Here is a 56,236-nt window from a genome sequence, read left to right on the forward strand (position 1 = left end):
GTCCCCCGTAGACGGTCGGATGATCGTGGCGCGCCGTATGGGCCGGACAGGTCAGGCCCTTGAGCGACGATCACATCAGTACTCCGCACGGAGACACGGAGCAAGACCTGAACGGTCCATTACACAGTGTGGCGATGATCGGACCGTACGTTGGGCGGGTGGAGCAGAGCATCCGAACCCAGCCGCCAGGGCCCAGACGCCGACCGCCGAACGGCGCGGCCGGGGCCGCCGTCCCCGGGCCCGGCCGGGCTCCCGAGTCCGCCGGAGCCCCCGCCGCCCCGCCCGCCCGACTACGGCCGGCAGCCGGCCCGCCCGCCGCCGACCGCCCGGCCGCCCCCGGGCCGCGGCTTCGGCTGCCGCTGCGCGGGCGGTCCGAGGCCCCGCTGCGCGAGCGGTCCGAGGCCCCGCTGTACGGGCGGCGCCGCACCGGCCGGCCGACCCGGCTGACCGCCGTCGGCACCGGCGTGGTCGCCGTGCTGGCGACGCTCGCGGTGGCGGGCCTGGACCGGCTGCTGTTCGACGGCCTCGGCTGGCTGTTCGGCCTCGGCTACGTCGTGGTCTGCTTCCAGCTGGCCGTCCGGGTGCGCTACGCCGACCTGCTGGCCGCACCGATCAGCGGCCCGATCGCCTTCGCGCTGGCGCTGCTGGTGCTCGCGCCGGCCACCTCCTCGGGCGTCACCGCCCACGTGGTGGCGCTGGCGACCGGGCTGGCACTGCGGGCCGGCTGGCTGTTCTCCGGCACCGGGCTGGCCGCGCTGATCGTGCTCGCCCGGTTCGTGGCCCAGCGCCGGATCCACCGCTCCCGCTGAGCAGCGCCACGGGCGGGCGGCCTCAGCCCACCGCCCGGGCCGCCGCCATGGCCGCGCCGACGATGCCCGCGTCGTTGCGCAGCTCGGCCGGGACCACCCGCGCCTCGCGCTCGCGCAGCAGCGGCAGGAACTTCTCGTGCTTGCGGCTCACCCCGCCGCCGATCACGATCAGCTGCGGCGAGAACAGCATCTCGACCAGGTCCAGGTACTCGTCGACCCGCTCGCTCCACTGCTCCCAGTCCAGCCCGTGCCGCTCCTTGGCGGCCGAGGAGGCCCGGCGCTCGGCGTCCTTGCCGCGCAGTTCCAGGTGGCCCAGCTCGGTGTTGGGCACCAGCGCGCCGTCCACGAAGAGCGCGCTGCCGATGCCGGTGCCGAAGGTGAGCACCAGCACCACGCCGGGCTGGTCGCGTCCGGCGCCGTGCGCGGTCTCGGCGAGTCCGGCCGCGTCCGCGTCGTTGAGCACGGTCGCGGGCAGGTCCAGCGCCTCGCGGAACAGGCCCGCGGCGTCCAGGCCGATCCAGCCCTTGTCCACGTTGGCCGCGGTTCTGGTCCGGCCGCCGACCACCACACCGGGGAAGGTGAGCCCGACCGGGCCCCGGTGGTCGAAGTGGCGGACCACCTCGCAGACGGCCTCGACCACGGCCTCGGGGGCGGACGGCTGCGGGGTGAGCACCTTGTACCGCTCCTGGGCCGGCACCCCCCGGCCGAGGTCGACCGGAGCGCCCTTGATGCCCGAACCGCCGATGTCCACGCCGAATACCGCCGTCATCACGACCACCCTCCGCCGAGGCCGCGGACCCTCTTGCCCACAGCCTGTGCACAAAAGTACGAGAGCCCGAACGCGCCCGCACAGCAAAGGACCCGGTACCCCGTCCGGGCACCGGGTCCTCCCGAACGGGACTACAGCTTGCCCGCCGCCTCGGCGCGCAGGTCGCGGCGCAGCTCCTTGGGCAGCGAGAAGGTCAGGTGCTCCTCGGCGGTCTTGACCGTCTCGACCGTCTCGTAGCCGCGCGCGGCCAGCCACTCCAGCACGCCCTCGACCAGGATCTCCGGCACCGAGGCGCCGCTGGTCAGGCCGACCGTGGTGACGCCCTCCAGCCAGGCCTCCTGGATCTCCTCGGCGAAGTCCACCAGGTGGGCGGCCTTGGCGCCGTACTCCAGGCCGACCTCGACCAGGCGGACGGAGTTGGAGGAGTTCTTGGAGCCGACGACGATCAGCAGGTCGGTCTCGGGGGCCATCTGCTTGACCGCGACCTGGCGGTTCTGGGTGGCGTAGCAGATGTCGTCGCTGGGCGGGCTGACCAGCGCCGGGAAGCGCTTCTTCAGCTCGCCGACGGTGGCCATGGTCTCGTCCACCGACAGGGTGGTCTGGGACAGCCAGACGACCCTGGACTCGTCCCGGACCTTCACGTTGGCGACGTCCTCCGCACCGTCCACCAGGTGGATCCGGTCCGGCGCCTCGCCCATCGTCCCGACGACCTCCTCGTGGCCCTCGTGGCCCACCAGCAGGATGTCGAAGTCCTCGTCGGCGAAGCGCACGGCCTCCTTGTGCACCTTGGTGACCAGCGGGCAGGTGGCGTCGATGGTGGCGAGCCGACCCGCCTTCGCCTCGTCGTGGACGGACGGGGCGACGCCGTGCGCGGAGAAGACCACGATCGAGCCCTCGGGCACCTCCTCCGTCTCGTCGACGAAGATCGCGCCCTTCTTCTCCAGGGTCTGCACCACGTACTTGTTGTGGACGATCTGCTTGCGGACGTAGATGGGGGCCCCGTACTGCTCCAGGGCCTTCTCCACGGCGATCACGGCGCGGTCGACACCCGCGCAGTAGCCCCGGGGGGCGGCGAGCAGGACACGGCGCTGCGCGGTGTTGGACATGGCTCCATCGTACGGGCGGCGCCGAGCCGCGCCGACGGCAGGCGCTTTCCGGACAGACCCGGTCGTCGGTGCTCAAATGTGGTGTCTATGAGCTCCGCGAACGGGCAACCGGCACCGGGCGGCCTGCGCCGCACTCTGGGTGTCCGCGACCTGATGGTCTACGGCCTGCTGTTCATCGCCCCGATGGCACCGGTCGGCGTGTTCGGCGTCCTGGACGCCAAGAGCCACGGCGCCGTCGCCACGGTCTACCTGGCCGCGACGGTCGCGATGGGCTTCACCGCCCTCTCGTACGCCCAGATGGTGCGCGCGGTGCCGCAGGCCGGCTCGGTGTTCGCCTACGCGCGGGCCGGGCTGGGCGAGGGGCCCGGGTTCATCGCCGGCTGGATGGCGATGCTCGACTACCTGCTGATCCCGGCGGTCGCCTACCTGTTCTCCGGGATCGCGCTGAACTCGCTGGTGCCCGGGGTCTCCCGCTGGGTCTGGACCGCGCTCGCGGTGGTGGTGACCACCGCGCTCAACCTGGTCGGCGTGCGGACGGCGGCCGTGGTCGGCTTCGCGGTGCTCGCCCTGGAGATCGCGGTGCTGGCGGTGTTCGTCGCCGCGGCCGTGGTGGCGCTGGTCCAGGACGGCGCCCGGCGCGGCTGGGGCACCCCGTTCACCGCCGTCGGCCCCTTCTCCCCGGCCGCGGTGGTCTCGGCGGTCTCCGTCGCGGTGCTCTCCTACCTGGGCTTCGACGCGATCGCGACCTTCGTCGAGGAGGCGGTCGGCGCCTCGGCGGCGGTGGCCCGGGCGGTGCTCTGGTGCCTGGCGCTGGCCGGGGTGCTGTTCGTCGCGCAGACGTACCTGGCGGCGCTGCTGGAGCCGACGACCCCGCAGCAGCTGGCCGCCGACCCGGCGGAGCAGGGCTCGGCCTTCTACGACACCGTGGAAAGCGGGATCGGGCACTGGCTGCACGTCCTGGTGGCGGCCGGCAAGGCGATCGGCGCGGCCTTCGCGGCGCTGGCCGGGCAGGCGGCGGCCGGGCGGCTGGTCTTCGCGATGGGCCGGGAGGGGCGGCTGCCGCGCGTCCTCGGCACGGTCGACCCGGCCACCGCGGTGCCGCGCCGGGCACTGCTGGTGGCCGCGGTGATCACCATGGCCGCGGCGGTCTGGGCGGCCACCCGGGACGACGGGCTGGACCAGCTGACCTCGGTGGTCAACGTGGGCGCACTGACCGCCTTCGCGCTGCTGCACGCCTCGGTGATCGGCTGGTACACGGTGCGGCACGGCTCCCGGGACCGGCTGCGGCACCTGGTCGTCCCGGCCCTGGGGATCGCGGTGATCGGCGCGGTGGTCTACGAGGCCTCGACGACCGCGCAGATCGTCGGGCTGATCTGGCTGGCGGTCGGCCTGGTGGTGCTGGGCGTCCAGGGTTCCCCCGCTTCGGCCAGGCCCTAACCTCGTACGCATGGCCAACACGAGCTCCCCCGAAGCCCCGCTCCCGGTCGGCAAGGTCTCCGCGCTGATCGGCGGCTGGATCGACCGGCTCGGCGCGGTCTGGGTGGAGGGGCAGATCACCCAGCTCAGTCGCCGGCCCGGGGCGGGTGTGGTGTTCCTGACCCTGCGCGACCCGCAGGCGGACGTGTCGCTCACGGTGACCTGCTTCCGCTCGGTGTTCGACCAGGTCGCGGACGTGGTGCAGGAGGGCGCCCGGGTCGTCGTGCACGCCAAGCCGGAGTGGTACGCGGCGCGCGGGCAGTTGTCGCTGCGGGCCTCGGAGATCCGGCCGGTCGGGCTGGGCGAGCTGCTGGCCCGGCTGGAGCAGCTGAAGCGGCGGCTCGCCGGGGAGGGCCTGTTCGCGGCCGGGCGCAAGCGGCCGCTGCCGTTCCTGCCGCAGTGCGTCGGGCTGGTCACCGGGCGCGGCTCGGCGGCCGAGCGGGACGTGCTGGAGAACGCCCGGCGGCGCTGGCCGGCCGTCCGCTTCGAGGTGCGCAATGTCCCGGTGCAGGGGGTCAGCGCGGTGGAGCGGGTGAGCGCGGCCGTCCGGGAGCTGGACGAGCACCCCGAGGTGGACGTGATCATCGTGGCCCGCGGCGGCGGCAGCGTCGAGGACCTGCTGCCGTTCTCGGACGAGGGGCTGGTGCGGCTGGTCGCGGCCGCCCGCACGCCGGTGGTGAGCGCGATCGGCCACGAGCCGGACCAGCCGCTGCTGGACTTCGTCGCCGACCTGCGCGCATCCACTCCGACCGATGCCGCCAAACGGGTGGTTCCGGACGTCGGCGAGGAGCTGGCCAAGGTCCGCCAGCTGCGGGACCGCGCCCGACGGCACGTCCTCGGCCGGGTCGAGCGCGAGCAGCACGGGCTGGACGGCCTGCGCAGCCGCCCCGCGCTGGCCGCCCCGCACCGGATGCTGGACGGGCGCGGCCAGGAGCTCGGCGCGCTGCTGGAGCGGGCCCGGCGCACCCTGCGGCACCGGCTGGACCACGCGCAGAGCGACCTCGGGCACACCCTCGCGCGGGTGGTCGCGCTCTCCCCGGCGGCCACCCTGGAGCGCGGCTACGCGGTGCTGCAGCGGGCGGACGGCACGGTGGTGACCGATCCGGCGCAGGTCGCGGCCGGTGAGGGCCTGCACGCCCGGGTGGCGGGCGGGTCCTTCGGCGTCGCGGTGGAGGACGGCCGGGGCGCGTAGAAGCCCTCGCCGGAGCCGAGGCTGCGGGCCTGCGGTGGAGCGACTCACCGCCGCCGCGGCCGTTCTGTCGGCGCCAGCCCCTACGCTGGCACGCATGGCAGAGCAGCAGGAGCAGCAGGGCGCGGCGGCGCCGACCCCGGACGACGCGCTGGGCTACGAGCACGCCCGGGACGCGCTGCTGGAGGTGGTCCGGCAGTTGGAGAACGGCGGGACGTCGCTGGAGGAGTCGCTGGCCCTGTGGGAACGCGGCGAGCAGCTGGCGAAGGTGTGCCAGCGCTGGCTGGACGGCGCCCGGGCCCGGCTGGACGCGGCGCTGGCCGCCGAGGAGAACGGGGTCGCGGGCGGCGAGTGACGCAGCTCACAGGGGGTCGGGGAATCGTTGAAAGTTCACCCATGTTGGGATGCAGTGACCGACCCCGGCCGGTCACTCCGACGAACCCCTCCCGCATGAGGTGCAGACAAGCATGACCACCGACGCCCTGGTACTCGACGCCGCCGCTCAGGACCTGCTGTTCCGTGAGGCGCGCACCGCGAACACCTTCACCGACGAGCCGGTGACCGAGGAGCAGGTCCAGGCCATCTACGACCTGGTCAAGTACGGCCCGACCGCCTTCAACCAGCAGCCGCTGCGCGTCGTCCTGGTCCGCTCGACCGAGGGCCGCGAGCGCCTCGTCCAGCACCTGGCGGACGGCAACAAGGCCAAGACCGCCGCCGCCCCGCTGGTCGCCATCCTGGCCGCGGACAACGAGTTCCACGAGGAGCTGCCGAGCCAGTTCCCGCACTTCCCGCAGGCCAAGGACGTGTTCTTCGCCGAGCGCAGCGTCCGTGAGCACTCCGCCGCGCTGAACGGCGCCCTGCAGGCCGCCTACTTCATCATCGGCGTGCGCGCCGCCGGCCTGGCCGCCGGCCCGATGACCGGCTACGACGCCGAGGGCATCAACAAGGAGTTCTTCGGCGACGGCGAGCACTCGGTGCTGGCCGTGGTCAACATCGGCAAGCCGGGCGACGACGCCTGGTTCCCGCGTTCGCCGCGCCTGGAGTACGACCAGGTCGTCACCACGGTCTGATCCGCCACGCGCGAAGGGCCCGCACCGGTTCGTCCGGTGCGGGCCCTTTCGCATGCGTACGGGGGCATCCACGGGTGTACGGGCGCGTTCGCGGGGCGCTCGCAGGGGCGTACGGAACGGTTCGCGGGCGGGGGACGCGCCTACTTGAGCGCCTGCGCCAGCTCGGCCAGCTCCTCGTAGGAGGCGGTGCCGGTGAGCACCGTGGTCGCGCCGCCGGTCTGCACGGTCAGCGCGCGGGACTTCTCGCCCTGCAGACGCTCCCAGGTCTGTCCGGCCACCTCCGAGGTGCCGTCCGGCTTGCCGCCGGCGACCTTGTCGGCCAGCAGCGCGTCGCGCGGGACGTCGCTCTGCTCGACCGCCGCGTACTGGCCGGACGGCGTGACGAAGCCCAGGTGCCAGGCGTTGCCCTTGCCGTTGCTGTTCGCGGCCGGCTGGTAGCCGACCGAGGTGGCCCGCCACTGGCTGGACAGCCCGTCCGGGGAGAGCAGCTGGTACGGCGCACCGCGCTTCGCGGAGGCCGCCGCCACCTTGTACTCGACCACGTGCACCGGGTCGCTGTTCGCGTCGTGCGGAAGGAACAGGTACCCGATCCAGACCACGACGCCGACCGCCAGCATCGACAGGATCATGTCCCGTACGGTCTCCCGGCCCCTGATGCGCTTGCTCTCTCCAGCCACCCCCACATGGTGACTCATCCACACACCGGTACGGCCACCCGGGGTGCCCGCGTACGGGTGAAGCGGGGCAAACCGGCCCTTGCCCGATGCCGGGTGGCGACCCGCGCCACAGACAGTCATCTTGTGGGCAGATACGATCGCAGGACCCTCACCACGGCGTTCGACCTGGCAGTAGTCGGGCGCTTACTGGCCGTCGCGTACAGAGAGGTAACGACGATGACCACGCAGTACCCGCACCACCTTCCCAGCGCCCTGGAGGTCGCGCCCGAGGCTCCGGACCGGAACCTCGCGCTCGAACTCGTCCGGGTGACCGAAGCGGCCGCGATGGCCGCCGGCCGGTGGGTCGGCCGTGGCGACAAGAACGGCGCGGACGGCGCCGCCGTCAAGGCGATGCGCACCCTGGTCTCGACCGTCTCGATGAACGGCGTCGTCGTCATCGGGGAGGGCGAGAAGGACGAAGCCCCGATGCTCTACAACGGCGAGCGGGTCGGCGACGGCACCGGCGCCGAGTGCGACGTCGCGGTCGACCCGGTCGACGGCACCACGCTCACCGCCAAGGGCATGAACAACGCCGTCGCCGTCCTGGCCGTCGCCGACCGCGGCACCATGTTCGACCCCAGCGCCGTGTTCTACATGGACAAGCTCGTGGCCGGCCCCGAGGCCGCCGACTTCGTCGACATCACCGCCCCGGCGGCCGTCAACATCCGCCGGGTCGCCAAGGCCAAGGGCAGCGCCGTCGAGGACGTCACGGTCGTCGTCCTCGACCGCCCGCGCCACGACGGCCTGGTCCGGGAGATCCGCGAGGCGGGCGCCCGGATCAAGTTCATCTCCGACGGCGACGTGGCCGGCGCCATCATGGCCGCCCGCGAGGGCACCGGCGTCGACCTGCTGATGGGCGTCGGCGGCACCCCCGAGGGCATCATCGCGGCCTGCGCCATGAAGTGCATGGGCGGCGTGATCCAGGGCCGGCTGTGGCCCAAGGACGACGCCGAGCGGCAAAAGGCCCTCGACGCCGGCCACGACCTGGACCGGGTGCTCACCACCGACGACCTGGTCAGCGGCGAGAACGTGTTCTTCGTCGCCACCGGCATCACCGACGGCGAGCTGCTGCGCGGCGTGCACTACCGCCAGGAGACCGCCACCACCAGCTCGCTGGTGATGCGGTCCAAGAGCGGCACGATCCGCGAGATCAACTCCGTCCACAAGCTGTCGAAGCTGCGGGCCTACAGCGCGATCGACTTCGACCGCGCGAACTGACAACCGCGCCAACCGACAACCGCGCCGACCGCGCGGACCAGGACGGGGCGAGCGCACCCGCGGCCTCGGCGGAATCCCCCTCCGCCGAGGCCGCGGCGCGTCCGGCCCGGGACCGGCCCGGACGCCCGTCCCGGCGTCAGCCGGCTATCCGCTGCTGCCCCGCGGCCACCCGGGACGCCTCGCGCAGCTCCGGCTCCCGGCGGCGGCGCCGGGCCAGTACGACCCGCCGCTCGGCGGCCGTCAGCCCGCCCCAGACCCCGTACGGCTCCGGCTGCGCCAGCGCGTGCTCGCGGCATTCCAGCAGCACCGGACACCGGGCGCACACCTGCTTCGCCTGCTCCTCGCGCGACAGCCGGGCCGCCGTCGGCTCCTTCGAGGGCGCGAAGAACAGCCCCGCCTCGTCCCGCCGGCAGGCCGCACCGGTGTGCCAGGGGTTGTCCTCGCCCGCGGAAGGGGGGTTCGGGGAGGCGCCCTGGGAACCCTGGCCGCCCGGGGGGTGCGGCTGCGGCCGGACGGCCGGTCGGCGCTCCAGCACCTGCGCGGCGGCGACGGGGGAGGTGGTGCGGGACTCGATCGGATGCAGCACGGCCGTACTCCTGACGAGACTCTCGGACACGGGGAAGCTCGCTCCCCTGCCCGGCTGCGAGCCCCCGCTGTCCAACCCCCGGACCGGCGCTGGGCCGCCTCCGGTGCGCAGCCGTACAAGAAGCGATGTGCGGAAGGAACTACCCCGCCCGGCCGCGATTCATGCACACTGCACGCAATCGACTACGGAGCGCACCGGACACAACGCGGAGCGCCCGACCGGGAGTTGATCCCCGATCGGGCGCCCTGTCGGTCAACCCCGGCTACTCGGTGCCGAGTTGCTTGCGCACCCACTCCTTGAGCTTCTTGCCCCGGCGCGGCTTGGCCTCGCAGCCGCCGAACACCGCGACGCCCTTGACCCGGACCACCGGCGCGTACGGGTCCGCCGCGGTCTGCTCCTTGACGTCGAAGCCGCCGAAGATGCCGACGCCGCTACCGTGCAGGCTCACGTTCTCCGGCACCCGGATCTCGACCCCGCCGAACAGCGCCGTCACCTCGATCTCCACCTCGGGAGACTCGAAGACGGCGTCGGTCAGGTCGATCTCCACCCCACCGAAGGCCGCGAACGCCCTCAGGTGCGAGCCCACCCGCCAGCGGCCCCGGCGGGACGCGCCGCCGAAGACCGCCACCATCGACGCGGACTCCTGGCGCGCGGGCGGCAGCGCCGGCGCCACCGGACGCGGTGCCGGGGCCTGCAGCGGCGGCTTCTCGAACGACAGCGGCCGGTGGCCGGGCAGGTCCCGGGTGAGCGGCACCAGATCGCCGAAGGTCTTGGCGGCGTACGCGGCCCCGATCCGCTCGGCGTGCTCGTCCGCGTCCAGCCGGCCCTCGGCGTAGGCGTCCCGCAGCAGCTCCGCGATCCGCTCGCGGTCGGCGTCCGAGACCCGCAGGTCCGCCTGCGCCACCGGGGCGTGCGACGGCTGCGGCTGCGGCTTGAGCTCGGGCTTCGGTTCGGGCTTGGTCATCGGTACGGGCGCCGGCACGGGCGGCTGCCCCGGATCGTCCTGCGGCGGCGAATTCTCCACGGCGCAAGCGTAGTCGCTCGCACGCACGGACGAGTGAGCCCGGTCACGCAGGCTGCCCTGTCCGCATGCGACGCAAGGCCGGGTCCTACCCTTGAGGGTGCTTCGCCGACGCAGCCGGACCACTGGAAACCTAAGGACCGCCCCCATGGCTCCCACGCCAGACTTCGAGTACAGCGACCTGCTCCCCCTGGGTGCTGACCCGACCCCGTACCGCAAGCTGACCTCCGAGGGTGTCTCCACCTTCGAGGCCGGCGGTCGCACCTTCCTCCAGGTCGAGCCCGAGGCCCTGCGGCTGCTCACCGCCGAGGCGATGCACGACATCTCGCACTACCTGCGCCCCGCCCACCTCGCCCAGCTGCGCCGCATCCTGGACGACCCGGAGGCCAGCCCGAACGACCGCTTCGTCGCGCTCGACCTGCTGAAGAACGTCAACATCTCGGCCGGCGGCATCCTCCCGATGTGCCAGGACACCGGCACCGCCATCGTCATGGGCAAGCGCGGCCAGAACGTGCTCACCCGGGGCGGCGACGAGTCCGCCATCGCGCGCGGCGTCTTCGACGCGTACACGAAGCTCAACCTGCGCTACTCCCAGATGGCCCCGGTGACCATGTGGGACGAGAAGAACACCGGCAACAACCTGCCGGCCCAGATCGAGCTGTACGCCACCGACGGCGACGCGTACAAGTTCCTCTTCATGGCCAAGGGCGGCGGCTCCGCCAACAAGTCGTACCTGTACCAGGAGACCAAGGCCATCCTGAACGAGGCGAGCATGCTCTCGTTCCTGGAGCAGAAGATCCGCTCCCTCGGCACGGCCGCCTGCCCGCCGTACCACCTGGCCATCGTGATCGGCGGCACCAGCGCCGAGTTCGCGCTCAAGACCGCCAAGTACGCCTCCGCGCACTACCTGGACAACCTGCCGACCTCCGGCAACGCCAAGACCGGCCACGGCTTCCGGGACCTGGAGCTGGAGGCCAAGGTCACCGAGCTGACCCAGAAGATCGGCATCGGCGCCCAGTTCGGCGGCAAGTACTTCTGCCACGACGTGCGCGTCGTCCGCCTGCCGCGCCACGGCGCCTCGCTACCGGTCGCCATGGCCGTCTCCTGCTCCGCCGACCGCCAGGCGCTCGGCAAGATCACCGCCGAGGGCGTCTTCCTGGAGCAGCTGGAGACCGACCCGGCCGGGTACCTGCCGGACACCACCGACGAGCACCTGGACGACGACGTCGTGCGCGTCGACCTCAACCAGCCGATGTCCGATATCCGCGCCGAGCTGTCCAAGTACCCGGTCAAGACCCGGCTCTCGCTCACCGGCACCCTGGTCGTCGCCCGCGACATCGCCCACGCCAAGATCAAGGAGCGCCTGGACGCCGGCGAGGGCATGCCCAAGTACCTCCAGGACCACCCCGTCTACTACGCCGGCCCGGCCAAGACCCCCGAGGGCTACGCCTCCGGCTCCTTCGGCCCCACCACCGCCGGCCGGATGGACTCCTACGTCGACCAGTTCCAGGCCGCCGGCGGCTCCATGGTCATGCTCGCCAAGGGCAACCGCAGCAAGCAGGTCACCGACGCCTGCGCCGCCCACGGCGGCTTCTACCTCGGCTCCATCGGCGGCCCGGCCGCCCGCCTGGCCCAGGACTGCATCAAGAAGGTCGAGGTCCTGGAGTACGCCGAGCTCGGCATGGAGGCCGTCTGGCGCATCGAGGTCGAGGACTTCCCGGCCTTCATCGTGGTCGACGACAAGGGCAACGACTTCTTCCGCGAGACCACCGAGGGCCCGCTGATCACCAGCCTGCGCGTCCGCTCCAAGGAGTAGCCCCCACCCGCGTCACCCCGCCGCCCCGGCCGCCCCTCGCGGCCGGGGCGGTGTCGTTGCGCGCACTCACGCGTCGAAGTCGTACTCCAGGACGTAGGAGGCGGCGTCGAGGATCATCTCGTTGAGCTCGACGACCTGCCCCTCGTCGGCGAAGGCGGTGCGGCAGATCAGGATGACCGGGGTGCCGGCCGAGAGCTCCAGGCGGGCGGCCTCCTCCGCGCCCGGCATCCGGGAGCGGACCTCCTCGCGGAAGTGGACCGGCTTCGCGCCTATCTCGGCCAGTCGGGCGTAGGTGCCGCCCGGGCCGGTGTCCTCGCGGGTGATGGCCGTGCCGGCGACCAGGCCGGCCGGCAGGTAGGAGGTCGACAGCAGCACCGGCTTGCCGTCCAGGACGAAGCGGCGGTGCCGTACGCACATCGGCTCGCCCGGGTCCACGCCCAGTACCCGGGCGACGTGCTCCGGGGCGCCCTGCTCGGTGACGGCCACCTGGTCGACCACCAGCAGGCGGTTGTCGATGTCCGCCGACCATATCGACCGGCCGGAGCCCCACTGCCCCTGCGCCAGCCGCTGGATCCCGCGCCGGCGCAGCGGGCGGAAGTCCCGGACGAAGACCCCCGCGCCCCGGCGTGCCTCGGCGATGCCCTCGCTCTGCAGCACGCCGAGCGCCTGACGGGCGGTCATCCGGGCCACGCCGTACTCGTCCATGAGGTCGTTCTCGCCCGGCAGCCGGTCGCCCGCGCAGTACTGGCCGGCGTCGATGGCCGCCCTCAGGGTGTCGGCGATCCGCTGGTACTTGGGCTGCTTGTCGCCACTGCTGCCGGTCATCGCCACTCCCTCTCCCTCGGACAAATCGTAGGCGCGCCCGCGGCCGACAGTAAGCAGATACGACCGTTGACATCTCTAGAGATATTAGCTTCTCTAGAGATGCTGGCCAGTCGCCTACCAGAGCGAGGAGCACAGCGGTGAGCACCCGTCAACGCGACGCCTCGGCCTACCGGCCGCACGTGGGTGAACTCGTCCTCGACCGGAGGACCGGACGCACCGGCATCTACATGGACACCGTCGGCGGGGAGCACTACCTGCGCCCCGAGGGCGGCGGCCGGGAATGGGCGGCCGAACCGAACCACGTCTCGCCCGTTCCCAGGCCCCGCGATTCAGCCGAATACGATCTTCCGCGCTAATTGCGGCAAAAAACACGCAAACCGCGGCATTCCGACCCGCAATCCCCCCAAGTGAATCCGGAATTCCGGAACGCCCCGCGCCCACCGTCGGGCACGTAACGGATATCACCGGTCACCATGAGTGCACCACGGACGGGATTCGGCCACCGCGATGGACCCGCACACGAATTGGCGCGCACATCACCAACAGCGCCCCCGCACCCAGACGGGCACGGGGACACTCGGGCCGATCTCTTTACGGGCAGCCGGAAACGACGTTCTCGGGTTCGTAGGTCTTGCCCGGCTCGTCGGCGGCCGGCTTGACGGGCTCCAGTACGTGCTCAGCCTCGTCGCCGAAGACCTCGTTCTCGAAGGCATCCTTCCGGTCCGCGTTCGGCTCGGTGTACTCGGTCGGGTTCGAGGTCGCAGCCACCGCGCCCTCGACAGCCCGGCCGGCCTCCACAGCGGCGGCCGGAGCCGGAGTCTGCGCCGCACTCTCGGGCGTCGACGACACCGGGGTCTCGCTCTGGTTGTTGGCCATTGGGCGGCCGCCTTTCAGTCATCAATTGTCTTCAGCCCGACCTGCTTGGCGCGGGCGCGGGGACAGTATCGTAGGGTTGATTAAATGTCCGATAAACATCGTGCGGCTTGCGGGGCCGTCCGGCAGAGTCGGGCGTCCGCCTAAGCTGAAGCACCGCGGCGGACCGCCGAGCGCCCTTTCAAGAGATCAACACCACAGGCCATCAGGGGACTTCATGGAGTTTCGGGAGACACCGCAGGCACCTGCGCTGCGCTTCCAAGTCCTCGGTCCGGTCCAGGCCTGGCTCGACGGGAAGCCCCTCTCCCTCGGGTCCCCCCAGCAGCAAGCCGTCCTGACCACCCTTCTGTTGCAGTCCGGCCGTCCGGTCACCACGCAGGATCTCGTCGACGCCCTGTGGGGCGACCGACCGCCGACCCAAGCCGTGGCCGCGCTCCGCACATACGTCTCCCGACTGCGCTCCGTCATCGAACCCCGACGAGAGATTCGCGGGCCCTCCGAGGTGCTGGTCTCCATCGCGGACGGCTATGCGCTGCGCATCCCAAACGACGCCCTGGACCTGACGGTCTTCGAAAAGCTGTCCGTCGACGCCGCGGCCGCCCGGGCCTCGGGAGACCAGCACGAGGCACACCGGCTCCTCGCCCAGGCCCTGCAGCTGTTCAGCGGCCGTCCACTCACCGGCATCCCTGGCCCCTACGCCGACGCCCAACGGCTGCGGCTGGCCGAACGTCAAGTGGCCGCCGTCGAGGAATCCTGCGCCGCCGCCCTCGACATCGGCCTCCACGCCGAAATCGTCAGCGACCTCAACATCCTGACGGCCGAGCACCCGCTGCGCGAACGACTCCGCGAACTGCTCATGCTGGCGTTGTACCGATGCGGTCGCCAGGCCGAAGCCCTGGGTGTCTACACCGACACCCGCAAGCTGCTCATCGAGGAACTCGGGGTCGAGCCGGGCGCCAGCCTGTCCGCCATGCACGCCCGTATCCTCGCAGCGGACCCGGCACTGACCCTCCCGGAGGTGACCGCCTCCGCCGCAGCCCGAAGGGACGGTCCGGCCGCCCCCCCGGCACCAGCCCAACTCCCCGCCGACGTATCGGACTTCAGCGGCCGCTCAAAGCTGGTGGCCGATCTATCGACGATCCTGCAGAACGCCACTGGCCAGGCCGTGGTGGTGACGTCGTTGGCCGGGATCGGGGGCGTCGGCAAGACCACCCTCGCTGTCCACGTCGCCCACCGCGTCCGGTCGGAATTCCCGGACGGTCAGCTGTACGTCGACCTGCGTGGGGCCGGCGCCTCACCGGCCGACCCGGTGGTCGTCCTGGGCGACTTCCTGCATTCACTCGGCGTCACCGAGAGTCCCGACTCGCTCGAACAGCGCGCGGCCCTCTACCGCTCACAGCTCGCCGGACGACGGATGCTCATCCTGCTGGACAACGCACGGGACGCCGAACAGATCAAGCCGCTGATCCCAGGCGTCTCCGGCTGCGCCGTACTGGCCACCAGCCGGTCCCGACTGGCCGGCATTCCGGGTGCGCAGTTGTTCGACGTGGAGGAGCTGACGCCAGCCGAGGCAATGTCGCTGTTCTCGGCCATCGTCGGGGAGCAGCGGGCCGCTGCTGAGCCGGAGGCCACCATGGCCGTGGTCAAAGCGTGCGGCTTCCTGCCGCTGGCCGTCCGCATTGCCGCCGCCCGCCTGGCCAGCCGCCCGCGCTGGAGCGTCTCCGATCTGGCCCGCCGGTTAGCCGATCAAAGGCGCCGTCTAGACGAACTCCAGCTGGGCAACCTCGCTGTGGAGACCACCATCGGGCTCGGCTACGGACAACTCTCCGCGGCCGAGGCTCGGGCCTTTCGGCTTCTCTCGTTGATCGACTCCACTGACATCCCGCTGGAGGCGGCAGCTGCGCTGCTCGATCTGAACGAAGATGCCGCCGAGGACCTCGCCGAGGCACTGGTCGAAGCGAACATGCTGGAATGCTTCACCCCGGGCCGCTACCGCTACCACGACCTGCTCCGCCTGTACGCCCAGCGGCAGAATGAGCGGATCGGCGACGCCGAGGAGCGGGAGCGGGCGATTCAGCGGCTGTTCGACCTGCTGATCCCGACCATGCGCAATGCGGCCCAGGCCATCGAACCGGACGACACACTGCCGGAGCTGCTGACGACGCCCGCCTTGCCGGGGATCGGCCTTCCGACCAGCCAGTCCGCGCAAGACTGGCTCCGAACCGAGGGCGCCCTGCTCCTCAGTGCCGTCGAGACCGCCGCGAACGGTCCCGACGCCCTGCAGCGCTCGGCAGTCGATCTGCTGAACCTGATGTTCAGCATCGACCCCGACCCGACCCGCGGCCCTCGGGGATGCCGGGTCCTGGAAACCATCAGCCAGGACGCGGAACGCCGTGGCGACTCGGCAGTGCTCGCCCGAGCGTACTTCGCCCTCGGTACCCTCCAGTCCGTCACCAGCGACTTCCAGGGCGCCGAGCATTCGCTGCGTCGGAGCCTCGACCACCAGGCACCGGACAACCCGTCCATCCTGCTGCTGGCTACGGCCAACACGCTGGGCTGGATCCTGGGCATCGGTAACAGCAAAACCGAGGCCCTGGGGTTCCTCGAACAGGCCCGGGCCACCAGCCAGGCTGTCCGCACACCGACCGCCGAGGCACGGATCGTCGGCAACATGGCCCGGGTGCAGCACTGGCTCGGCATGACCGAGACGGCAATCCAGTCCGCCAGCGACGGAGTCTCCGCAGCGCGCGAGTCCAAGAACGGCCCGCTGCTCGCGCAGACGCTGTACCAGCTCGGCGTGGTGCTCACCGGTGGCGAAGCCGTCCCGCACCTGCGGGAGGCACATCAGCTTTACCGGTCCCAACGGAACCGGCTCTGGGAGGGCTACACCCTCGCCCGTCTGGCCTCCGCCCTACTCGCCGCCGGACAGCAGGGCGAGGCGGCCGAGGCGGCGGGCGCTTCGCTCGCGATCGCGCAGGAGATGGACTCCGCCTACTGCCAGGGCCTGGCCAACGCCGCCCTAGGCGAAGCGCTGCTGGCCCTGGCCCAGCCCGCCCGCGGGCTCGCCTGCCTGACGGAAGCGCACGCGATCTTCACGCGGCTCGGTGTGCCGGAGGCCTCCCCCGTGGCGAACCTCATCTCACAACAGCACACCGAGCCTCCCCCTTCTTCTCCCCCCGCGCCGTAGGCCTCCGCCCCCCAGCGGAGTTCCTCCCCCGGTGCGCGCGTCGGCGCCCCCGCAGCCCCCCGGCTGCGGGAGCGCCCTCAACGCTTCCCCGGCGCTGGACTCCACTCTGCACCGAGGCGATTGACGTTCAATAAACGTCCGATTGTCAGTCCACAGATCGGCGAAACCGCAGGTCAGTCATTCCACCACGGCGCGCCATGCGGCGCGCGGAGACCGGTCGCACCACCCCCACCCGCACCGTCGTGCTTCCGCAACCCGGTCCACACCGGCCCAAGCATGACGAGTTGGCTGGAAAGGGACCCCATGGCGCAGAGATCACGCCTATTCTCAGATGCCAGTACACACACGAGTGTCTGCCGGCAGCGTGTGGGCCGGCGAGGCAGGGTGGGCGCCGGGGCGGACGGCAGCCCGCTCCCGTGAGGCCGCGTGCAGCCGGCCGGAGGCCACGGGTGGAAGGGTGCCTCTCGATCGTGACGACCGGACAGATATCCGACGCGTTCCCCGTCGACGAGGACGCGGGAGACGACGAGCCCGACGTACGGCGGCGCCGGGCGGCACGTGCCCTGCAGGCGGTCGCCTTCGACACCATCGGCGCCGGGTACGGCGAGGCCTTCCCGGCCAAGGACGGGCAGCTGGCCTGCGGGCGGCAACTGCTGGCCGAGCTCGAACCCGGGGCGCGGGTGCTGGACGTGGGCTGCGGCACCGGGGACCCGACGGTCCGGCAGCTGGTCGCGGGCGGGCTGCGGGTGACCGGGATAGACCTCTCGGACGTCATGCTCGCGCTGGCCAGGGAGGCCCGCTTCCCGGGTGCACACCCACCGGAGTTCCATCGGATCGACCTGTTCGATCTGGCCACCGAGCGCGCCGGGCAGGTCTGGAACGCCCCCGGACTGGGGCCGCTGGGCAAGAACGGGTTCGCCGCCGTCACCGCGTTCTTCTCGCTGATCCTGCTGCCGCAGGACGAGATCCCGACCGTGCTCGCCCGGCTGCGCGAACTCCTTCGGCCGGGCGGACTGCTGGCGCTCGGCATGGTCGAGGCGGATCTGGATCACGTTCCGCTTCCGTTCCTTGGCAGAGAGCTGCGGATCAGTGGATATCTGAGGGAGGATCTGGAGCGGGTTCTGGTCACGGCGGGCTTCTCCGTCGAGGAGTGCTCGGGTCATCCGTACGCGCCGGCCAGTACCGCGCTGCCGCCGGAGGAACAGCTGTTCCTGTGCTGTCGACGCGTCGGCTGACCGACCGGACGGCAGCAGCGTCCGCCAGCAGAACACCGCAGACCACCGCAGAACCCCACCGAATCCAGGACAGGCAGCCCGTGCGCGACCAGCTCAAGACCGAGGCCGGACAGCCGCCTGCCGTCCCGGGCCAGCGCGGCGGGCTCCCGGCGCCGGCGCACGCTCCGGCCGGCCACCCGAACCGTGAGGACGTGGCGGGCCGGCTCGGCTACCTCGATTCGGCGACCCGGCGGATCAACAGCGCGCTCGACCTGTCCGCGACGCTGCGCAACATCGGCCGGGTGCTGGTCCCGACCCTGGCCGACGCCGCCGTGGTCCACCTGCGCGACCCGCTGCCCAACGTCGAACGCGAACCCGGCTTCCCGGACGAGCTGCGGATCCACCACAGCACCGGCACCCGGATCGGACGGCGCGGCCGGCCGAGCGGCGCGGACGACCGGCACCGCTCCCGGTACGGCTCCCGCTCGGCCGCCGACACCGGCCCCGCCACCCCGGTGACCCGCGGCGGGGCGCTCGCGCACGCCCTGCTGAGCCGCCGCCCCGCCGAGTCCGCGGTGCTCGGCACGCCCGGCGCCGAACGCACCGAGGCGCTGCTGCGCGAGCTGTACGGCACCCGCGGGCTGGCCCGGTTGGCGGCGGGCACCTCGGTGCTGGCCCTGCCGTTGCGCGGCCGCAAGGCCGTCCTCGGACTGCTGGTGCTGATCCGCCGCCCTCCTGAACGCACCGGCCGGCCCGCCTTCGACGCCGCCGACATCGCGACCGCCGCACACCTCGCCACCCAGGCGGGGCTGGCGGTGGACACCGCGCTGCGGTACGCCCGCGAGTGGGAGATAGCCAACGAACTCCAGCGCAGCATGCTGCCGTTGCGCCTGCCGCAGCCGCACGGCGTCCGGCTGGCCCAGCGCTACCTGCCCGGCGAGCGCGGCGCACAGGTCGGCGGCGACTGGTACGACGCCGTACCGCTGCCCGGCAACCGGGTCGCCCTGATCGTCGGCGACGTGATGGGCCACTCGCTCACCTCGGCCGCCATCATGGGCCAACTGCGCACCAGCGCCCAGACGTTGGCGGCCCTCGACCTGCCGCCGCACGAGGTGCTCTACCACCTGGACGAGCAGGCCCAGCGGCTCGGCCGCGAGCAGCACCTGGCGACCTGCGTGTACGCGGTGTACGACCCGATCGCCAACCGGGTGGTGCTGGCCAACGCCGGGCACGTCCCGCCCGTCCTGGTCCGACCGGACGGGACGGCCGAGTTGGTGGAGCTGGACTCCGGGGCACCGATCGGGGTCGGCGGGGTGGACTTCAACTCGGTCGAACTGCCCGCGCCTCCCGGCTCGGCCCTGCTGCTGTTCACCGACGGCCTGGTGGAGACCCGCAGCCGCCCGATCAGCGACGGCCTGGAGGTGCTCCGCGCCCGGATCGCCGCCGCCCGCTGGCAGTCCCCCGAACAGCTCTGCCAGGAGGCGCTGCGGATCCTGCCGCCGGGCGACCGCGGCGACGACATCGCCCTGCTGGGCGCGTGCTTCGACGGCATCCCGGCCGGGGACGTCGCGCACTGGTACCTGCAGCCGCGCAACGAGACGCCCGGTCGGGCCCGTCGGCTGGCCGCCCACACGCTGCGCCGCTGGGGGCTCGGCGAGCTCAGCGAGGCGACCGAGCTGATGGTCAGCGAGCTGGTGACCAACGCCGTCCAGCACGCGACCCGCCCGGTCACCCTGAGCCTGGTGCGCACCACCCGGCTGCGCTGCGAGGTCGGCGACGACAGCCCGCTGCTGCCGCGGCCGCGCCGCACCGGGCCGGAGGACGAACGCGGCCGCGGCCTGCAGATAGTGGCCAGGTGCGCCGACCGCTGGGGCGCCACCCGGCTGGGCACCGGCAAGGTGGTCTGGTTCGAGCAGCGCCTCCCCCAGCCGTCCGCCGAGCAGCGGCAGCCCTAGGGCCCGCGCGGGCGCCCGGCGGGAGCGGCCCGCCGGACGCCCGGGCCGCGGTTCAGACCCCGACCGGCTCCTTCGCCGGACGCTCCTCCAGGCGAGCGATCAGCTGCTCGCCCTCCATGTCGACCCGCGGCACGACCTTCTCCAGCCGCTTCGGGAACCACCAGGCGGCCCGGCCGAACAGCGTCATCGCGGCCGGCACCAGCGCCATCCGCACCACGAAGGCGTCCACCAGCACGCCCACCGCGAGGGCGAAGCCGATCGGCTGCACGATCGGGTCGTGGCCGAAGACGAACGAGCCGAACACCGACACCATGATCAGTGCCGCCGCCGTGACCACCCGGGCGCCGCCCCGCACCCCGGCCACGACCGCGTCCCGCGGCGCCCTGCCGTGGACGTACTCCTCCTTCATCCCGGAGACCAGGAACAGCTCGTAGTCCATCGCCAGCCCGAACAGCACGCCGATCAGCAGGATCGGCACGAAGCTCACCACCGGCCCGACCTTCGGCACGTCGATCAGGCCGTCCAGCCAGCCCCACTGGTAGACCGCGACCACCGCGCCGAGCGAGGCGGTGATGCTGAGCAGGAATCCGGCCACCGCCTTGAGCGGGACGAGCACCGAGCGGAACGCCAGCGCCAGCAGCACCACCGCGATGCCGACGATCACCGCGAGGAACGGCGGCAGCGCCTGGCCGAGCTTGGTGGAGACGTCGATGTTGGCGGCGGTGGTGCCGGTGACGGCGATGTCCGCGCCGGTGGCGGACTTCAGCGACTCGCGCTGGTCTCGGATCTCGTTGACCAGTGTCCTGGTGCCGGCGTCGTCCGGCCCGGTCTGCGGGATGACGGTCAGCAGGGCGGTGCCGCCGGTCCGGTCGACGGTCGGGGGCAGCAGCGTCCGCACGCCCGGCAGGGTCTGCAGCCGGGCCGCCACGCCCTGCACCGCCTGCTCCGGCCGCGGCGCGCCCTGGGCGTCCACGACGACCACCAGCGGCGCGTTGAAGCCCGGCCCGAAGCCGGCGCCGACCAGGTCGTAGGCCTTGCGCGCGTCGGTGCCGGCGGCCTGCGAACCGCCGCCCGGCAGGCCGAGGTCGAGGCTCGCGGCGGGCACGGCGAGCAGGCCCAGCCCGGCCAGTCCGGCGAGCAGCACCGCCAGCGGGCGGCGGACCACGAAGCGGGCCCAGCGCTCGCCCAGGGTGGTGCGGCCGTCGGGGCGGGTCTCGCGGTGCAGCGCCCGCTTCCGGACCGGCAGCCGGTCGATGGCACGGCCGGCGAAGCCGAGCAGCGCGGGCAGCAGCGTGATCGCGACCAGGACGGCGACCACGACGGCACCGGAGGCGGCCAGGCCCATCACGGTCAGGAAGGGGACGCCCGCGACGGCGAGCCCGGCGAGCGCCACGACGACGGTCAGGCCGGCGAAGACGACGGCGCTGCCGGCGGTGGCGGTGGCGCGGGCGGCGGCCTCGTCCGGCTCCAGGCCCTCGTCCAGGTGGCGGCGGTGCCGGGAGAGGATGAACAGCGCGTAGTCGATGCCGACGGCGAGGCCGACCATCAGCGCCAGCACCGGCGCGGTGGTGATGATCTCGAACGAGCCGGACAGCGCCATGATCGCGGCCAGCGCCGCGCCGACCCCGACCAGGGCGGTCAGCAGCGGCAGCCCGGCGGCGACCAATGAGCCGAGGGTGACCACCAGGACCACCCCGGCGACCACCAGGCCGATCGCCTCCCCGCCGTCGACCTGCGCCATCTTGTTGTACGCGTCGCCGCCGAAGGCGACGTCCAGCCCGGCCGCGCGGGCCGGCTCGGCGGCGGCCCTGACGGCCTCGCGCTGCTGGTCGGTGACGTCGGCGAGCTTGTGGTCGAAGGAGACCAGGGCGATCGCGACCCGGCCGTCCGGCGAGACGGCGCCGGTGGCGTACGGGTCGGGCACGGCGGCGACGCCCGGGACGGCGGCGATCCGGCCGACCGCCTCGCTGACGGCCCGGCCCGCCTCGGGCGCGGTGGCGCCGCCGGGCGCGGGGGCCGCGAAGACGACCTGGGCGGAGCCGTGGGCCTGCTGCGGGAAGGTGTCCTTGATCCGGTCCAGGGTGGTCTGCGCCTCGGTGCCCGGCACCTTGAACTCGTCGCTGGTCTTGCCGGCGAACGCCCCTGCGGCCCCGCCGAGCGCGATCAGCACGGCGATCCAGACGGCCAGCACCGCCCGCCTTCGCCGGAAGCAGTAGTGGCCCAGTCGGTAGAGGTACGTGGCCATGGGTGACCCCTCGGTCAGGTCGTCGGGCAGGCAGGTGCCTGAAGCAGGTCGCGCTCCACCGTACGCGCAACCTTGTCAGGTGACAAAGTTGTCCGACCGAATCAAGTGACAGAATCGTTCGACACAGTTATCCGACCATGGCGATACCCTGGCTGGATGGCTCATGTCCCCGCCTCCGAACGCCGTCCGCAACTGGTCCAGGCCGCCCTCGACCTGATGACCCGGGAGGGGGTCGCCGCCGGCAGCACCCGCGCGATCGCGGCCGAGTTGGGCGTGGCGCAGGCGACGGTGCACTACACCTTCGGCACCAAGAAGGACCTCTACCGGGCCGTCGTCGAGCAGCTGACCGCCGAGTTCATCGGCCACGTCCGCGCCTCCTACCCGGGCGACGGCTCCTTCGGCGAGCAGGTCGGGACACTGGTCCACGCGCTCTGGGAGAGCTCGACCGGCGAGGACGGGCGGTGCGTGCTGCTGAGCGAGTTCGCGGCGCTGGCGATGCGCGACCCGGACCTGCAGGAGATCATGCGGGCGCTCCAGCACGGGATCGAGGGCACCGCGGCGGAGATGCTCACCGCGCTCGCCGACGCGCACGGCCTCCAACTGGCCATGCCCGCCCGGGAGATCGCCGTCCACTTCCTCACCGGCTTCGACGGCCTCACCGACCGCTACCTGGCGCTGCGCGCGCCGGGCGAGCAGCCCGACCCGGACACCCTGCGGGCCCTGGACCTGCTGGTGGCCACCACGGTCGGGCTCTGCCTCGGCGCCCCGGCGAGGCCGTAGGCCCTCGGCGGCAATTCCGGGGGCCCGGAGACCAGGGAGCCAGGGGGCTAGGAGACGATCCGGACCGGGAGTTCGGCCAGCACCTCGCGCAGCGCGACCGCGAAGCGTTCGTACTCGGCACTGCACGCCGAACCGGGGCGGGTGGCCAGCCCGATCCGGCGGCCGGGCGCCGGGGCGGCGAAGCGCACGGCGGTCAGCCGGTCGGTGCGGCCGGCCTCGACGTCCAGCGCGGTGGCCGGCAGCAGCGTCACCCCGAGGCCGCCGGCGACCAGTTGCACCAGGGTGGACAGACCGGCCGCACGGGTGGTGGAGCCCGTCGGATCGGCGCCGACCTCGCGGCAGATGTCGAGGGCCTGGTCGCGCAGGCAGTGGCCCTCCTCCAGCAGCAGCACGTCCAGGTCGAGCAGCACGTCGCGCGGGACGTCGATCCGCCCGGCGAGCGGATGGTCGGGCGGGGTGACCAGGACGAAGTCCTCGTCGAACAGCGGGATGTCCCGGGTCGGGGAGACGCCGCCGGCCGGGAGTGCGAGCAGCAGGACGTCCAGCCGCCCGGCGGCCAGTCCCTCCAGCAGCGAGGGCGTGCGCTCCTCGTGGACGTGCAGCTCCAGCTCCGGGAAGCGGTCGCGGACCAACCGCAGCACGGTGGGCAGCAGGTAGGGCGCGACGGTCGGGATGACACCGAGGTGCAGCGGCCCGGTGAACGGGCGGCGGGCCGCGTCGACCTCCTCGGTGAGGGCCTGCAGCGAGGCGAGCACCCGGCGTGCATGCTCGCGCACGCGCTCCCCCAAGGGAGTGATAATCACCCTGCGCGTCGTACGCTCGACCAGCTGCGCGCCCAGCGACTCCTCCAGCGCCGCGATCGCCCCGGACAGCGCCGGCTGACTGGTCCCGGTGGCGGCGGCGGCCTCCCGGAAGTGCCGGTGCTCGGCGACCGCGAGGAACGCCCTGAGCTGGGCGACGGTCGGCGCCCGGGGGCTGCGGACTGTGGCGCTCGCCACAACGGACTCGGACCTGGCGGCGGCACCCCTGCGGGGCCGGGGCCGGGACGTGGGAGGTTCGGTACTGATAGCCATCTCCGATCAGACACATCCAGTCTAGCTATTTCCCTGATCAGTCCACGATGTGGAAACGTAGGACGTGTCCGGAATCCGGACAAACTCCCCTCAGTCTCACTTCAGGAGAAGCGAACGTGCTCACGATCGGTGACAAGTTCCCCGAGTTCGAACTCAACGCCTGCGTCGACCTGGACGCCGCGAACGCCTTCGCCGAGATCAACCACAAGTCCTACGAGGGCAAGTGGAAGATCGTCTTCTTCTGGCCGATGGACTTCACCTTCGTCTGCCCGACCGAGATCGCCGCGTTCGGCAAGCTGAACGACGAGTTCGCCGACCGCGACGCCCAGATCCTCGGCGTCTCCGGTGACTCCGAGTTCGTGCACCACGCCTGGCGCAAGGACCACAAGGACCTGCGCGACCTGCCCTTCCCGATGCTGGCCGACGTCAAGCACGACCTGATGCGCGCCTGCGGCGTCGAGGGCGCGGACGGCACCGCCCAGCGCGCGGTGTTCATCGTCGACCCGAACAACGAGATCCAGTTCGTCATGGTGACCGCCGGCTCCGTCGGCCGTAACCCCAAGGAGGTCCTGCGGGTGCTGGACGCCCTGCAGACCGACGAGCTGTGCCCGTGCAACTGGACCAAGGGCGAGGACACCCTCGACGCCCAGGCCCTGCTGGCGGGCTGACCCATGGCCCTCGACGACCTGAAGGCCGCCCTCCCGGACTACGCCAAGGACCTCAAGCTCAACCTGGGCTCGGTCATCGGCAACTCCGACCTCCCCGCCCAGCAGCTCTGGGGCACCGTGCTGTCCTGCGCGATGGCCACCCGCAGCGCCGGTCTGCTGCGCGAGCTGGAGCCCGAGGCCAAGGCCAACCTCTCCCCGGAGGCGTACACCGCCGCCAAGGGCGCGGCCGCGATCATGGGGATGAACAACGTCTACTACCGGACGCTGCACCTGCTCTCCGACAAGGAGTACAGCACGATGCGCGCCGGTCTGCGGATGAACATCATCGGCACTCCGGGCGTCGAGAAGGTCGACTTCGAGCTCTGGTGCTTCGCCGTGTCGGCCATCAACGGCTGCGGCCAGTGCCTCGACTCGCACGAGGCCGTCCTGCGCAAGGCCGGCGTCGAGCGCGAGGTCGTCCAGGCCTCGATGAAGATCGCCGCCGTCCTGCAGGCCGTGGCCGGCGTCCTCGACGCCGAGGCCGCCCTGGCCGACGCCACCGCCTGACGGACCCGCGCCAACGCCGACGGGCCCCTTCCGGACACCACGTCCGGAAGGGGCCCGTCGGCGTTGTCAGCTCTCCGCGGGCGGGGCCGCGGCACTGCGGCCGGCGGCTTCGCGGGCGGCCTCCAGCGCGGTGAAGACGGCCTGACCGGCCTCGTTGCGCCGGCGCAGGTGGGTGATCACGGTGTTGGTGACGGCGATCAGGGGGACGGCCACCACCGCGCCGCCGATGCCGCCGATGATGCCGCCGGCCGCGACGCCGAGGACGACGCCCAGCGGGTGCACCCGGACGGCGCGGCCGAGGATCAGCGGCTGGAGGATGTGGCTCTCGACCTGCATCACCGCGACCAGCACGATCAGCACCATCAGCGCCGTCCACGGCCCCTCGGTGACCAGGGCGATCAGCATCGCGACCGTGCCGGTGACGAGGGCGCCGACCAGCGGGACGAAGGCGCCCAGGAAGATGATCACGGCCAGCGGCATCGCCATCGGCACGCCCAGCAGATCGATGCCGATGCCGATGCAGACCGCGTCGATGAAGGCCACGCAGACGGTGCCGCGCACGTACGCGGTGAGCGTCGCCCAGGCCTTCGGGCCGGCGCCGGCCATGGCGAAGCGGGAGTGCCGGGGCAGCCCGCGCAGCGCCCAGTTCCAGATCCGCGCGCCGTCGTAGAGGAAGAAGAAGGTGGTGAAGAAGGCCAGCGCCACCGCGGTCAGCACCTCGACGGCGATCTGCGCACCGGTCAGGCTGGCCGAGGTGATCTGGTCGGTGTTGGTGGTGATCGCCTTGCCGATCTGGTCGGCGTAGTCGTTGATCTGCTGCTGGGTCAGGTGCAGCGGCCCGGTGCTCAGCCAGTCCCGCAGCGTGTTCACACCGTCCTGCACGCGACTGGTGACCTTCGACAGGTTGGTGGACACCTGCCAGACCACGAACCAGCCGACCAGTCCGATTCCGGCCAACCCGCTCAGGAACACCGCGCCCGCCGCCAGCGAGCGCGGCACCCCGTGCCGCCGCAGCCAGGAGACCGTCGGCTCCAGCAGCGCGGAGATCAGCAGCGAGGCCAGCACCGCGAAGGCGACCAGCCGCAGCATGTCGACGATGTAGAAGACGACGTAGAGCGCGGCGCCGAGCAGCAGCAGCCGCCAGGTCGACTCGGCGGCCACCCGCAGCCCCCAGGGCACGGCCTCGGCCGGGGTGGCGGGCCGGCCGGGGTGGTACTCCCGGCCGAGGCCGGCGGGCGCGGCCGACGCGGGGGTGGCCGCGGCCGCCGGGGCCGCCGGTTCGGAGGACGGCGCCGCGGCGGGCTCGGCCCGCGGGGCCGGGACCGGATCGGGCGCCCCGGCCAGCACGGGGACGGCGAGCTCGTGCGGGTCCGCCGTCATCGCGGCGCGCCGGCGCCGTTCGATCACGGCGGCCGCGCTCGCCACCACGGCCATGCCCTTGGCCACGGCCTTGAAGGCCTTTCCGCCCCGCGCCATCCTCGCTACCACCGCTCCCCTGCTGAGCCGCCGTGCCCGGCGGTACGCCGCGGGTCCCGCCACGGCCGTCAGGGATGACGCTACCGGGCGGGGGCGCGGCGAGTCCGACCCCCGGCGGGTTCGGCTCGAACAACCTCGTCACCAAACCGGGGCAAAACGCCAGATTTCAGATGGTTTCGGACCTGGATCGCTGGGGAGGAGTCGGGACGAGACCCCGGGGAGGGCGAGGTCCCGGCCTCAGCGGTCCCGGCCGCAGACCAACTGTCGGCGGACCGGCCGGTGCGGGAAGCAACCAGGACCCCTTCCCGCGCCCCGCGTCCGCACCCGGGCCCGCACCGCCCGTGGGCGCACTGGTCAGCGCAGCCCGGGCGGCGCGGCCCGACCCCCCGCCCAACAGGCGGGAAAGCGACGGCCCCCGGTCACTCGTCGGGTCCGACGAGCGACCGGGGGCCGTACGGAGTCCACCGCAGGGGGGTGGTGACTCCTAGTACCAGTTGTGGGACTGCCAGAACGACCAGGCGCCGCAGGGGCTGCCGTAGCGGCTGTTCATGTAGCCCAGACCCCACTTGATCTGGGTGGCCGGGTTGGTGCGCCAGTCGGCACCGGCCGAGGCCATCTTGGTGCCGGGCAGCGCCTGGACCAGGCCGTACGCGCCGGAGCTCTTGTTGGTCGCGGTGTAGTCCCAACCGCTCTCGCGCTTCACGATCTGGCTGAAGCACTGGAACTGGGCGTCGTCGCCGACGACCTGCCGGGCGATGTCCTGGACCGAGCCGGGGCTGACCGAGACCGGCGGGGCGCTGTTGTCGGTGGCAGCCATCGCCGAACGGGCCTTGGAGCGGTTGGCGGCGGCCTCGTCGGCCTTGCGCTTGTCGTCGGCGGCCTTGGCCGCCTTCTCCGCGTCGGCCTTGGCCTGGGCGTCGGCCTTCGCCTGGGCGTCCGCGGCGGCCTTCTGGCGCGCGGCCTCCTCGGCGGCCTTCTGCTCGGCGGCGGCCTTGGCGGCGGCGTCGGCAGAGGCCTGCTGGGCGGTCGCCTGCTGGCCGATGTTGTCACTGATGGTCTGCGCCTGGGCGCCAGAGGGGACTTCGGCAAGCAGGGTCGCGCCGGCGACATCGACCGTCTGCGTCGTCTTGCCCTCGCTGCCCGAGGCCATACCCACGACGGCACCGACAGCGGTGACGGCGGTGGCAGAGGCCACAGCGACTCCCCGGACCGAGATCCGAGTCACATGGATTCCTTCCAGCATCGCCCACGCGTGACCGTGCGGACGCAACATGCCCCTTGACACTGACCTCCGCACGGTGCTCTGGTCACGGGAGGTACTGGCCCGGCGTCCGGTCGAGGTGAGGCGACCAGGCGTTGGAATCGGGCGGCGTACGGCTCATCGGTGTTCAATTGTCCGTCCACCGACCGGAGTTGGCGGACCATCCGGGCCGGACTCCCGGGGTCCGGAAGCCCTGCCACGCCGTACGCGGGGCCTGACAGAACCCTCACCATGCCGCACCGGACGCTGTCGACGCAATTCCCGTTCGCGTGGCGCATGTCACATTCACCGCACGGGAGTTCCCCGGACGGAAAGCACTCGATGTGATGAAAGGGGTGAGGGCCCGCCTCGCCAGAAGCGGGCCCTGCACCGAGAATTGACCGTATTGTCCGACTGTGTCCTGGTCAGGGACGGATCACGGGTGGATGTCCTCCAGCATCTCCGTGACCAGCGCCGCGATCGGCGAACGCTCCGAGCGGGTGAGCGTGATGTGGGCGAAGAGCGGATGCCCCTTCAGCTTCTCCACCACCGCCACCACGCCGTCGTACCGGCCCACCCGGAGGTTGTCCCGCTGCGCCACGTCGTGGGTGAGCACCACCCGCGAGCCCTGGCCGATCCGGGACAGCACCGTCAGCAGGACGTTGCGCTCCAGCGACTGGGCCTCGTCCACGATCACGAACGCGTCGTGCAGCGAGCGCCCCCGGATGTGGGTCAGCGGCAGCACCTCCAGCATCCCGCGGGAGATGACCTCCTCGATCACGTCCGGGGTGGTGACGGCGGAGAGGGTGTCGAAAACCGCCTGCGCCCAGGGGCTCATCTTCTCCGTCTCGGAGCCCGGCAGGTAGCCGAGCTCCTGCCCGCCGACCGCGTACAGCGGCCGGAAGACCATCACCTTGCGGTGCTGCCCCCGCTCCAGCACCGCCTCCAGCCCCGCGCACAGCGCCAACGCGGACTTGCCGGTGCCGGCCCGGCCGCCCATCGAGACGATGCCGACGTCCGGATCGAGCAGCAGGTCCAGCGCCACCCGCTGCTCGGCGCTGCGCCCGCGCAGCCCGAACGCCTCGCGCTCGCCGCGCACCAGCCGGACCCGGCCGTCGCCGGTCACCCGGCCGAGCGCCCGACCCCGCTCCGAGGTGAGCACCAGTCCGGTGTGGACGGGCAACTCGGCGGCGCCCTCGACGTCCACCGCGGCGTCGTGGCCGGCCGCGAACAGCGCGTCCACCTGATCGGCCGGGACGTGCAGCTCGGACATGCCCGTCCAGCCGGAGGTGATCGCGAGTTCGGCCCGGTACTCCTCGGCGAGCAGACCCACCGAGCTGGCCTTGATCCGCAGCGGCAGGTCCTTGGAGACGACGGTGACGTCGTACCCCTCGGCCTGCAGGTTGCGGGCGACCGCGAGGATCCGGCTGTCCGCCTCGCCGCCGCCGACCCGGTAGCCGGCCGGCAGTATCGACAGGTCGGAGTGGTTGAGCTCGACCCGGATGGTGCCGCCGAGCTCGCCGACCGGGATCGGCTCGTCGAGCCGGCCGTGGCGGATGCGGTAGTCGTCGAGCAGCCGCAGCGCCTGGCGGGCGAAGTAGCCCAGCTCCGGATGGTGCCGCTTGGCCTCCAGCTCGGTGACGACCACCACCGGAAGGACGACCTCGTGCTCCTCGAAGCGCGTCATGGCGAGAGGGTCCGCCAGGAGCACGCTGGTGTCGAGAACGTACGTGCGCCGGTCTGGCGTCCGGCGGCTCTTGGAACTGACCACTAGGCCTCCAGAGCGGATGACCCTGCGTCATCCGCGGCAAGCCGGCCCCGCTGCCCCGGTGGCCTCGGGACCGGACTGCCTGGAGTATTCCCAGGCGAGGGGCGGTGCATTCGCGCCCCCGGCGAACTGACGGATCATTGCCGGTGAACGTTTGGCCTCACGCGGGCCCCGGGTAGGCCAGCCCTACGGCGGTCACTTCGGCGGTCAGAGGCCCAGTCGGCGGTTGCGCTGCTCGAAGGCGCGCAGCGCCCGCAGGAAGTCGACCTTGCGGAAGGCCGGCCAGTACGCCTCGCAGAAGTAGAACTCGCTGTGCGCGCTCTGCCAGAGCAGGAAACCGGACAGCCGCTGCTCGCCCGAGGTGCGGATGATCAGGTCCGGGTCGGGCTGGTTGCGGGTGTAGAGGTGCTCGGCGATGTGCTCGACGTCGAGGATCTCGGCCAGTTCCTCGATCGAGGTGCCGCGCCCGGCGTGCTCCTGGAGCAGCGAGCGGACGGCGTCGGCGATCTCGTGCCGGCCCCCGTAGCCGACCGCGACGTTGACGGTGATGCCGTCGATGTCGGCGGTCTCCTCGGCGGCCCGCTTGAGCACGTCGGCGGTGTGCTGCGGGAGCAGGTCCAGCGCCCCGACCGGGTGGACCTTCCAGCGGCGGGCGGCGGCCAGGCCGGTGACGGCGTCCTCGATGATCCCGAGCAGCGGGACGAGCTCGTCGGCGGGGCGGTCGAGGTTGTCGGTGGAGAGCATCCACAGGGTGACGACCGTGACGTGGGTCTCGTCGCACCAGCCGAGGAACTCGCTGATCTTGTCGGCACCGCGTTGGTGGCCGTACACCGTGGAGCCACCGGCGGCCTTCGCCCAGCGGCGGTTGCCGTCCAGGATCACGCCGATGTGGTGCGGGGTGCGGGCGAGGTGGACCTCGACCCGGCGGCCGTAGAGCCCGTACATCCCGCCCAGCAGGGTTCGCAGCCCCGGCGTCCGTTCCGCGACATCGCGCAGACCCATGATTCCCGGCCCCTCCGTGCTCGTTCAGCTGGTGCGTCACCGCCCCGGCGCAGCCTACTCCGGCGGGCACGCGCACGGTAAAGCCGCAGGTAGCGGTCTGGTCACGGTCCTGTACGAAGTCCGTCCCGGCGGGCGTGTCGCGGGCCCGGCCGGGGCGCCGGGACGGCGGACACGGAACGGTCTCCGAATCCTTAAGGAATCCGTAAGCCGACTGTCCGATGCTTGACGACCGGCAATGGTCTAGTCCAGCTTTTGATCCAAGGCGGAACGAACCCCCACCACCCCGCCCCTCCCCCACGCACCACAGCGGACCTCCCCTCCCCCACACGCGGCCGCCGCGCCCCCCACCGCGGCGGCCGCTCCCTCCCCAGGAGTGTCATCCCATGGCCCGTACGCTGAACCAGCCTGCGCACAAGCGCCGGCGCAGCCCCCTCCCGGCCGTCGCGGCCGGCGCCACCGCCCTCGCCCTGGCCGGCGGCGGCCTGGCCCTCTTCGCCGGCGGCGCCAGTGCGGCGGTCGGCAACCTGGTCGCCAACGGCGGCTTCGACGGCGGGCTGGGCGGCTGGACCTGCGCCGGCGCGGCGACCACCGTCTCCTCGCCGGTCCACGCCGGCACCGGCGCGCTGCAGGCCACCCCGGGCGCCGGCGACACCGCCGAGTGCACCCAGACCATCAGCGTGCTGCCCAACACCAGCTACACGCTGAGCGCCTGGGCGCAGGGGCCGTACGTCTACCTCGGCGCGCGCGGTACCGGCGGCACCGACCCGTCCGCCTGGTCGAACCAGAACAGCTGGAACCAGCTGTCCACCACCTTCACCACCGGCGCGAACGCCACCAGCGTCACCGTCTACCTGCACGGCTGGTACGGCCAGAGCGCCTACCTCGCCGACGACGTCAGCCTGGTCGGCCCGGGCGGCACCTCCACGCCGAGCCCGACCGCCACGGCCACCCCGTCGCCGACCGCCACGGCCACCGCGACCTCCTCCGCCACCGCGACCGGCTCGCCGACGGCCACCGCGACCCCGACCCCGACGCCCACCCAGACCGCGACGCCGACCCCCACGGCCACCGCGACCGCCACCACCCCGCCGGCCACCGGCCTGCCCGCGCACGCGGTCACCGGCTACTGGCAGAACTTCGACAACGGCTCGACCCCGCAGCGCCTGAGCGACGTGCAGAACGCGTACGACATCATCGCGGTCTCCTTCGCCGACGCCGTGCCGACCCAGACCGGCGCGATCAGCTTCACCCTGGACCCGGGCCTGTCCAAGGCCCTCGGCGGCTACACCGACGCGCAGTTCCGCGCCGACATCAAGGCCAAGCAGGCGGCCGGCAAGAAGGTCATCCTCTCCATCGGCGGCCAGAACGGCGCGATCACCGTCGGCGACGCCGCCGCCGGCAGCACCTTCGCCAACAGCGCGTACTCGATCATCAAGGACTACGGCTTCGACGGCATCGACGTCGACCTGGAGAACGGCGTCCAGGCCGGACCGCTCGGCAACGCGCTGCACGCCCTGCAGGCCAAGGTCGGCCCCGGCTTCGTCCTGACCATGGCGCCCGAGACGATCGGGATGTACAGCACCTCCGGCGCCTACTTCCAGCTGGCGCTGAACACCAAGGACATCCTCACCGTCGTCAACACCCAGTTCTACAACTCGGGCGGCATGAACGGCTGCGACGGCAAGGTCTACAACCAGGGCACCATCGACTTCATCACCTCGCAGGTCTGCACCCACATCCAGGGCGGCCTGCGGCCCGACCAGGTCGGCATCGGCGTCCCCGCCTCCGCCAAGGCGGCCGGCGGCGGCTACGTCTCGCCGACGGTGGTGAACAACGCGCTGGACTGCCTGGCCACCGGCAACAACTGCGGCAGCTTCGTCCCGCCGGCCAAGTGGCCCACCATCCGCGGCGCGATGACCTGGTCCACCAACTGGGACGCCAACAACGGCAACGCGTTCTCCAACGCGGTCGGCCCGTTCGTCCACAAGATGCCGTAACTCCCCCCGGCGCGCCGCTCCTTGAGGGTGGGGCCGGCGCGCCGGCGGCGGGCCCGCCGTACCTGACCGGTACGGCGGACCCCTCCCGCGTCCGGGGCCCGGGCGGCGTCCGGAGGCCGCGTGCCGGGCGCTACCGGGCCAGCACCGCCAGCAGCGCACCGAGCAGCAGGAACGGGCCCACCGGGACGTCGAGTCCGCGCACCGGGCGCCGGCGGGCCAGCGCGGCGGCGGCCCGCAGGATCGCCCAGAACCCGGCCAGCACCACCGCGGCGAACAGCCCGCCCGCCGCCACCGGCCAGCCGTACCAGCCGAGCAGCCCGCCCAGGGCGAACCCCAGCGGGGAGTCCCCCGGGCCCAACCCGCCCAGCCAGACCAACAGTTCGAGCAGCGCACCGACCGCGCACGCCACCAGCAGGCAGCGCAGCAGCACCCCCGGCCGCCCCTCGGCCAGCGCCGCCACCGCCAGCAGCGCGGCCACCCCGCCGGCCAGCGGCAGGACCAGGCGGTACGGCAGCCGGCGCACCCGGGCGTCGACGAAGCCGAGCACCACGCCGAGCCCGGCCACCCAGGCCAGCGCCGCGACCGACGGCCCGGGCGCCGCGTACGCCACCACGACCGCGACGACGGCCGCCACCAGCTCCACCGACCAGGCGCCCGCGCCCAGCCGCTCCCGGCAGCCCGGACAGCGCCCGGTCGGCGGCAGCAGCAGCACCTCGCGCCCGCACAACGGGCAGGCACCGCACCAGGGTTCGCCCTCCGGCACGGCGAACCGGGCGACCAGCCCGCGCAGCAGCGGAGCCACCAGGATCGCGGCCAGCCCCGCACCGACTGCGGCTACCAGCACCGGCGCACCCCCTCTCGATCGACACCCGTACGGCCGTGCGGCGCCCGGCGACCGGGCGGGGCGCACCGGCCACATCATCCAACGGGGCGACGATCGTGGCGAAGACCCACGCGGCGGGCGCGCTGCCGGTGAAACCGGGTGCCGCCCATCTCGTCCCGGACGGGACCCCAGCCCAATTTCCTCATATACAGGGACATCCTGGACAACACGCCCCTGGTTTGAAAGGTCGGCCGACGCCCCCGCCTGCCGATCCAAGGAGGCCGCTCCGGGCAGTCCGGCGCGCGTCCCCGGACGCGCGCTGAAGTGCCCGGATGTGCCCCTAGAGTAAGCAGTCATGCAGGTCATCCAGTCCAGCAAGCTCGCCCATGTCTGCTACGACATCCGCGGCCCGGTACTCGACGAGGCGATGCGGCTGGAGGACCAGGGCCACCGCATTCTCAAGCTCAACACCGGCAACCCCGCCCTCTTCGGCTTCGAGGCGCCGCCCGAGATCCTCCAGGACATCCTGCGCAACCTCGCGACCGCGCACGGGTACGGCGACTCCAAGGGCCTGCTCTCCGCCCGCCGCGCGGTGGTCATGCACTACGAGGACCGCGGCCTGCACGGGCTGGGCGTCGAGGACGTCTTCCTCGGCAACGGCGTCTCCGAGCTGATCCAGCTGGCCATGACCGCGCTGCTGGACGACGGCGACGAGGTGCTCGTCCCGGCCCCCGACTACCCGCTCTGGACCGCCTCGGTCTCGCTGGCCGGCGGCACCGCGGTGCACTACCGCTGCGACGAGCAGGCCGAGTGGTACCCGGACCTCGCCGACGTCGAGGCCAAGGTCACCGACCGGACCCGGGCGATCGTGGTGATCAACCCGAACAACCCGACCGGCGCGGTCTACCCGCGCGAGGTGCTGGAGGGCATCGTCGAGATCGCCCGTCGGCACCAGCTGATCGTCTACGCGGACGAGATCTACGACAAGATCCTCTACGACGACGCCGAGCACATCCCGCTGGCCACCCTGGCTCCGGACCTCTTCTGCGTCACCTTCAACGGCCTGTCCAAGGCCTACCGGGTCGCGGGCTTCCGCTCCGGCTGGATGGTGCTCTCCGGCGACCGGAACCGCGCCCACAGTTACATCGAGGGCCTGGCCACCCTCGCCTCGATGCGGCTGTGCGCCAACATGCCCGCCCAGCACGCGGTGGCCGCCGCACTCGGCGGCCGGCAGTCGATCCGGGACCTGGTGCTGCCCGGCGGGCGGCTGCTGGCCTCGCGCGACGCCGCGTACCGGCTGCTCAACGAGATCCCGGGGGTCAGCTGCGTCAAGCCCAAGGGCGCGCTGTACGCGTTCCCGCGGCTGGACCCGAAGGTCTACAAGATCAAGGACGACGCCCAGATGGTGCTGGACCTGCTGCGCTCCCAGCGCATCCTGCTGGTCCAGGGCACCGGCTTCAACTGGCCCGAGCCGGACCACTTCCGGCTGGTCACGCTGCCCAGGCCGGAGGAGATCACCGACGCGGTGACCCGGATCGGCGACTTCCTGAGCGGCTACGTCCAGCCCTGACCGGTCCTGATCGGTGGGCTGGTGGGCCGATAGGCCGGTGCGCCGGTGGGCCGATAGGCCGGTGCGCCGGTGGGCCGATAGGCCGGTGGGCAGGAAAAGCACTACGGCCGGAGTCCCGGCCCTGGCGGTCTCCTTGGTCGGGGAAAGACCGCCCGGCGGAACTCCGGCCGTCCTGTCGCTCGGCGGGCGCGCGGTTCGTGCCGCGCGCCGGCCTCTCGCTCGCCTGAGGCTCAGGCTCAGCCGAGACGCGCGACCAGGTCCCGGTACTCGTCCCACAGCTCCTTCGGGGTGTGGTCGCCGAACAGCTCCAGGTGGGCCGGCACCAGCGCGGCCTCCTGGCGCCAGATGTCGGCGTCCACGGTGAAGAGCAGGTCGAGGTCTTCCTTCGTCAGCTTCAGGTCGCCGAGGTCGAAGCCCTCGACGGTCGGCAGCACGCCGATCGGGGTCTCGACGCCCTCGCCGGTACCCTCCAGGCGCTCGACGATCCACTTGAGCACGCGGCTGTTCTCGCCGTAGCCGGGCCAGACGAACTTGCCCTCGGCGTTCTTGCGGAACCAGTTGACGTAGTAGATCTTCGGCAGCTTCGCGGCGTCCGCCTGGGCGCCGACCTTCAGCCAGTGGGCGAAGTAGTCGCCCATGTTGTAGCCGCAGAACGGCAGCATCGCGAACGGGTCGCGGCGCAGCTCGCCGACGGTGCCCTCGGCGGCGGCGGTCTTCTCGGAGGCGATGTTGGCGCCGAGGAAGACGCCGTGCTGCCAGGTGAAGGACTCGGTCACCAGCGGGACGGCGGTGGCGCGCCGGCCGCCGAACAGGATCGCCGAGATCGGCACGCCCGCCTGGTCCTCCCACTCGGGGGCGATGGTCGGGCACTGCGCGGCCGGGACGGCGAAGCGGGCGTTCGGGTGGGCGGCCGGGGTGCCGGACTCGGGGGTCCAGTCGTTGCCGCGCCAGTCGGTGAGGTGCGCCGGGGGCTCCTCGGTCAGGCCCTCCCACCACACGTCGCCGTCGTCGGTCAGGGCGACGTTGGTGAAGACCGTGTTGCCCCACAGGGTGTCGATGGCGTTGGCGTTGGTGTCCATGCCGGTGCCGGGGGCGACGCCGAAGAAGCCGGCCTCCGGGTTGATGGCGTACAGCTGGCCGTCGGCGCCGAAGCGCATCCAGGCGATGTCGTCGCCGATCGTCTCGACCTTCCAGCCCGGGACGGTCGGCTGGAGCATGGCCAGGTTGGTCTTGCCGCAGGCCGACGGGAAGGCGGCGGCCACGTACTTGACCTCACCGGACGGCGGGGTGAGCTTGAGGATCAGCATGTGCTCGGCCAGCCAGCCCTCGTCGCGGGCCATGGTCGAGGCGATGCGCAGCGCGTAGCACTTCTTGCCGAGCAGGGCGTTGCCGCCGTAGCCGGAGCCGAAGGACCAGATCTCCCGGGTCTCCGGGAAGTGCGAGATGTACTTGGTGCTGTTGCACGGCCACGGCACGTCCGCCTGGCCCTCGGCCAGCGGGGCGCCGACGGTGTGCACGGCGCGGACGAAGTCGCCGTCCTCGCCGAGCTGGTCCAGCACCGCCTTGCCCATCCGGGTCATCACGCGCATCGACACGGCGACGTAGGCGGAGTCGGTGATCTCGACGCCGTACGCGGCCAGCGGGGAGCCGACCGGGCCCATCGAGAAGGGCACGACGTACATCGTGCGGCCCTTCATCGCGCCGCGGAACAGTCCCTTCTCGCCCTGGAAGACCTCCCGCATCTCGGCGGGGGCCTTCCAGTTGTTGGTCGGGCCGGCGTCCTTCTCCTGCTCGGAGCAGATGTAGGTGCGGTCCTCCACGCGCGCCACGTCCGTGGGGTCCGAGGCGGCGTAGTAGGAGTTGGGGCGCTTCTCCTCGTTCAGCTTCTTGAAGGTGCCCTGAGCCACCAGCAGGTCCGCGAGGCGCTGGTACTCCTCGTCGGAACCGTCGCACCACTCGACGCGGTCCGGCTGGGTGAGCTCGGCGATCTCGTTCACCCAGGCCAGCAGGCGCTGGTGGCGGGTGGGCGCGGATGCGCTGAGAGCAGAGATCTCGTACGACACGATCGCTCCGTTTCACGCCATCTCGGCGAGGAGGTGGCGTAGCGGGGGTCTGAGGGTGCTTGCAGCGTAGCTCCGGCCTCAACGCCAAACTGCGGCGCAGCGTCGAAATTGACCCATCTTTTACTACAGTAAGTATGATTACTGGCTGGTAATAGGTCGTCCACATCCCGGCCGGGACGCCCCCGCGCCCACCTCGAATACTCCAAAACGTCCAAGAGTGATGATCACCACTTCCCTACGCCCCAGTAACCTACGGCGCCGTAGGTAGCGGGTAGCATGCTGCGCATGACTGCTGAGCTCGTCGAGAGCACGGAGATCGAGAGCGCGGAGCGCAAGCCGAAGTGGCGCGGCTGGCTGCACGCCGGGATGTTCCCCGCCACCGTCGCCGCCGGGATCGTGCTGATCTGCCTGGCCGACTCCACCCCCGCCAAGATCGCCTGCGCGATCTACTCGATCAGCGCCTGGCTGCTGTTCGGGGTCAGTGCGGTCTACCACCGCTTCGACTGGGGCCCACGCGGGGACGCCGTGCTGCGCCGGCTGGACCACGCGAACATCTTCCTGATCATCGCGGGCACCTACACGCCGTTCACGATCCTGCTCCTGCAGGGCGCCGCCCAGCAGGTGCTGCTCTGGGCGGTCTGGGGCGGCGCGCTGGCCGGGATCGCGTTCCGGGTGTTCTGGGTCGGCGCGCCGCGCTGGCTGTACACGCCGGTGTACCTCGCGCTCGGCTGGGCCGCCGCCTTCTTCCTGCCGGACTTCCTGCGCACCGGCGGCGTCGCCGTCCTGGTGCTGATGATCGTCGGCGGGGTGCTCTACAGCATCGGCGGCGTGGTCTACGGGCTCAAGCGGCCCAATCCGTCACCGCGCTGGTTCGGCTTCCACGAGGTGTTCCACGCCTTCACCCTGGGGGCGTTCATCGTGCAGTACGTCGGGGTCTCACTGGTGGCGTACAGCGCGGTCGGCTGAACCCGGCGCATCACGGCGGGCGGTCGCGCGGTCCACGGACCGGGCGACCGCCCGTTCCGCCGTCCAGGGGCGCTCGTGCGGCGCCCGGCCCTGCGGGCGGCGCGGGTACGACGGGCGGTCCGCCACGCCGGCCTCCGGCCACGGCTCCGGCTCCACCGCCGGACGGGCGGCGCGGCCGCCCGCCTGCCGGGCGTCCAGCGCCTCGCGGGCCCGGCGGCAGCGCTCGCAGTGCGCGGCGTCCGGGGTCGTGGCCGACGGCCGGTGCCCGCGCGGAGCGGGCGGCTGATGAAGCATCCGCCAGCGCCGGCCGACGTAGACCATGAGCAGCAGCACCTCGACCCCGGCGACGGCCAGGACCAGCATCGCCCCGTTGATCAGGTAGGCCGCGACCACGGCGAGCGCGGACGCCACCACCACTGCCGCGCCCCACACCTGGGCACTCGACTCCCTGTCGGCCATTCGACTCCCCTTTCCCGGCGCCGGGCTCGTGGTCGGCTCCTGCCGCCCCACCCCTTCTCCGCTCTCGGCACGCGTCGGCCAGCACTGACCGATTGCCACATGGTATCTACCGTCCGTCACTCGGGGCTGCCCCCGGCGGCGAACGACAGATCAACGTTGCGTCAATTCCATGTGCGGAAGCAGCACTTCCAGGACACGCCACGGAGCGCGGTCGCGCGACCGCGGTGCGGTGACCACCGGGGGTGAACCCGGGGCGTTCCCGGGGAAGCAGGGGTCCGTACGCACGACGGCGGGGCCCGGCCGTGTTGGCCGGGCCCCGCCGCGTCCCGCGCGTGACGCGCGTGACGCGCGTGACGCGCCCGAGGGGCGCTACCCCCGTCGGGCGCCCGCCCTCCGCCGCAGGACCGCACCCGCGCCCACGAGCGCGGTGGCGCCCAGGGCCGCGGCCGCCGTCACGGCCGGCAGCACCGAACCGCCGCCCGCCGCCGGCTCCGGGTCGGCCGCCAACCGGTAGCCGCCGCCCTTGCCCTCCCGGTCGTACGCCGAGCCGGGCAGCTTGTCCCCGTACCGCTGGTGCACCAGCTTCTGGTACGCGGCCAGCGACACCCCGCCCGCGCCCACCGAGCGCCGGGCCTCGTCGTCCAGCGGCAGCACCCGGCCGTCGCGCAGCACGTACCAGGCGTTCACCTGCGGCTCGCGGAACGCGGTCCCGCCCCCGCTGCCGGCGGCCTTCGCCGCGTAGTCGCTCTCGTCGCCTCCGGAGGCGATGTTGACCACCCGCCAGGTGTCACCCTGCCGGACCGTCCACACCGAGACCGCCTGCCCGTCCGCCGCGACCACCTTGCTCGCGGTGAACTCGGCCTTCGCCACCGGCGCGCCCGGGGTGCCGGCCACGAAGCCCGTGTCCAGGGTGTACACCGGCACGGTGTCCCCGGCCAGTCGCGGCGCGGCCGCGCTCGCCGCCTGCGCCTCCTCGGCCGCGCCGATGGTCAGCTGCTGGGTCGGCGGGACGCCCTTGCGGGCGAAGAAGTGGCCCACCTTGTCGAGGACGGCCTGGTCCTGGACCACGCCGCGGGCCTCGGCCAGGTCCGCGGCGGGCACCGGCACCGGGGCACCGGCCTGCCCGTCCGCGTGCGCGGCCGGGGCGAGCGCCAGCCCGAGGCCGGCGGCGAGCAGGGCGGTGACGGCGGCCCGACGGGCCTTTCCGAAGTCAGTCATGGTCGCCCCTCACGCGCCGATCCGGTACAGGGAGTGGGTCCACGAGAACGTGTCGTTGTTCACGTAGTACCCGTAGTCCGCCCAGTTGTAGCGGTAGTTGGACGGCCACGGGTCGCCCCAGTACACCCAGTTGTTGCCGGTGTCGTAGCCGTAGACGACGTGCATGTGCCCGCCGCCGGAGCTCCACTGGATCCGGGTCTCGATCGGCCGGTTCGCGTCCACCTCGGTCTGCACCGTGTTGTAGCGCAGGTACCCGGTGACGTACGAACCCGGGTTGATGCCGACCCAGTTCAGCCCGTTCTGCACATCGGCCAGCGAGGCCTGGCTGTTGGGGCAGCTGGAGTTGACCGAGCGGCCGAACGCGGCGTTGCAGAACTGGTTCTGGCTGTAGTTGTAGCCGAACCAGGTGGCGATGGTGTTCCCGCTCGCCGCCCAGCACCAGTTGGTCTGCTGTTGCTGCTGCATGGTGATGTTGAGCTTCTTGAAGGTGCCGGCCAGATCGGCCGTACTGCCGGGCGCCGCGGCCTGGCGGACCTGCGCCGAGCTGCGAGCCTGGACGGCGTCCTGGGTGGGGGCGGCGGCCGCGGGAGCGTCCTGGGTGGGGGCGGCGGCCGCGGGAGCGTCCTGGGTGGGGGCGGCGACCGCGGGAGCGGCCACCGCGGCGGTCAGCGCCGGGCCCAGCACGCCGAGGGCGAGCAGTGAGACCGCGCGACGCAGCCGTATCCGTGGAACTGGCATGGGGGAGGTGCCTCCTTGCGCAAGCGGAGCGGGGTGCTGTGTGGGGGCGCGGTCCGGATCGCGCCATGAGCATCGCGCCGTTGACAGAGGCGGGTCAACGGCCTTCGGAACGCCCCGGTTCGGATGTGAACGGCCGCCCCCCGCTGTGAACGCCACCCGGGAAACCCCCTCGCGGCACGCCGACCCGGATGACAAACGGCCGCCCGGATGTGAATATTCACGGTCAAACACGGTCTGCCCGCACCCGTCCCCCAGGAGGCCGTCATCCACCGCACCGACCAGGCCGACCTCGCCGCCGCCCTGCGCACCGGCCCCTTCCACCTCGCCCTGCGCACCGCCATCGCCACCCGCGGCCTCGCCCTCCACCGCATCCGCCGCCACCTCGCGCTGCGCGGCATCCACGTCGGCCTCACCAGCCTCAGCTACTGGCAGCAGGGCCGCCGCCGCCCCGAACGCCCCGAATCGCTACGCGCCGTCGCCGCCCTCGAAGACGTCCTCGACCTCCCCGAACACTCCCTCACCCGGCTGCTCGGCCCCCGCCGTGCCGCCGACACCACCCCCGCCGCCCCGCCCGTACGCCCCTACCGCGACCTCATCTCCCCCGCCACCGCCGTCGACGACCTGCTCGCCACCATCGCCGGCCCCCGCGACACCGGCCTGCACACCATCACCCACATCGAACGCGTCCGCATCGGCCCCGACCGCCAACTCGCCCGCCGCGACTCCCAACACGCCCTGCGCGCCCACCGCGACGGCATCGACCGCTACCTCGCCCTCTACCAGGGCGACCCCGGCAGCGACATCACCCGCGTCGGCGTCCGCGCCGAGGAGAACTGCCGCCCCGGCCGCATCCGCCGCGACCAGGCCCACCACCTGCTCGTCGCCGAACTCCTCCTCGACCGCCGCCTACGCGCCGGCGACACCCACCTGCTCGGCTACGGCTTCGACGACGCCCCCTCGCCCGACCCCAGCTGCGAATACGTCCGCGGCTTCAACTCCGGCGCCGGCCAGTACGTCCTCCAGATCACCTTCCACCCCGCCGCCCTCCCCGTCCGCTGCCACCGCTTCGCCCTCCGCTCCCCCGGCGAAGCCCCCTACGAGACCGAGGAGTTGACTTTCGACGGCCACCACTGCGTCCACCTCGTCGCGACGGCCCTGCGGCCCTGCCTGCTGGGGATCCGCTGGGACTGGGAGTGACGGCGGTCAGTGCGACCAGTACGGGTCGTCGAGGTCGGGCCCGGCTTCGTGCCCGGTCAGCCGCCCGCCGACCGGGGCGGGGCCGTAGCCCTTCTCGGGCTGGTAGCGGACCGGGGTCACCTCTGCGCCTATCGAAACATCGAAGAACGGATCGCTCGGGGTGTTGACCGCCAAGAGCTCGAAGCCTGCCTGACCGCGCCCCGGGCAGTTCAGTTGGACGTAGCGCTTCGCCGCGGATCCGACGATGTCGTCCTGAAACTTGCACTTCTCGCCCCAGAGCTGCTTCAGCTGGTCCAGCAGCACCGGCATCTTTGCCGGGGCCACCTTCGTCCGCAGCCTGGCCGAGACCATGACCTGGGACAGCAGGCTCGGCTCACCGTCTGCGTGCTCCGGATCGCGGTCCACGACGTAGGCGCTGCCGAAGTAGGCCAGCGACGGGGCTATCGCGCCCACAGCCGTCCGCAGGGTGTCGTCGAGCTGCCCCTTCGCCTCCTCCGGGCGAAGCTGAGGGGCGCCCCGATCCTTCAGAGCCATCGGCCCGTAGCCGGTGTAGAACAGTCCCGCCCCGGTGGCCAGCACCGCCACCGCCACGACGGAACATCCCAGCGCCCGGCGCGGCCGCTTCATCGCCCGCCCGCCTGCTTGACGTCGCCGCTGCCGGTGACGATGGCCGCGATGTTGTCCAGCGAGGGCCCGCCGCGACCCGTCAGGTACTTGGTGTGCGCGTCGACGGGGTTGCCCCGGCTCCAGTCGTCGACGGTGAAGCGGTTCGCGCCGAAGTGCTTGCTCGCCGGATCCCGCCCGTACCAGCGTTCGTCCGGGTCGATGCTGAACTTGGACGGAACGTGCGTCACGACGTCGTTGTCGGCCGCACCGACCCAGACGTGGCCGGGCGGCAGCTTGAGGTCGGAGGCCTTGTCCACACCGACGCCGGGGCTGCCGAGGAAGACCACGTCGTCCGGAGGCGCGTCGTGCGATCCGGGCCGGGTGGCGAGTCCGGTGGCCTGGCCCACCAGATACGAGCCGTAACTGTGCCCGATCGCGGTGATGTGCGGTGGCTGGGCGCCCTCGTGGCTCGCCCGTACTCCGCTCAGGAACTTCGCGTACGCCGGGGCCCCGTCCTTGCCCGCCTTCGTCGACGCGGCCCCGAGGTCGGCCCCCGGCGGGTCGTAGCCGAGCCAGACGACCGAGGCGACCGAATGACCGGCCGGAGCCTTCCTGCTCGCGCTGCGGTAGAGGCTCAGCGCGTTCTCCGCCTCGTTGGTCCCGTCGTGCACATTGCCCTCCGTCCCCAGACTGGCGGTGTCGGTGGTGATCCCCGGCACGTAGGCGGAGATGTTGGTGGCGGTGTCCGGGTTCCCGTACGAAAGGATCGCCCGGCCCTTGCCCTCACTGCCGAGGCCGAGGAGGAAGACCTGCGGGCGCTCCGGGTCCGCCCCGTCCGCGCCGAGCCGTTTGACGATGGGCCCGTAGAGGTCGTACAGGTCCTTCTCGTCGGGGGTGAGCGGGACATGGTCCTTGTGCTTCCTCATGACATCGTCCATCAGGGAGTTCAGATGCGCCCGGTTCACCTGGTCCCGCACCTGAGCCGGTACCCCGTCGAGGTTGCCGAGCACCTCCGGGTGGTGGCTGAGGAACCACTGCTGCCCGTCCGGTCCGAGCCCCTTCCACCAGGAGTTGACGTCCGTCGGGGTGGCGTCCTTGCCCGGCATGTTCAGCTGCCAGCTGGGGTTGGCCGCCTCGCCGAACTGCAGCAGGTAGACGTCCGCGCTCGCGGTCCTGGCGTCCAGGCCGGACTTGTCAGTGGCGTGGCTGGTGTACTTCCTGAGCTCGCCGGCCAGCCCCTGGTCGACCCGGGCGGCCTCGGCCAGCGCCGCGCCGATCCGCTTGCCGATGTCCTCGGCCGCCGCCTTCTGCTTGGCCTCCCAGTCGGTGCTCTGGAAGGGGCTGCTCGCCGGGGGCCAGCTCACCGCCCCGTCGTCGCCGACCGACATGCCCTTCGCCTGCGCGTCGGCGAGCGCCTGGCGGAGCTTGCCCTGGGCGAGCGTGAGGGAGTCTGCGCAGTCCCGTAACTCCGCGGCGATGCAGTGCAGTTCGGTCGCCGCCGCACCCAGTTTGCCGGTGACGCCGTCCAGCACCGGGATCGCGGCGGCCGCCGCCGGTCCGCTCCACCCGGACCCGTGGACGCGGTCCGCGGTGCCGCCCTTCCAGTCGGTGGCGTGCTGCCCGTACGCCTTGCCCAGCGCGTCGTACGCGTCCGCCACCACGTACAGGTCCGCCGGTCTGGCGTTCTTCAGGCTTGCGAGGTCCATCCCCTCATCCCCCGTCACCCTCAGGCACTCCCCAATGCACTCAGGGCTACCATAACTCCCACGGCCGACACCGACAGTCCGGGGGGACACGATGGCGAGCGACCCAGGATTCACCGTCAAGCCGGGCGAGTTGACGGCTGCGGGCACCAATGCGCTGACCGTGGCCGGGAAAGTCCCGGACGAGACGGCGAAGTTGGCGGATCCGACTGCCAAGGCGGCCGGGGGGCTGGCGGGTTGGCAGAGCGGTCCGGCGTTGCAGGGGTGCGGTGCGGCCTGGAAGAAGCTGCTGGACGACCTCACGAACGAGATGAAGTCAGCCGGTGGGAACCTCCTCACCTGCGCACAGACCTACCGGAACGCCGACCACCTGCCGAGGCCCACGGGTACCGCCGCCGCCGACCCCTTCAACACCAAGGTCGTCGGCGGGCACCCGGTCGACCACGCGTGAGGATGCGTCACGCCTGGAAGTCCAGGATCAGGCAGTCCTCGACCGGCCGGTAGCCGATCTGCTGGTAGATGGAGTTGCTGGTCGGGTTGGCGAGGTCGGTGTAGAGGAGCACCTCGGTGGCGCCCTCGGCGAGGGCGTGGGCGGAGGCGGCGGCGGTGACGGCGCTGGCGTAGCCTCGTCCGCGCTGATCGGCGGGGGTGTAGACGGGGCCGATGCGGGACATCCCGGCGATCACCGGGCTGCTGCCGGCGAGTGCGACCGGGCGGCCCCGGTCCTCCCAGAGGTGGAGATGGCCGGAGGCGATGCGGTCGTCGACGGCCTGGGGGATGTTGGGCAGATCGACACCGGCTTCGACCAGGAACTCCTCGTACCAGCGGATCGCCAGGTCGCGGTCGTCCGGCGCAGCGGACCGGTGGCGGCCGGCCGGGGGGCGCGGCGGGTCGGTCAACTCGTCGAGCCGGTACAGCCGTTCGCTGAAACGGACGGACTGGCCGGCGCCGGTGGCGGCGGTCCAGGCCGCGCCGAAGGCCCGGACCGCGTCCGCGCCCCCGCCGACTCCGGACACCTCGGTGAACTCGGCTCCGGCGGCGGCCAGTTCGATCGCCAGCTCCGCGGCAGCGGCCTCCGGCATGACGGAGAGGCGGGGGCCGAACGGCGGCGTCCGCAGGAAGGCGCCCTCGACCGGACCGCCCGCCGAACCTCCCGCCGGGCCGCGCCACCAGCCGAAGACCGGCGGCCGCTCCCCGAACACGTCCGGGCCGCGTTCGGCCAGCCGGTGCACGACGGTGAGCAGCACCGTGTTCTGGACCGGGTGGGTGGCGAGGAAGTCTCCCGCGTGGGCGCGGAAGTCGTCGAGGGAGGTGGTGAACGTCCAGGTCATGGCCCATTCTCGCCCCGGCCGACCCCCACCACCAGCGATTTAGGGCCGGCCCCGCCCGACCGACCGGCCCCACCCGCCGGGTCGGCCCTGCCCGACACGCCGGCCCTACTCGACCGCGACGCCCAGCCGCTCCCCCAGCACCGCCGGGTCAGTGGTCGGCGCGTCGCAGGCGAAGTGCCGGCAGACGTACGCGGCGGGCGCTCCGCCGACCAGCGGCCGGTCGGCCAGCAGCGGCACCTCGCCGTCCCCGTCCGCGGGCGAGCCGACGGCGAGGACCGCGCCCGGCGCGGTGCCGAGCAGCGCGGCCCGGCGCAGCGCGGCGGTGGCCGGGTCGTCCGCCGGGCCGACGACGGCGACCTCGCGCGGCCCGTCGAGCAGCGCCTCGGCTACGGCGAGGCCCCAGCCGATGAACCGGGGGGCCCGCGACGCGAGCGCGCCGACGATGCCGAGGGCACGCTCGGCGGCCGTCCGGTGCCGGTCCGAGCCGGTGTAGGCGGCGTACGTGAGCAGGGCGCCGGCGGCGGCCGTCCAGCCGGAGGGGGTGGCGTTGTCGGTGGGGTCCTGGGGGCGCCGGATGAGTTCCTCGGCGTCGTCGGCGGTGTCGTAGAGCGCGCCGGAGGCCTCGTCGGTGAAGTGCTTGAGCACGGTGCCGAGGAGCCCGCCGGCCAGTTGCAGCCAGGCGGCCTCGCCGGTGACGGCGTACAGGGCGAGGAAGCCTTCGGCGGTGTCGGCGTAGTCCTCCAGGACGCCCGCGTTGGTGCCGGCCCGGCCGTCGCGGGAGGTGCGCAGCAGCCGGCCGTCGGGGGTGAGGTGGACGGCGAGCAGCAGGTCGGCGGCGCGTTCGGCGGCCTCGACGAGGTCGGGGCGCTCCAGCAGGGCGCCGGTCTCGGCGAGGGCGGCGATGGCCAGGCCGTTCCACGCGGCGACGACCTTGTCGTCACGGGCCGGGGCGGGCCGCTGGGCGCGGGCCTCGAACAGTCGGGCGCGGATGGCCTCGTACTCGGCGAAGTCCTCGGGGTCGGCGAGGAGTTGGAGGACGGAGGTGCCGTGTTCGAAGGTGCCGTCGGCGGTGACCGTGAACAGCCGGGCGGCGGTGGCCGCGTCGGCCGGCCCGAGCAGGTCGACCAACTGGCCGGGCTCCCACACGTAGTAGGCGCCCTCGGTGGACTGCCCGGTCTCCTCGTCGAGGCTGTCGGCGTCCAGGGCGGACGCGAACGCGCCTTCGGGAGTGCGCAGTTCGCGCAGCAGGAAGTCCGCGGTGGTCAGCGCCACCCGGCGTGCCAGCGGGGAGCCGGTCGCGCGCCACAGGTGCAGGTAGGCACGCAGCAGCAGGGCGTTGTCGTACAGCATCTTCTCGAAGTGCGGCACCACCCAGTCGGCGTCGACCGTGTACCGGGCGAAGCCGCCGCCGAGCTGGTCGTGGATGCCGCCGCGGGCCATCGCCTCGCCGGTGCGGACGGCCATCTCCAGCGCCGCCTCGGAGCCGGTGCGGGCGTGGTGGCGCAGCAGGAACTCGACGACCATGGCCGGCGGGAACTTGGGCGCGCCGCCGAAGCCGCCGCGGGCCTGGTCGAACTCCCGACTGAGGGCGACCAGCGCCTGGTGCAGATCCGCGTCGGCGGGCGGGTGGTGGGCGCCGGCGGAGTAGACGGCGGCGCGCTCGGCGAGGTCGGCCCGGATCCGCCCGGCGACCTCCGCGACCTCCTGGCGCCGCTCCCGCCAGGCCGCGTCGACGCCTTCCAGGACCTGCCGGAAGGACGGCATGCCGTGCCGGGGCTGCGGCGGGAAGTAGGTGCCGAAGTAGAACGGCTCCTTGCCGGGCGTGAGGAACACCGTCATCGGCCACCCGCCCTGGCCGGTCGCGGCCTGCACCGCCTCCATGTAGACGGCGTCGACGTCCGGCCGCTCCTCCCGGTCCACCTTCACGGCGACGAACCGCTCGTTCAGGTATCCGGCGAGCCCGGCGTCCTCGAAGCTCTCGTGCGCCATCACGTGGCACCAGTGGCAGGCTGCGTACCCGACACTCAGCAGCACCGGCACCCCGCGCCGCCTCGCCTCCTCGAACGCCTCCGGACCCCACGGCCACCAGTCGACCGGGTTGTCGGCGTGCTGCAACAGGTACGGGGAGGTGGCATCGGCCAGGCGGTTCACCATGTGGGCAGTATCGCAGCACCGGCCGCGGGAACCCCGAAACCGGAACGGACCGGTGGGGTCGGTGCCAGCCGGTCGATCCGTGCGGTCCCGCCGCACGCGCCGCGGCTGCGGGGTCGAGCGGCACAGCAATCCCCACCACCCCCCTTCTTGTGCGGCCATCATCCGGGGGATCAGCGACCGGGCGGACGGTACGAAGAACAGCGCGGACGACCGCAGCTGGCAGCCGCGGGCCGCGGCGAACGCGGCGGCGTTCGCCACCCGGCTGGCGGTGGAACTGGTGGGGGAACAGGAGGAGACCGCCGTGCCCCGGGACGACAGGGTCCATTCGGCCGACCGGCTCGACCGACACGTCAGCAACACCGCCCACAACAGCACGGTCGGCATCATGGCCGGCTCGGTCACGGGCAGTAGCGTCCACATGAACGCGGCCCCGAAGGCATCCGGGCCGACGGACCTGATCTCGGAACTGAACGGTTTCCGCGAGCACTTGGGGCGTCACCACGCCGAGGGCGCCCTCGACGAGGACACCTACCGAGAGGCCCTGACCGATCTGGACTCCGCCCTCCGGTCGGCCGGGAGGAACACCCCTGATTCGTCGAAGCGGACGGCCATGACGCTCAGGAGGCTGCGCGGACTGGTCGCGGAGTGCCCCGCACTGGTGGCCGAGCTGGCTGCCATGATCGCCGCGGCCGGTGACCTGGCATGAGCCACAGCAACGGTGCCGCGTACAACTCGGCCGCCTACGACTCCACCGTCGGGATCCAGGCCGAGACCGTACACAACTCCAACGTCTACTTCGTCCACCCGGACGCCTCGCCGCAGGAGAAGTACAGGGTGGGCGTGCGGTTCCTGGAGGACGGCATCCCCAGCCGCGCCCGCGAAATGATCACCGATGCGATCGCCCACGGGTACGACGGCGCAGAGGTTCGTTTCCACTTGGTGCTCGCCGTACTCAGCGCACGCACCTACCACGACCTCAGCACCGAAGAGGTCCACTGGCTGCGCTACACCTCCGAGCTCGTACGGACCTGCGCCGAGGACGAGTGGAAGGAAGCCCTGCGCGTCACTTTCGACCTGCTGGCGGTGCTCAGCAGCGCAAGCGGCGAGACCGGCCCCGTGCTGAAGCAGTTGCAAGACCTGCCGCTCCGCCAGCACGACGCGATCCTCCGCCACCTCGACCTCATGCTCACCGGAGGACTGAAGGACGACCTGTGGGCGGAGACCCGCGAACGGGCCAGGGCGGAGCGCTTCGGCAACGACCGGAGCCGGCGGGTCTGGGCCTACTTCGAGCCCGCCCCGATCGGGGCGCGGGCCGCTCCGCCCCGCCCGAGCACCACTGCCGCCGCCAAGGCGGCCCTCCCGGTCCGGGCGGTCCTGTTCGTCGTGAGCAGCGTGCTCCTCTGGGCCTTGGCACTGATCGCGGATCCGGCCAAGGCGATCGTCGAGTTACCGGTGGCGCTCGGCGCGGGTCTGACTGCGGCCCGCTTCGGCGTCCGGTGGTGGGGCCAGGAACCCCGGTTGGACCTCACGGCCGTGACCCGCGTCCCGCACACGCGCGGTCCCGCCTCCGCCGAGGACGGGTTCACCAACCGCGTCCGCCATTCGTTCGATCACTACTTCAGCGTTCGCACGCCCTACGGGTTCACCCCGGACGCCTGGCTCGCCCACACCGCTCAGGTCCGCGGCAGCCTCGCGGCAGAGATCGCGGACCTCTACCGGGAGAGCCGGATCGGTGTGGAGCGGGTCAACTGGCTGATCCGGTACCTCGCCGAGGACGCCCGGAACCGCCACAACGACGGTACCCTGTTCCAGCACCGCCAGGAGCAGACCCCGGGCAGGACGAAGGCCCTGACCCGTAGCGGCCCTCGCCGTTCTCGGCGCCGCGGCCCTGGCCGCGTTCGGCACGGCGGTCTCGGGTGCCGCCCAACCTCGGCCGCTGTGGGTGTTTCTGGCCGCGCTCGGTGCGGCCTGGTCCGGGCACGCGGCCGCTTCCCGGTGGTTGGAGGTCAGGCGCGAAGAGTACCGACTGATCCGCGAGACCCAGGAGTACCAGGAACAACTGACCGCGCGACAGATCGCCCACCAGCGCTGGCAGTCGTTCCTGGACGCCACGCGCCCCAGCGAGCTGGAAATGGAGACCCGGCTCACCTGCGACAAGACTTCGTTCGTCGATGAAGCGCTCCGGCACCACCGGCTCACCTGGCGCGACCTGATCACCCACACCATCCTGGTGGCCCCAGCCCCTTCCTACAAACGAGGTCGGGTCAGGGGCGGCCCGTGGCGGTACTCGCACTACGTCTTCCGCCTGTTCCTGTTCACCCAGGACGGCATCCGCGAGATCAGCTCCGAGTTCAACTTCTCCGACGCGGGCGCCCTGTTCCCGCAGCTCAAAGTACGGGAGACCGTCGAGCTGTGGGCCTCGTTCTACCCCCAGCCGATGGATGTCGACGAGGTTCTCAGCGGTGTCGGGCTGGCCGAACAGGCGGGTCAGAAGGTCAAAGCGCTGTCTGGCGGGCAACGGCGCAGACTGCTGTTGGCGGTCAGCATCGTCGGCCGACCGAAGCTGCTCGTCCTGGACGAGCCCGCCGCAGGCCTCGACCCGCAGGCACGTGTGCTCCTGTGGGACGTGATCCGGACACACCGGCGAGCCGGCGGGTCCGTCCTGCTGACGACCCACGACATGAACGAAGCCGCCCAGCTCTGTGACCGGGTAGCTGTGCTGGTCGCAGGCAAGGTGGTCGCCTCGGGCACCCCTGCGGAACTCGTCCGCGAGCTCGGCGGCCTCAGCACGATCTCCTTCACCACCGACTCGCCCACCTCGCTGGCTGCCGTCCGTACGCTTCCAGGGGTCACCACCGTGCAGACGGAATCCCGCGGCGGGTGCCTCGCGGTGCAGGTGAGCACCAGACAGAGCGATGTCGTTCTCAAGCACGTCGCCTCCACTCCCGAACTGAATGCGATCGACCTTTCTGTTGCACACGGGGGACTGGACGAGGTATTCAGGAATCTGGTTGCCTCGGCTTCCAAGGAAACCGGCAGCGATCACACAGGCGGAGCGGATGCATCCTCGTAAATCGACGTTCTCCAATTTGGTGAGGACGAATTTCAGGGAGCTTTTCCGCGACGGGAAGACCGCATTCTTTGTCCTCGGTTTCCCACTGTTCTTCATGGCGTTGTTCCTCGGAATGGGATTCGTCACGAGCGGTGGTTCGTACCACGTCGCGGTGGCTCCGGGGCCGGGGCAGTATCAAGTGGTCGACCGGCTCAACCACGTCAAGGGCCTCACCGTGAAGGAGTTGGACCAGGCGCTGCCGGGCCAGCCCCGTGCGCTCGGCGGCTACGACGCGGTCGTCCAGCCTGAGGAGGGCCGACCGGTTGTCACGGTCGACGCCGGCAAGTTCGGGGTGGTGCGCGGGATGCGCAACGCGCTCGACAAGGGCACCGGTGCGGCAACCCATTCGGTCTTCCGCACGCCGGACGGCGGAGTGCCGTTCGACCCGGTGAAGGCGGCTCTGCCCACCATGCTGATCATCGCGCTGATGTCGGCTGCCTTCTACGGCACGGCAACACCGCTGATCGGCCTGCGCCAACGCGGCACCCTGCGGATGCTCGGCACCACCCCCCTGGAGCGACGAACCTTCATCCTGGCCCAGGCGCCGGTTCGCCTGGGGTTGGTCATGGCCCAGGTCGTGCTGGTGGAGGTAGTTGCGGCGATCTGCGGGTACCTTGCGCCAAAAGATGCACTCCCCGTACTCGTCAGCGGACTGCTGGGCGCGATGATGCTGTTCGGCCTCGGCTACCTGGTCGCCGCCAGGATGCGCAACGCAGAGGTGGCTAACGGCCTCCTGGGCTTGCTGATGCCGGTGACCATGATGCTCAACGGACTGTTCCTGCCGATGGAACTGATGCCCGGCCCGCTGCGCGCTGTGTCCCAGGCGTTTCCGACGACCTACCTGGTGGACGCGCTGAGCCACGCCTTCACCGGCGCGCCGTCACTGCACGGCCTCGCCGTGGACTGGCTGGTCCTGGCGGGCTCGGCCGTTCTCCTCGCGCTACTCACTGCTCGACTCTTCAACTGGGACCAGGGGGAAGAAAGATGACCGCGATACCGTCGCCCACCTTACTCGGTGGGCTGCTGAAGCTTGACGAACTCGTCAGCCCCTACGGGCTGGTGAATCGAGTCCACCGCCTTCCCAACCACCCTGGCGAGCCCAGGTTCCCGATCTAGAGCGCCTCCCTCGGGGACATCGCGCGCGTTGTCCCCGACGTCGCCGACGCGGTCGGAAGTCGTGGCGCACGCGGCCAGATGGACGGGGCCGGCCCGCTCGAACCGCAGCGTCAAATCCGTGGAATCTCAGCGTCATTGGGCGGACGGAGTGAGCGTCGGTACGCTCGGCGGCACCCGACACGGACGTCTGCCGGGGTCCGGTCCCTGGCCGATGGGCGCGTCTCAGGAGGGTCGGCCTTGGACGACCGCCGACCCGGGCGCGCGCGGCTGAGCCCTCAGCCGGTCGAGGCTCCGCGCTGGTCGACGCCACCGGCCGGCAGGACGTCCGTCACCGCCCGCCAGGCGGCCTGTCCGGCCTTGCATCGGCTGTTGCAGAACACGGCGGACGACCGAGCCCACACCAGGCGGCCCATCGCCCCAAGCGGCGGTTACCCCCTCCCTGAGGGTAGGGCCAGCCCCCGGCGGCCCCGGTGGCCCGCACCATCGCACCCAGGCGGATTGCACGAGCAGGCTAGGGAGTGTCAGAAGACCCTCATGTCAGCAGACTTGCCGACGACTCCGGATCCCCGCGCATCGGCGGTCCGTCCCTCGCGAAAGGTACTCCCGTGGCCGTCCCCACCACACCTCGCCGCCGGCTCCGGTACGCAGCGCTCGCCCTGGCCGGCGTCACTGTCACGGCCGGTACCCTCAGCGCCTGCGGCACGGCCAAGACGCAGGACCCGCGCCCGGCCACAACCACGACCGGGACCACCCCCGGCGCGACCTCCTCCACGGCGGCTGCCGTTGAGCCCTCGCTCCACATGATCACCAACGAAGGCCACAAGCTGGCCTTCTACGTCACACCCGGCCGCCTCCCTGCCATCGTGCTGGACGCCGGCGGCGGACTCGACGCCTCGTACTGGAACAAGCTCGCGCCCGAACTCGCCAAGAACACCGGGTCCGAGGTCATCACGTACGACCGCACCGGCGAAGGAAAGAGCGACGACGCACCCGGCCCGTGGAAGGCCCAGAACGCCGCCGCCGACCTCGCCGCCGGCCTCACCCAGCTCGGAATCACCAAGAACGTCGTCCTGGTCTCCCACTCCCTCGCCGGCGAAATCGCCACCGCCTTCGTCCAGCAGCACCCGGACCGGATCGCCGGCGCCGTCCTGGTCGACGCCAACCTCCCGCAGTTCTTCACCGACAGCGAGACCGCCAAGCTCGTCGCCGCGAACACCCCTCAGCTCGACGCGCTCCGGCAAGCCCCCCAGACCCGGGCAACCCGCCAACTCCTCGCCGAGGCCGCCGACTACGGCCCCGTCCACCTCGCGTACCACAAGCTTGTCTGGCCCCGGAGCGTCCCGGCCACCGCGATCGTCTCCTCCCAGACTCCGTTCCCGACACCCGACGACGCACAGCTGTGGCGCCAGGCCCAACAGGACTTCGTGGACGCCGCACCCAACCGGCACCTCGTCGTCGCCGAGAACAGCTCGCACGACATCCCCACCGACCGGCCGGACGTGGTCGTCAACGCCGTGCAGGACATGGTGAACCAGGTCCGGTAGTCGGACTCGCAGCCCCTTCGCGACGACTCACGCAACCGTGCTCGGCACCTGCTGTCGGCACCTGCCGAACGCGGGCCGCCCATGGGGCACGGCCTCGGACGTGACCACGGTGCCCGGGGCGGCTCTTGCGGCCGAGAGCTGAGGTACGGCCGTCGTGGCCGATCGCTACGGCCCGTTCGAAGCCCGGCGTGTCGGGTGGGTCGGCGAGACCGGGGCCACCCGCCTTGACGCAGGCGGTGATCTCGCGGGTGGTGCCGGGGTCGTCCACCAGGCCGAGCCAGACGGGGCGAGCGCCGCCTCTGCGGCCTTCCGCGGAGGGCTGGACACGGTCAGGTTGCCCTGCTCCACCAGGTGCATCCGGCCGGCGGGCGAGGGCACCCGCCGATGGGTGAAACCCGTGGTCATCGATGCCATGAAACCTCCTGAGAGCTCGATCTTCCTGGGGTCACAGCCACGTCGTGGCCAACCGGACGGTCACGGCCGCTGCGAGAAGGAGCGTGATGTTGAGGGCGATCTGGCGGTCGCCCATCCTCAGGTGGACCCTGGTCGCGCCGAGCTGCAGGACCACGAAGCCGACGGCGGCGGCCAGGGCGAGCCAGGGAGCGATGCCGGTCAGTGGCGGGAGGATCAGCCCGATGGCGCCGAGCACTTCGATGATCCCGATGGCCCGGACGGCGGGCATCGGGGTGCTGTCCACCCAGGCCATCATCGGCCGGAGCTGCTCACGGCTGCGGACCACCTTCACTCCGCCCCCGTAGAGGGAGAAGAGAGCGAGCAGGCCGGCCACGATCCAGTAGGCGACGTTCATGAGTCCCAATCCATGGTTACCAGGTGTAGGTGACCACCCGTCACCAGGGCAGCACCGGCGAAGTCCGCCCCGGCAGTGCGGGTCCGGCATGGTCAGGTGGGCCTCGTCATCCCTCCGGCCGCTCGGCGAACTCAGTGGCGGGCTCGGTGGCGTAGCGGCTCATCGTCCGGATGTTCGCCTGTGGGGTCAGTGCCTGGCCGGCGGCGATCATGTCCTGCAGGTCCCGGAAGTACTGCACGTACAGGTCCGGCGTGAACGTGCTGAGCATGACGGCCGGTTGGTCGGTCAGGTTGGCGAAGGTGTGCGGGGCTCCGGGCGGGACCATCACGAGCGTGCCCGCCGACGCGTCGTAGTGCTTCGTTCCGACCGTGAACCGCACGGTGCCGGAGATGACGTAGAAGCCCTCGTCGTGCTGGGCGTGCCGGTGCTGAGGCGGTCCGGGTGTGTGCGGGGCGAGGACGGACTCGGCGATCCCGAGGCGGTGCCCGGTGTTGCTGCCGTCCTCCAGGACGCGCAGGCGCGTAGTGCCCAGGATGATCATCTCACCGTCGCCCGGACCGACCACCGATACGGCGGGGTCGGCACCCGGCTCACTGGCTTTCGGTTCGTCACTCATACTCCTCATTCCACTGCCGGGGCCCGGCGGGTGTCCAAGACCCGTTCCGGGATCTCGATACCGTGCGGGTATCGTCGCTGCCATGGAGCTACGCACGCTGCGCTACTTCGTGGCGGTCGCCGAGGAACTCCACTTCGGCCGGGCCGCCTTGCGGCTGCACATGAGCCAGCCGCCCCTGAGCCGGGCGATCAAGCAGCTGGAGACCGAGCTCGGCGCCACCCTGTTCGACCGATCCTCCGCCGGCGTCACCCTCACCCCGGTCGGGACGGTCCTGCTCGACGAGGCCCACGCCCTGCTCGACCACGCCGACCGGGTACAGGACCGGGTGGCCACGGCAGCCGGCACCGCGACCCTCACCGTCGGCCTCCTGGGCGACAGCACCGACCCGGCAGTGACCCGGCTGGCCGCCGCCTACCGCCGCCGGCACCCGCACGTCGAGGTCCGCATCCGCGAGACCGACCTGACCGACCCCACCTGCGGGCTGCACGCCCACCTGGTCGACATCGCCCTGACCCGCGGGCCCTTCGACGAGACCGGCCTGAGTGTGCACCAGCTGCGCACCGACCCGGTCGGAGCACTACTGCGCGCCGACGACCCGCTGGCCCGCCATGACGGCCTGAAGCTGGCCGACCTGGCCGACCGCCGCTGGTTCCGGTTCCCGCAGGGCACCGACCCCGACTGGCAGTCGTACTGGAACGGCGGAGAGCCCCGCGAGGGCCCGGTGGTGCGCGCCGTCCAGGAATGCCGACAGGCCGTCCTGTGGAACAGCACGGTCGGCATGACCCTCCTGGACCACGAACCGGCGCACGGCCTCACCGTGGTGCCGCTGACCGACATGCCGCCGAGCCGCATGGTCGCAGCATGGAAAGAGGGCGACCCGAACCCACTGATCAGCTCGTTCGTCCGGATCGCGACCACCGTCTACCGCGAGTGAGCGCGCTCCCGGCGGCCCCGAGTACACCCCAGTGGGCCCGGGACGCGCGGGCCCACTCGGGGTCGTACTCCTCGAACGTCTGGGGTGGTTCGTCCCCGCCCGGGAAGTCGCCCATCGCCGCCAGGCCCCACGCGCGTGGCCGTCCGGGCGCGTCTCAGGGTTCGATGTTCTCCAGGTCGGCGAGCAGGCTCGGGTGGGTCGGCTGCCAGCCGAGGGCGGCGCGGGTGCGGGCGCTGGACGCGGGCTGGTCGGCCGCGAGAATCGCGCCGAGGGGGCCGAAGTTCTCCTGCGGTACCGACTCGACGGGCAGGCCGAGCCGTCGGCCGATGACCGCGGCGATGTCGCGGACCGCGTCGCCCTCGTCGGCGACGGCGTGCCAGGAGCTTCCGGCCGGGGCCTGCTCCAGGGCGAGCCGGAACAGCACGGCGGCGTCCCGCGCGTGGACGGCCGGCCAGCGCTGCGCGCCGTCCGAGGGGTACCCGGCGACGCCGGTACGGCGGGCGATGTCGGTGAGCAGCCCGGCGAACCCGCCCCGGCCCTCGTTGTGGACCGTGCGCGGAAGCCGTACCGCCGAGCTGCGCACGCCCTGCGAGGCGAGTTCGAGCGCACGGGTCACCGACCGGCTGCGGCCGGCGACCGGCCCCTCGGTCGGC

Annotated in this window: 48 protein-coding genes and 3 pseudogenes (1 of these 51 only partly in view); 25 read left to right on the forward strand and 26 right to left on the reverse strand. The window is 72.1% G+C overall.

What is annotated here, in order from left to right:
- Positions 1 to 158 precede the first annotated feature (158 nt).
- Positions 159 to 809 carry a DUF6542 domain-containing protein gene (locus ACIOJE_RS06810; protein WP_400773825.1) on the forward strand — a complete coding sequence of 217 codons (651 nt, stop codon included), beginning with the start codon at positions 159 to 161 and terminating at the stop codon, positions 807 to 809.
- Between the two features lie 22 nt (positions 810 to 831).
- Here ACIOJE_RS06810 and ppgK read toward each other — a convergent pair whose 3' ends face one another.
- Positions 832 to 1,578, reverse strand: a complete 747-nt coding sequence (ppgK, locus tag ACIOJE_RS06815; RefSeq protein ID WP_400773828.1) for a polyphosphate--glucose phosphotransferase — start codon at positions 1,576 to 1,578, stop codon at positions 832 to 834.
- A 131-nt stretch (positions 1,579 to 1,709) separates the two neighbouring features.
- Positions 1,710 to 2,684 carry a 4-hydroxy-3-methylbut-2-enyl diphosphate reductase gene (locus tag ACIOJE_RS06820; protein ID WP_280676446.1) on the reverse strand — a complete coding sequence of 325 codons (975 nt, stop codon included), beginning with the start codon at positions 2,682 to 2,684 and terminating at the stop codon, positions 1,710 to 1,712.
- 87 nt (positions 2,685 to 2,771) lie between these two features.
- Here ACIOJE_RS06820 and ACIOJE_RS06825 point away from each other — a divergent pair, with 87 nt between their 5' ends.
- The 4 genes from ACIOJE_RS06825 to ACIOJE_RS06840 all read left to right on the forward strand — a co-directional run bounded on the left by ACIOJE_RS06825 (position 2,772) and on the right by ACIOJE_RS06840 (position 6,419).
- Complete coding sequence (locus ACIOJE_RS06825; RefSeq protein WP_400773831.1) at positions 2,772 to 4,121, forward strand: APC family permease; 1,350 nt, start codon at positions 2,772 to 2,774, stop codon at positions 4,119 to 4,121.
- 10 nt (positions 4,122 to 4,131) lie between these two features.
- Complete coding sequence (xseA, locus tag ACIOJE_RS06830; protein ID WP_400773833.1) at positions 4,132 to 5,352, forward strand: exodeoxyribonuclease VII large subunit; 1,221 nt, start codon at positions 4,132 to 4,134, stop codon at positions 5,350 to 5,352.
- A gap of 94 nt (positions 5,353 to 5,446) precedes the next feature.
- Positions 5,447 to 5,704 carry an exodeoxyribonuclease VII small subunit gene (locus tag ACIOJE_RS06835; protein ID WP_400773837.1) on the forward strand — a complete coding sequence of 86 codons (258 nt, stop codon included), beginning with the start codon at positions 5,447 to 5,449 and terminating at the stop codon, positions 5,702 to 5,704.
- A gap of 112 nt (positions 5,705 to 5,816) precedes the next feature.
- Positions 5,817 to 6,419, forward strand: coding sequence for a malonic semialdehyde reductase (locus ACIOJE_RS06840; protein WP_280676454.1), 603 nt, complete (start codon positions 5,817 to 5,819; stop codon positions 6,417 to 6,419).
- A 140-nt stretch (positions 6,420 to 6,559) separates the two neighbouring features.
- Here ACIOJE_RS06840 and ACIOJE_RS06845 read toward each other — a convergent pair whose 3' ends face one another.
- Positions 6,560 to 7,096 carry a DUF4245 domain-containing protein gene (locus ACIOJE_RS06845; RefSeq protein WP_400773840.1) on the reverse strand — a complete coding sequence of 179 codons (537 nt, stop codon included), beginning with the start codon at positions 7,094 to 7,096 and terminating at the stop codon, positions 6,560 to 6,562.
- Positions 7,097 to 7,312: 216 nt separating this feature from the next.
- Here ACIOJE_RS06845 and glpX point away from each other — a divergent pair, with 216 nt between their 5' ends.
- Positions 7,313 to 8,353 carry a class II fructose-bisphosphatase gene (gene glpX, locus ACIOJE_RS06850; protein WP_280676458.1) on the forward strand — a complete coding sequence of 347 codons (1,041 nt, stop codon included), beginning with the start codon at positions 7,313 to 7,315 and terminating at the stop codon, positions 8,351 to 8,353.
- A 136-nt stretch (positions 8,354 to 8,489) separates the two neighbouring features.
- Here glpX and ACIOJE_RS06855 read toward each other — a convergent pair whose 3' ends face one another.
- Together ACIOJE_RS06855 and ACIOJE_RS06860 are read right to left on the reverse strand one after the other, a co-directional pair.
- The gene (locus tag ACIOJE_RS06855; RefSeq protein ID WP_400773942.1) at positions 8,490 to 8,885 is read right to left on the reverse strand and encodes a WhiB family transcriptional regulator; all 396 of its coding nucleotides are present in this window, start codon (positions 8,883 to 8,885) and stop codon (positions 8,490 to 8,492) included.
- A 316-nt stretch (positions 8,886 to 9,201) separates the two neighbouring features.
- Positions 9,202 to 9,903 (reverse strand): DUF1707 domain-containing protein, encoded by a 702-nt coding sequence (locus ACIOJE_RS06860; RefSeq protein ID WP_280676639.1) that lies wholly within the window; start codon positions 9,901 to 9,903, stop codon positions 9,202 to 9,204.
- A gap of 205 nt (positions 9,904 to 10,108) precedes the next feature.
- On the opposite strand from ACIOJE_RS06860, the gene ACIOJE_RS06865 reads away from it, so the two are divergent.
- Positions 10,109 to 11,776 (forward strand): fumarate hydratase, encoded by a 1,668-nt coding sequence (locus ACIOJE_RS06865; RefSeq protein ID WP_280676462.1) that lies wholly within the window; start codon positions 10,109 to 10,111, stop codon positions 11,774 to 11,776.
- A gap of 66 nt (positions 11,777 to 11,842) precedes the next feature.
- Here the strand turns inward: ACIOJE_RS06865 and ACIOJE_RS06870 are convergent, their stop codons facing one another.
- Complete coding sequence (locus ACIOJE_RS06870) at positions 11,843 to 12,601, reverse strand: GntR family transcriptional regulator (RefSeq protein WP_400773842.1); 759 nt, start codon at positions 12,599 to 12,601, stop codon at positions 11,843 to 11,845.
- A 137-nt stretch (positions 12,602 to 12,738) separates the two neighbouring features.
- On the opposite strand from ACIOJE_RS06870, the gene ACIOJE_RS06875 reads away from it, so the two are divergent.
- Positions 12,739 to 12,957 (forward strand): hypothetical protein, encoded by a 219-nt coding sequence (locus tag ACIOJE_RS06875; protein ID WP_280676465.1) that lies wholly within the window; start codon positions 12,739 to 12,741, stop codon positions 12,955 to 12,957.
- 235 nt (positions 12,958 to 13,192) lie between these two features.
- Here the strand turns inward: ACIOJE_RS06875 and ACIOJE_RS06880 are convergent, their stop codons facing one another.
- On the reverse strand, positions 13,193 to 13,477 hold the full coding sequence (locus tag ACIOJE_RS06880; protein WP_280676467.1) for a hypothetical protein: 285 nt from the start codon (positions 13,475 to 13,477) through the stop codon (positions 13,193 to 13,195).
- Between the two features lie 100 nt (positions 13,478 to 13,577).
- On the opposite strand from ACIOJE_RS06880, the gene ACIOJE_RS06885 reads away from it, so the two are divergent.
- The 3 genes from ACIOJE_RS06885 (at position 13,578) to ACIOJE_RS06895 (ending at position 19,830) form a co-directional block, all read left to right on the forward strand.
- The gene (locus tag ACIOJE_RS06885; RefSeq protein WP_400773847.1) at positions 13,578 to 16,661 is read left to right on the forward strand and encodes an AfsR/SARP family transcriptional regulator; all 3,084 of its coding nucleotides are present in this window, start codon (positions 13,578 to 13,580) and stop codon (positions 16,659 to 16,661) included.
- A 470-nt stretch (positions 16,662 to 17,131) separates the two neighbouring features.
- On the forward strand, positions 17,132 to 17,896 hold the full coding sequence (locus ACIOJE_RS06890) for a class I SAM-dependent methyltransferase (protein ID WP_280676471.1): 765 nt from the start codon (positions 17,132 to 17,134) through the stop codon (positions 17,894 to 17,896).
- Positions 17,897 to 17,976: 80 nt separating this feature from the next.
- Positions 17,977 to 19,830, forward strand: coding sequence for a SpoIIE family protein phosphatase (locus ACIOJE_RS06895; protein ID WP_280676473.1), 1,854 nt, complete (start codon positions 17,977 to 17,979; stop codon positions 19,828 to 19,830).
- A gap of 52 nt (positions 19,831 to 19,882) precedes the next feature.
- Here the strand turns inward: ACIOJE_RS06895 and ACIOJE_RS06900 are convergent, their stop codons facing one another.
- Positions 19,883 to 22,075, reverse strand: a complete 2,193-nt coding sequence (locus ACIOJE_RS06900) for an MMPL family transporter (RefSeq protein WP_400773850.1) — start codon at positions 22,073 to 22,075, stop codon at positions 19,883 to 19,885.
- Between the two features lie 156 nt (positions 22,076 to 22,231).
- Here ACIOJE_RS06900 and ACIOJE_RS06905 point away from each other — a divergent pair, with 156 nt between their 5' ends.
- Positions 22,232 to 22,855 (forward strand): TetR/AcrR family transcriptional regulator, encoded by a 624-nt coding sequence (locus tag ACIOJE_RS06905; protein ID WP_280676477.1) that lies wholly within the window; start codon positions 22,232 to 22,234, stop codon positions 22,853 to 22,855.
- A 47-nt stretch (positions 22,856 to 22,902) separates the two neighbouring features.
- On the opposite strand, the gene ACIOJE_RS06910 is transcribed toward ACIOJE_RS06905, so the two are convergent.
- The gene (locus ACIOJE_RS06910; protein ID WP_400773853.1) at positions 22,903 to 23,853 is read right to left on the reverse strand and encodes a LysR substrate-binding domain-containing protein; all 951 of its coding nucleotides are present in this window, start codon (positions 23,851 to 23,853) and stop codon (positions 22,903 to 22,905) included.
- A 191-nt stretch (positions 23,854 to 24,044) separates the two neighbouring features.
- Between ACIOJE_RS06910 and ACIOJE_RS06915 the strand changes: the two genes are divergently transcribed.
- Positions 24,045 to 24,596 carry a peroxiredoxin gene (locus ACIOJE_RS06915; protein WP_063347991.1) on the forward strand — a complete coding sequence of 184 codons (552 nt, stop codon included), beginning with the start codon at positions 24,045 to 24,047 and terminating at the stop codon, positions 24,594 to 24,596.
- Positions 24,597 to 24,599: 3 nt separating this feature from the next.
- On the forward strand, positions 24,600 to 25,142 hold the full coding sequence (locus tag ACIOJE_RS06920; protein ID WP_280676482.1) for an alkyl hydroperoxide reductase: 543 nt from the start codon (positions 24,600 to 24,602) through the stop codon (positions 25,140 to 25,142).
- Positions 25,143 to 25,208: 66 nt separating this feature from the next.
- On the opposite strand, the gene ACIOJE_RS06925 is transcribed toward ACIOJE_RS06920, so the two are convergent.
- The 4 genes from ACIOJE_RS06925 to ACIOJE_RS06940 form a co-directional block, all read right to left on the reverse strand.
- Positions 25,209 to 26,618, reverse strand: coding sequence for an AI-2E family transporter (locus ACIOJE_RS06925; protein ID WP_400773856.1), 1,410 nt, complete (start codon positions 26,616 to 26,618; stop codon positions 25,209 to 25,211).
- 484 nt (positions 26,619 to 27,102) lie between these two features.
- The gene (locus ACIOJE_RS06930; protein WP_280676487.1) at positions 27,103 to 27,861 is read right to left on the reverse strand and encodes a transglycosylase SLT domain-containing protein; all 759 of its coding nucleotides are present in this window, start codon (positions 27,859 to 27,861) and stop codon (positions 27,103 to 27,105) included.
- A gap of 433 nt (positions 27,862 to 28,294) precedes the next feature.
- Complete coding sequence (locus ACIOJE_RS06935) at positions 28,295 to 29,629, reverse strand: PhoH family protein (RefSeq protein WP_280676489.1); 1,335 nt, start codon at positions 29,627 to 29,629, stop codon at positions 28,295 to 28,297.
- 204 nt (positions 29,630 to 29,833) lie between these two features.
- Positions 29,834 to 30,628, reverse strand: coding sequence for an isoprenyl transferase (locus tag ACIOJE_RS06940; RefSeq protein WP_280676491.1), 795 nt, complete (start codon positions 30,626 to 30,628; stop codon positions 29,834 to 29,836).
- Between the two features lie 383 nt (positions 30,629 to 31,011).
- Between ACIOJE_RS06940 and ACIOJE_RS06945 the strand changes: the two genes are divergently transcribed.
- Positions 31,012 to 32,625: a chitinase gene (locus ACIOJE_RS06945; RefSeq protein ID WP_400773859.1), complete on the forward strand. Its 1,614-nt coding sequence runs from the start codon at positions 31,012 to 31,014 to the stop codon at positions 32,623 to 32,625.
- 130 nt (positions 32,626 to 32,755) lie between these two features.
- Here the strand turns inward: ACIOJE_RS06945 and ACIOJE_RS06950 are convergent, their stop codons facing one another.
- Positions 32,756 to 33,469, reverse strand: coding sequence for a prepilin peptidase (locus ACIOJE_RS06950; RefSeq protein ID WP_280676495.1), 714 nt, complete (start codon positions 33,467 to 33,469; stop codon positions 32,756 to 32,758).
- Positions 33,470 to 33,803: 334 nt separating this feature from the next.
- On the opposite strand from ACIOJE_RS06950, the gene ACIOJE_RS06955 reads away from it, so the two are divergent.
- The gene (locus tag ACIOJE_RS06955; RefSeq protein ID WP_280676497.1) at positions 33,804 to 35,018 is read left to right on the forward strand and encodes a pyridoxal phosphate-dependent aminotransferase; all 1,215 of its coding nucleotides are present in this window, start codon (positions 33,804 to 33,806) and stop codon (positions 35,016 to 35,018) included.
- A 236-nt stretch (positions 35,019 to 35,254) separates the two neighbouring features.
- On the opposite strand, the gene ACIOJE_RS06960 is transcribed toward ACIOJE_RS06955, so the two are convergent.
- On the reverse strand, positions 35,255 to 37,081 hold the full coding sequence (locus ACIOJE_RS06960; RefSeq protein ID WP_280676499.1) for a phosphoenolpyruvate carboxykinase (GTP): 1,827 nt from the start codon (positions 37,079 to 37,081) through the stop codon (positions 35,255 to 35,257).
- 276 nt (positions 37,082 to 37,357) lie between these two features.
- Here ACIOJE_RS06960 and ACIOJE_RS06965 point away from each other — a divergent pair, with 276 nt between their 5' ends.
- A complete protein-coding gene (locus ACIOJE_RS06965) occupies positions 37,358 to 38,047 on the forward strand; it encodes a hemolysin III family protein (RefSeq protein WP_280676501.1) in 690 nt (229 codons plus the stop codon).
- On the opposite strand, the gene ACIOJE_RS06970 is transcribed toward ACIOJE_RS06965, so the two are convergent.
- From ACIOJE_RS06970 to ACIOJE_RS06980, 3 genes are all read right to left on the reverse strand, one after another.
- Positions 38,018 to 38,506: a hypothetical protein gene (locus ACIOJE_RS06970; protein ID WP_400773863.1), complete on the reverse strand. Its 489-nt coding sequence runs from the start codon at positions 38,504 to 38,506 to the stop codon at positions 38,018 to 38,020. The two genes, ACIOJE_RS06965 and ACIOJE_RS06970, sit on opposite strands and share 30 nt — an antisense overlap.
- Before the next feature lie 369 nt (positions 38,507 to 38,875).
- A complete protein-coding gene (locus ACIOJE_RS06975; protein WP_280676505.1) occupies positions 38,876 to 39,724 on the reverse strand; it encodes a hypothetical protein in 849 nt (282 codons plus the stop codon).
- Positions 39,725 to 39,733: 9 nt separating this feature from the next.
- The gene (locus tag ACIOJE_RS06980; protein ID WP_400773865.1) at positions 39,734 to 40,462 is read right to left on the reverse strand and encodes a papain-like cysteine protease family protein; all 729 of its coding nucleotides are present in this window, start codon (positions 40,460 to 40,462) and stop codon (positions 39,734 to 39,736) included.
- A 264-nt stretch (positions 40,463 to 40,726) separates the two neighbouring features.
- Here ACIOJE_RS06980 and ACIOJE_RS06985 point away from each other — a divergent pair, with 264 nt between their 5' ends.
- Positions 40,727 to 41,659 carry a hypothetical protein gene (locus ACIOJE_RS06985; protein WP_400773945.1) on the forward strand — a complete coding sequence of 311 codons (933 nt, stop codon included), beginning with the start codon at positions 40,727 to 40,729 and terminating at the stop codon, positions 41,657 to 41,659.
- Positions 41,660 to 41,665: 6 nt separating this feature from the next.
- Here the strand turns inward: ACIOJE_RS06985 and ACIOJE_RS06990 are convergent, their stop codons facing one another.
- Both ACIOJE_RS06990 and ACIOJE_RS06995 read right to left on the reverse strand, forming a co-directional pair.
- Positions 41,666 to 42,244, reverse strand: a complete 579-nt coding sequence (locus tag ACIOJE_RS06990; protein ID WP_400773868.1) for a hypothetical protein — start codon at positions 42,242 to 42,244, stop codon at positions 41,666 to 41,668.
- A 38-nt stretch (positions 42,245 to 42,282) separates the two neighbouring features.
- Complete coding sequence (locus ACIOJE_RS06995) at positions 42,283 to 43,971, reverse strand: alpha/beta hydrolase (protein WP_400773871.1); 1,689 nt, start codon at positions 43,969 to 43,971, stop codon at positions 42,283 to 42,285.
- 91 nt (positions 43,972 to 44,062) lie between these two features.
- On the opposite strand from ACIOJE_RS06995, the gene ACIOJE_RS07000 reads away from it, so the two are divergent.
- Positions 44,063 to 44,419: a hypothetical protein gene (locus ACIOJE_RS07000; protein ID WP_400773873.1), complete on the forward strand. Its 357-nt coding sequence runs from the start codon at positions 44,063 to 44,065 to the stop codon at positions 44,417 to 44,419.
- Between the two features lie 7 nt (positions 44,420 to 44,426).
- On the opposite strand, the gene ACIOJE_RS07005 is transcribed toward ACIOJE_RS07000, so the two are convergent.
- Both ACIOJE_RS07005 and ACIOJE_RS07010 read right to left on the reverse strand, forming a co-directional pair.
- The gene (locus ACIOJE_RS07005) at positions 44,427 to 45,299 is read right to left on the reverse strand and encodes a GNAT family N-acetyltransferase (RefSeq protein WP_400773876.1); all 873 of its coding nucleotides are present in this window, start codon (positions 45,297 to 45,299) and stop codon (positions 44,427 to 44,429) included.
- 105 nt (positions 45,300 to 45,404) lie between these two features.
- Entirely contained in the window at positions 45,405 to 47,453 is a 2,049-nt protein-coding gene (locus ACIOJE_RS07010; protein WP_400773878.1) for a thioredoxin domain-containing protein, read from the reverse strand.
- Positions 47,454 to 47,607: 154 nt separating this feature from the next.
- Between ACIOJE_RS07010 and ACIOJE_RS07015 the strand changes: the two are divergent.
- The 5 genes and pseudogenes from ACIOJE_RS07015 to ACIOJE_RS07035 all read left to right on the forward strand — a co-directional run.
- Positions 47,608 to 48,159: pseudogene (locus ACIOJE_RS07015) on the forward strand (purine phosphorylase); the annotation flags it as partial.
- Positions 48,156 to 49,821 (forward strand): annotated as a pseudogene (locus ACIOJE_RS07020) (hypothetical protein); the annotation flags it as partial. The pseudogenes ACIOJE_RS07015 and ACIOJE_RS07020, both read left to right, overlap by 4 nt.
- 6 nt (positions 49,822 to 49,827) lie before the next feature.
- Positions 49,828 to 50,526, forward strand: a complete 699-nt coding sequence (locus tag ACIOJE_RS07025) for an ATP-binding cassette domain-containing protein (protein ID WP_400773947.1) — start codon at positions 49,828 to 49,830, stop codon at positions 50,524 to 50,526.
- Positions 50,513 to 51,553, forward strand: coding sequence for an ABC transporter permease (locus ACIOJE_RS07030; RefSeq protein ID WP_400773881.1), 1,041 nt, complete (start codon positions 50,513 to 50,515; stop codon positions 51,551 to 51,553). Before ACIOJE_RS07025 ends, ACIOJE_RS07030 begins: the two co-directional genes overlap by 14 nt.
- Before the next feature lie 733 nt (positions 51,554 to 52,286).
- A complete protein-coding gene (locus ACIOJE_RS07035; protein ID WP_400773883.1) occupies positions 52,287 to 53,225 on the forward strand; it encodes an alpha/beta fold hydrolase in 939 nt (312 codons plus the stop codon).
- Between the two features lie 193 nt (positions 53,226 to 53,418).
- Here ACIOJE_RS07035 and ACIOJE_RS07040 read toward each other — a convergent pair.
- The 3 genes and pseudogenes from ACIOJE_RS07040 to ACIOJE_RS07050 form a co-directional block, all read right to left on the reverse strand.
- Positions 53,419 to 53,550: pseudogene (locus ACIOJE_RS07040) on the reverse strand ((2Fe-2S) ferredoxin domain-containing protein); the annotation flags it as partial.
- 120 nt (positions 53,551 to 53,670) lie between these two features.
- Complete coding sequence (locus ACIOJE_RS07045; RefSeq protein WP_400773886.1) at positions 53,671 to 54,033, reverse strand: DoxX family protein; 363 nt, start codon at positions 54,031 to 54,033, stop codon at positions 53,671 to 53,673.
- Between the two features lie 106 nt (positions 54,034 to 54,139).
- Positions 54,140 to 54,649, reverse strand: a complete 510-nt coding sequence (locus tag ACIOJE_RS07050; RefSeq protein ID WP_400773888.1) for a cupin domain-containing protein — start codon at positions 54,647 to 54,649, stop codon at positions 54,140 to 54,142.
- Between the two features lie 82 nt (positions 54,650 to 54,731).
- Here ACIOJE_RS07050 and ACIOJE_RS07055 point away from each other — a divergent pair, with 82 nt between their 5' ends.
- Positions 54,732 to 55,583: a LysR family transcriptional regulator gene (locus ACIOJE_RS07055; RefSeq protein ID WP_280676536.1), complete on the forward strand. Its 852-nt coding sequence runs from the start codon at positions 54,732 to 54,734 to the stop codon at positions 55,581 to 55,583.
- A 154-nt stretch (positions 55,584 to 55,737) separates the two neighbouring features.
- Here ACIOJE_RS07055 and ACIOJE_RS07060 read toward each other — a convergent pair whose 3' ends face one another.
- Positions 55,738 to 56,236 carry the 3' portion of an SDR family oxidoreductase gene (locus ACIOJE_RS07060; RefSeq protein WP_400773891.1) on the reverse strand. The gene runs 383 nt beyond the window's last position, so the window shows 499 of its 882 coding nt (coding positions 384–882); the start codon falls outside the window, past its right edge; it ends in the stop codon at positions 55,738 to 55,740.

It is taken from the genome of Kitasatospora sp. NPDC087861 (assembly GCF_044742585.1).
Lineage (GTDB): Bacteria > Actinomycetota > Actinomycetes > Streptomycetales > Streptomycetaceae > Kitasatospora.

Bases quoted from the DNA above. Each gene is read 5' to 3' on its own strand.
- ppgK (WP_400773828.1), bottom strand. From the start codon at position 1,578: ATGACGGCGGTATTCGGCGTGGACATCGGCGGTTCGGGCATCAAGGGC.
- ACIOJE_RS06820 (WP_280676446.1), bottom strand. From the start codon at position 2,684: ATGTCCAACACCGCGCAGCGCCGTGTCCTGCTCGCCGCCCCCCGGGGC.
- ACIOJE_RS06825 (WP_400773831.1), top strand. From the start codon at position 2,772: ATGAGCTCCGCGAACGGGCAACCGGCACCGGGCGGCCTGCGCCGCACT.
- xseA (WP_400773833.1), top strand. From the start codon at position 4,132: ATGGCCAACACGAGCTCCCCCGAAGCCCCGCTCCCGGTCGGCAAGGTC.
- ACIOJE_RS06835 (WP_400773837.1), top strand. From the start codon at position 5,447: ATGGCAGAGCAGCAGGAGCAGCAGGGCGCGGCGGCGCCGACCCCGGAC.
- ACIOJE_RS06840 (WP_280676454.1), top strand. From the start codon at position 5,817: ATGACCACCGACGCCCTGGTACTCGACGCCGCCGCTCAGGACCTGCTG.
- glpX (WP_280676458.1), top strand. From the start codon at position 7,313: ATGACCACGCAGTACCCGCACCACCTTCCCAGCGCCCTGGAGGTCGCG.
- ACIOJE_RS06860 (WP_280676639.1), bottom strand. From the start codon at position 9,903: ATGACCAAGCCCGAACCGAAGCCCGAGCTCAAGCCGCAGCCGCAGCCG.
- ACIOJE_RS06865 (WP_280676462.1), top strand. From the start codon at position 10,109: ATGGCTCCCACGCCAGACTTCGAGTACAGCGACCTGCTCCCCCTGGGT.
- ACIOJE_RS06870 (WP_400773842.1), bottom strand. From the start codon at position 12,601: ATGACCGGCAGCAGTGGCGACAAGCAGCCCAAGTACCAGCGGATCGCC.
- ACIOJE_RS06880 (WP_280676467.1), bottom strand. From the start codon at position 13,477: ATGGCCAACAACCAGAGCGAGACCCCGGTGTCGTCGACGCCCGAGAGT.
- ACIOJE_RS06900 (WP_400773850.1), bottom strand. From the start codon at position 22,075: ATGGCCACGTACCTCTACCGACTGGGCCACTACTGCTTCCGGCGAAGG.
- ACIOJE_RS06905 (WP_280676477.1), top strand. From the start codon at position 22,232: ATGGCTCATGTCCCCGCCTCCGAACGCCGTCCGCAACTGGTCCAGGCC.
- ACIOJE_RS06920 (WP_280676482.1), top strand. From the start codon at position 24,600: ATGGCCCTCGACGACCTGAAGGCCGCCCTCCCGGACTACGCCAAGGAC.
- ACIOJE_RS06925 (WP_400773856.1), bottom strand. From the start codon at position 26,618: ATGGCGCGGGGCGGAAAGGCCTTCAAGGCCGTGGCCAAGGGCATGGCC.
- ACIOJE_RS06930 (WP_280676487.1), bottom strand. From the start codon at position 27,861: ATGCTGGAAGGAATCCATGTGACTCGGATCTCGGTCCGGGGAGTCGCT.
- ACIOJE_RS06940 (WP_280676491.1), bottom strand. From the start codon at position 30,628: ATGGGTCTGCGCGATGTCGCGGAACGGACGCCGGGGCTGCGAACCCTG.
- ACIOJE_RS06945 (WP_400773859.1), top strand. From the start codon at position 31,012: ATGGCCCGTACGCTGAACCAGCCTGCGCACAAGCGCCGGCGCAGCCCC.
- ACIOJE_RS06955 (WP_280676497.1), top strand. From the start codon at position 33,804: ATGCAGGTCATCCAGTCCAGCAAGCTCGCCCATGTCTGCTACGACATC.
- ACIOJE_RS06965 (WP_280676501.1), top strand. From the start codon at position 37,358: ATGCTGCGCATGACTGCTGAGCTCGTCGAGAGCACGGAGATCGAGAGC.
- ACIOJE_RS06970 (WP_400773863.1), bottom strand. From the start codon at position 38,506: ATGGCCGACAGGGAGTCGAGTGCCCAGGTGTGGGGCGCGGCAGTGGTG.
- ACIOJE_RS06975 (WP_280676505.1), bottom strand. From the start codon at position 39,724: ATGACTGACTTCGGAAAGGCCCGTCGGGCCGCCGTCACCGCCCTGCTC.
- ACIOJE_RS06980 (WP_400773865.1), bottom strand. From the start codon at position 40,462: ATGCCAGTTCCACGGATACGGCTGCGTCGCGCGGTCTCACTGCTCGCC.
- ACIOJE_RS06995 (WP_400773871.1), bottom strand. From the start codon at position 43,971: ATGGACCTCGCAAGCCTGAAGAACGCCAGACCGGCGGACCTGTACGTG.
- ACIOJE_RS07000 (WP_400773873.1), top strand. From the start codon at position 44,063: ATGGCGAGCGACCCAGGATTCACCGTCAAGCCGGGCGAGTTGACGGCT.
- ACIOJE_RS07005 (WP_400773876.1), bottom strand. From the start codon at position 45,299: ATGACCTGGACGTTCACCACCTCCCTCGACGACTTCCGCGCCCACGCG.
- ACIOJE_RS07010 (WP_400773878.1), bottom strand. From the start codon at position 47,453: ATGGTGAACCGCCTGGCCGATGCCACCTCCCCGTACCTGTTGCAGCAC.
- ACIOJE_RS07030 (WP_400773881.1), top strand. From the start codon at position 50,513: ATGCATCCTCGTAAATCGACGTTCTCCAATTTGGTGAGGACGAATTTC.
- ACIOJE_RS07045 (WP_400773886.1), bottom strand. From the start codon at position 54,033: ATGAACGTCGCCTACTGGATCGTGGCCGGCCTGCTCGCTCTCTTCTCC.
- ACIOJE_RS07050 (WP_400773888.1), bottom strand. From the start codon at position 54,649: ATGAGTGACGAACCGAAAGCCAGTGAGCCGGGTGCCGACCCCGCCGTA.
- ACIOJE_RS07055 (WP_280676536.1), top strand. From the start codon at position 54,732: ATGGAGCTACGCACGCTGCGCTACTTCGTGGCGGTCGCCGAGGAACTC.